The sequence below is a fragment of the Rathayibacter sp. VKM Ac-2803 genome, assembly GCF_009807175.1.
Taxonomy (GTDB): Bacteria; Actinomycetota; Actinomycetes; order Actinomycetales; family Microbacteriaceae; genus Rathayibacter.
Genome location: NZ_WUCD01000001.1, coordinates 3,846,708 through 3,898,833, shown reverse-complemented (window position 1 = coordinate 3,898,833; position 52,126 = coordinate 3,846,708). Strand labels below are relative to the sequence as shown.

The following is a 52,126-nucleotide window of genomic DNA, read 5'->3' as shown; positions in this document are numbered from 1 at the left end:
GGAGGCGGAGGCGGTCCTCGGCTGCACCGTCACGCCGCTCGGGGTGATGCGGTACCGCGCGATGGCCGCGCCGGCGTTCGCCCAGCGCTGGTTCCCCTCCGGAGACCTCGCGGCCCTCGACCTCGCGCCGGCCGTCGTCTTCGACGAGAAGGACCGCCTGCAGGAGCGGTTCCTGCAGGCGAACGGGGTCGAGGCGCGGCCGCCGCAGCACCGCGTGCCGGGCTCCACCGACTTCGAGGCGGCCGTCCGGCTCGGCCTGGGCTGGGGGATGCTGCCCGAGCTGCAGGCCCCCGTCGGCGCGCCAGGACTGGTCGCGCTCGGCGGCGCCCCCGTCGACGTCCCCCTCTACTGGCAGCAGTGGGCGCTGCGCACCCCGAGCCTCGAGCGCGTCGCGGCCGCGATCACCGCCTCCGCCCGCGCGACCCTCCGCTGACCGCCCCCGCGAGGCTCTGCCCGGGCGGAGGGCGCGCCGCGACAGGCGTGCCGGAGCGGCGTCTCGCGGAGCGGGTCAGACGGCGAAGACGTCGCGGAGGGTGACGGTCTCGAGCGATCGCGCGCGGAGGATGTCGACCAGCTGCGCGTAGACCTGCGTGACGGGATCGAAGTTCGCGTGCCCGATCACGATGTGCTGCGGCAGGAACCACTGGTCGGCGAAGTCGAGCACCTGCTCCGGGGTGATCCGTCCCGAGTCCGACAGCGACCCGTACCAGAGCGTCGTCGCCGTGTAGCCGATGCCGGCGGCGGCGGCGCGGCTGGCCTGGTCGGTGTAGCCGAACGGCGGACGGTAGAAGGGTGCGGCCTCGACCCCGTAGGTCGCGCGGATGAACTCGCCGTTCCGGCCGAGCTCCTCCTGGATCCCGTCGGCCGACAGCGTCGTGAGGTCGGCGTGCGACCAGGTGTGGTTCGCGAGCTGCACCTGACCCGACTCGACCAGCGGCGCTACCGCGGGCGCGCAGGTCGTCCAGGAGTCGTACTGCCCGTTGAGGAAGAACGTCAGCCGCGTCCCGGTGTCCCTCGCGAACTGCGCGTAGGCGGCCACGACCTCGGTGTCGGAGCCGTCGTCGACGGTCCACGCGAGCAGGTTCCCGTCGCCGGGCAGCTCGGTGATGGTGCCCTCGGGCAGGGGGACGCGGGCGCGCACCGGCGCGGCGGCGGCGGTGATCGACGGTGTCGGGCGCGGCGGGGGAGGGGGCGTCGGGGTCGCGGTCGGAGTGGGTGCCGGAGGCGTCGCGGCCGTCTCCGTCACGGGCTCCGACGTGCATCCGGTCAGTGCCACCGCGGCGGACGCGATCCCCAGCAGCAGCGCGCGCCGCCTCATCCGCTCCACAGCGTCCCCCCTTGCGGCGCCCGAACCCCCCGGGCGCATCCCCGGCGACCGTAGCGGGGCGCAGGCGCACCGTGCAACGCGGCGCTCCTTGCGGCGGCATCGGCCGTCGCCTAAGCTACTGAGGTTGCGTGCATCTGCACGCGCTTGCGTGCTGCCTTCTCGACGGGATTCCCGTCGCGGGCGGGCGGTGCGCCGACAAGTGACCTTGGGTGGGTCGGGCGAGGCCTCGTGCCGCGCGTGGCCCACGGTAACCACACATGGAGGAAACCATGGCAGCAGTCTGCCAGGTGACCGGAGCCGTTCCCGGCTTCGGACACGCCATCTCGCACTCGCACCGGCGCACCAAGCGCCGCTTCGACCCGAACGTGCAGAAGAAGACGTACTACGTCCCCTCGCTCCGCCGTAACGTCACCCTGACGCTGTCGGCCAAGGGCATCAAGGTCATCGACGCCCGTGGCATCGAGTCCGTCGTCAAGGATGTTCTCGCTCGCGGGGTGAAGATCTAATGGCCAAGCAGCAGGACGTCCGTCCGATCATCAAGCTCCGTTCGACGGCAGGCACCGGTTACACCTACGTGACCAAGAAGAACCGCCGCAACGACCCCGACCGTCTCGTGCTCAAGAAGTACGACCCCGTAGTACGCAAGCACGTCGACTTCCGCGAGGAGCGCTAAGTATGGCCAAGAAGAGCAAGATCGCCCGCAATGAGCAGCGAAAGATCGTCGTCGACCGCTACGCGGCCAAGCGCCTCGAGCTGAAGAAGGCCCTCGTCGACCCGGCCGGGACCGACGAGAGCCGCGAGGAGGCCCGCGTCGGCCTCCAGAAGCTCCCCCGCAACGCGTCGCCCGTCCGCGTCCGCTCGCGCGACGCCGTCGACGGCCGCCCCCGCGGCAACCTCTCGAAGTTCGGCATCTCGCGTGTCCGCTTCCGCGACATGGCCCACCGCGGCGAACTGCCCGGCATCACCAAGTCGAGCTGGTAGAAACCGGCGCAGCGCGCCGGTTTCTACCAGCGTGCTAGCTGCGTGAACGCCGAAGGCCCCGCGATCTAGCGATCGCGGGGCCTTCGGCGTTCACGGGCGAGGGGCGTCCCTGCCGCCCCTCGCCGCAGTCGGCTTCTCGAGGTGGCCGGGTTCCGCAGAGCGTGTTGCGTTCGCTCCGCGAAATCGCTTGGCACGCGGTTTCGCGATGCGCTCGGGGTTCCCTCTTGCGGTCGACGTTGTGGTTGTCGTGTCGAGCACGCCGCCCTCGCAGAGTGCTCCCCCACCGCATGCTGATCGAGTAGCCCGCGGAGCGGGCGTATCGAGATCCACGTCCGCCCGCAGCGGAGGTCTGCGGGTCTCTCCCTCTGGTGGTGGTGGGTCTCGATACGGCCCGGCGGGCCTACTCGACCAGCGGGGGAGGGCGGCGGCGCACGAGACGCCGTCAGCAATCCGCGGCGCCCCCCGCATGCTGATCGAGTAGCCCGCGGAGCGGGCGTATCGAGATCCACATCCGCCCGCAGAGCAGGTCTGCAGGTCTCTCCCCACGGCCCTGCGGGCCTGCTCGACCAGCGGGCGGGCGGGCGGGCGGCTCCCGAGCCCGGGCGCCGCGTAAAATGGGGGCATGACAAGCAGCCTTCCGACCGTCGCCGAGATCGCGGCGCTCATCGACCACGCGATCCTGAAGCCCGAGCTGACCCGCGCCGAGGTCGACGCGCAGCTCGACGAGGCGCGCGCGTCGGGCGTCTTCAGTGTCTGCGTCCGCCCCTCCGACATCGCCCACGCGGTCGAGCGGCTCGAGGGCTCCGGAGTGCTCGTCGGCACCGTCATCGGATTCCCGCACGGCACGACCTCGACGGCGGCCAAGGCGGCGGAGTCGCGCCAGGCCCTCGCCGACGGCGCCTCCGAGCTCGACATGGTCGTCAACATCGGCCGGCTGCGGAGCGGTCTGCTGCAGGACGTCGAGGACGACATCCGCGCCGTGGTCGACGCCGCCGACGGACACGTCGTCAAGGTGATCCTCGAGACCAGCTACCTCGACGACGAGCAGATCGTCGCGGGCAGCGAGGCGTCCGAGCGCGCGGGCGCCGACTTCGTCAAGACCGCGACCGGCTTCGGCGGCGGCGGCGCGAACGAGCACGACCTGCGCCTGATGCGCGGCGCGGTGTCCGACGCCGTCCAGGTGAAGGCGTCCGGAGGCGTCCGCGACCTCGACACGCTCCTCGCCTACCGCGCGCTCGGCGTGACCCGCTTCGGCACGAGCGGGTCGGCCACGATCCTCGGCGACCTCGCCGCGCGTCTGGCGGGCGACTCCTCCGCGTCGCGCGTCGACGCCGCCTCCTACTGAGGTGGGCGCTCGGCCCGGGCCCGCCGGCCGCTGGCTCGCCTACACCCGCCGCCCCCTCGACGAGACGGCGCGGGCGCTCAAGGAGCGGGTCTACGCGGCCTTCACCGGACTCGCGGTCGTGATGATCTACGCGGTCGGCGACGAGCCCGACGCCGGGCACGCGCTCCGCAGCCTCGTCGTGTCGATCGTCGGCATCTCTGCGGCCGGCTTCGTCGCCGAGGTGATCTCGCACCAGGTCACCCACGCCGCGACTCCGTCACGAGCCGAGACGCGCACGATGCTGCGGATCGCGGGCGGCGCGCTCGCCTCCGCCTCCGTGCCCGTCCTCGCGCTGGCGGCCGCCGCGCTCGGCTGGCTCGACGCGCGGACCGCCCTCTGGATCGGCGTGGGCGTCTACGTCCTCACCCTGGCGGGCATCGCCCTGATCGCGGTCGCCCGTGCCGGGTTGAGCGTGCGGCAGAGCATCGTCTCGCTCGTCGGCCTGGTCGGCCTCGGCGCGCTCGTGGTCGGCGTGCTGGCGCTCGCGCACTGACCCGCCCGTCTCCGTCGCCCGCGTAGTCTCGAGGGCGATGTCGTCACGCACCCGGGTCGAGCTCGGCCGCCGAGAAGACCTCGGCGCCGACTGCGCGAACTGCTTCGCCCTGTGCTGCGTCGCGCTCGCCTTCGCGCGCTCGGCCGACTTCCCCGTCGACAAGCCCGCCGGCGACCCGTGCGCGAACCTCGCCGCCGACGACTCCTGCTCGATCCACCGCCGGCTCCGCCCCGAGGGCTTCGTGGGCTGCACGGTCTTCGACTGCTTCGGCGCGGGCCAGAAGGGTTCGATGCAGACGTTCGGCGGAGTGTCGTGGCGCGGCGACGACGAGGTGCGCGCGGCGATGTTCGCGGTCTTCCCGCTGATGCGGAGGCTGCACGAGCTGCTCTGGTACCTCGACGTCGCTCTGGCCCTGCCCGGCGTCTCGACCGAGCTCCGCGAGAGGGTCCGGGCGCGGTTCGACGCCGTCCATGCGCTCACGCTGCAGGAGCCGGCGGTCGTGCTGGCGCTCGACGTCGATGCGGAGTACGCGGCGGCCCGTCCGGCGCTGATCGAGGCGAGCGCGGCGGCGAGGGCGGGTCGCGGCGCGTCTCGAGCGCGGAGGAAGCGCCTGGGTCCGGGCGCCGATCTCGTCGCCGCGGCGCTGGCCGGCGCCGACCTGCGGGGAGCCGACCTGCGCGGGGCGCTGCTGATCGCCGCGGACCTGCGCGGCGCCGACCTGCGCGCCTGCGACGTCCTCGGAGCCGACCTCCGCGACGCCGACGTCTCGGGCGCCGATCTGTCGGAGGCGATCTACCTCACGCAGTCGCAGCTCTCGAGCACCCGCGGTGATGCGGCGACGGTGCTGCCCCGCGACTTCGCGCGGCCCGCGCACTGGCGGGACTGAGCGACCGGGTCAGTCGACCCGTGCGTCCGCGTCCTCCGCGTCGATCCCCTCGATGACGGAGCGCTCGAGCAGGTTCGGTCCGTTCCAGCTCTCGATCACGCAGCGCGGGAAGGCCTCGCGGTCGGGTGCCCGGAGCCACGTCGTCGCCGCCTCCCTGGCCCAGGCCTCGGAGGCGTACACGCCGATGATCTCGGTGCGGTCGTCCCACGGAGTGGCGGTCGAGAGGACGAAGTGGTCTCCGCTCATCACTGCTCCTCCGGGTTCACGCGCCCGCGCGGTGAGCGCGCGGACGCTCCTCCGGCACCGGCCGCGCCCAGACTAGCCGACGGGTGCCGGTCAGCTCAGGCGATCGAGTCACGGAGACGCCCGTTCAGCGCGCCCAGTGACGCGACGATCTCGTCGGTGTCGGCGCCGGGGAGCACGGCGCCGCCGAGGGCGAGGCTGTGGCGGAGGACGGCGACGTCGCTGTCCTCGAGGCGGTGGGCGGAGACCAGTGCCTCCAGGGTGGCGAGGACGGCGATGAGGGCGACGGTGTCGTCCACGTCAAGGGGCCGGGTGCTGGAACGGTCCACGGCGCACCTCCTGTTCGGGATCGGGATCGGGATCGTGTTCGGACGAGAACGGATCCGGGGTCCGGGGATCGCGCGCTCTCAGGGTGACGCACGAGAGGCGCCCTGCGGGTCTTCACCCGCGGGGCGCCGCTCGAACGGACTACTTCTGGGGGTCAGGCGACGCGGGGCTCGGCCTCGGGAGCGTCGTCCTCGGGGATGTGCACGTCCTGGACGGTCACGTTGATCTCGGCGACCTCCATGCCGATGATCTGCTGGATCGCGTCGGCGACGGCCGAGCGGACACCCTCGGCGACGTCCTGGAGCGGGGTGGGGTACTCGGCGACGATCGTCACGTCGGCCGCGACCTGGCGCTCGCCGACCTCGACCTTGACGCCCTGGCCGCGGTCGTCGTTGCCGATCGCGCTGCGGAGGGCGCCGATGGCGCGGGCGGCGCCACCGCCGAGAGCGTGCACGCCGCGGACCTCGCGCGCGGCGATGCCGGCGACCTTCGCGATGACGCCGTCGTCGATGACGGTGCGTCCGGCTCCGGTCGCGGGGGTGGTGATGCTCTCGGCCATGATCTCCTCTTTCGCTCACTGCCCGGTCACGGTGATCGGGCGCTTCTGCGGATAGGACGCTCGGCGGGGCTCGATCGTCACGGTCGGATCCGGAGCGTCCAGGGAACTGCCAGACGGTGCCGCCGACTCTTCGAGTCCTCGCAGGAGCGACGTGCGATCAGCGGGCCGTGACGCGCTCGAGGAAGGCGAGGGTCCGTTCCAGGGCCGTCCGCGCGTCGGCGAGGTCGAGGTCGAACTGGTACTCGTGGCCGAGCTGCGCCTCGTGGCCGGCGCCCCAGAACAGCTCGGTCACGGGGACGCCGAGCGAGCGCAGGTGCGCCGCGAACGGGCGCGACTGGCGCGCCGTGAGGGCGTCGGCGTTGCCTCCGCTGATGAACACCGGAGGGAACCGCGGAGTCACGTGGTCGATCGTCGACATCTGCGCGCCGGCGGTCGACTCCGACCAGTTGCGGTGCCCGGTGTAGGCCCAGAGCGCGGAGCGGAAGCCCCAGCCCGCGACTCCGGTGACCTTCGCCATCGAGCTCAGATCGAACACGCCGCAGTGCAGCACCACCGCGCGCACGGCGTCGACCGGCAGCGACGTCGTGAGGCCGGCGTCGCGCGCGTAGGAGGGGTTGGTGACGGCGGTGGCCAGCTGGCTCGCGAGCTGCGCGCCGGCGGAGTCCCCGGCCAGCACGATCCGATCGCGGGCGATGCCGAGGCGGCCGGCGTGGCGCCGCAGGTGCTCGAGGGCGGCGAGGAGCTGGCGGGGCGCCGTCGGGTAGATCGACTCGGGCCCGCGGCCGTAGTCGAGGCCGACGGTCGTGTAGCCGGCGTCGGCGAGCAGGCGGAGGTAGGGGTCGACGTCGCGCCGGTGCCCCGAGATCCAGGCTCCGCCGTGGATCCAGACGACGGTGGGCCGGGCGCCGGCGCCTGCCGAGCGGAAGACGTCGGCCGTCGTCGCGGGTGCCCCCGGGCGGCCGGGGATCACCTCGGCGACGCGCGAGACGCCCTCCGGTGCGCGCCGGCGCATGCCCGCGGCCGTGCGCCGGGCCTCGCGCTCGAACACGGCCCTGATCGCGAGGGCCGACGGCCACCGCGCCGCTCCCAGCACGCTCGTCATCCGTCCCCCCTCTGCGCGAGCGGTTCCGGATCGGGATCCGCGTCCGCCCGCCCCCGCAGACACCCGCCTCGCTCGATGAAGGCTACGCACCCGCTGGACCGGCGGGCGGCTGCCCCGCGGTGATTCGCCGCCCGCAGTCCTGCTGTGGTGCGATGGTCGAGTGACGGACGACGCGACGACCGAGCCCCCCGCCTCCCGCGTGCGACCGAGGACCCTGCTCCTCCTCGCCGTCATCGGCACGATCGGCGGGGTGCTCTCGGGGCTCTTCGGCGTCGGCGGCGGCATCGTGATGGTGCCCATGCTCATCGCCTGGGCCGGGATGGACCAGCGCCGCGCCTCCGCGACCTCGCTGCTCGCCATCGCCCCCACCTCGGTCGCGGGTGCCTTCGCCTACGCGCTGTCCGGCCAGGTGGCCTGGCTCCCCGCCGCGGTGATCGCCGCGGCGGCGATGCTCGGCGCGATCCTGGGCTCGTGGCTGCTGGCGCGGCTGCCGCTCGGCGTGCTCCGCTGGCTGTTCGTCGCCCTGCTCGTCGCGGCAGCCGTGCGGATGGCCGTCTTCGGCTCGAACGAGACCGGGGACGTCGCGGAGGGCTGGGGGGTGTGGCCCGGATTCGCGGGCCTCGGGATCCTGATGGGCGTCGCCTCGGGTCTCTTCGGCATCGGCGGCGGGGCGATCGCCGTGCCCGTCCTGGTCGGCGCGTTCGGGCTCGCCGACCTGCTGGCGAAGGGCACGTCGCTGGCCGCGATGATCCCGACCGCTGTCACCGGCTCGATCGCGAACGCGCGCCGCGGGCTGCTCGATCTGCGCGCCGGCCTCATCGTGGGGCTCTTCGCGACGGGGTTCTCGTTCGCCGGAGTCGCGCTGTCGTTCCTGCTGCCCGCCCGGTACTCGGGAGTCCTCTTCGCGGTGCTGCTGCTGCTCGCGGCGCTGCAGCTCGCGCTCCGGAATCGGAAGCGGTCGCCGGGGGAGCGATCCTGATCCCGACGGATCCGGTGAGCGCTACGTCCACTCGGCGAGGTACGGGAGGCGGCGCTCGAGGGCGAAGGCGCGGACGACCTCCTCGGCGGCGCCCCGTCGGCGCAGCAGCTCGTCCTCGCTCCGGACCCAGCCGTAGGGGTACGGGAACGAGCTGATCACGTGCGCCATGATCGCGACGACCATCTCGTCGTCGTCCGCGGCGGTGACGTCGGGCCGGGCGACTCCGCGCTCGACGAGCTGCGCGCTCCAGCTCCCGTCCGCGGCGCGGTCGGCGACCCAGCGCGGATCGGCGTCGTAGGCGAGGCGGTCGGGACGCACCGTCGTCCAGTGCAGGCCTCGGGAGGGGAGCACGTCGCGGACGGCGCGCACGAGCGAGGCCGGGGTCCAGGAGGCGGGGAAGAAGGTCCGCAGCGCGATGTCGAGCACCTGCGCGCTCGGGTCGCCCGGGGCTCCGCGGCCACCGGCCCCGACGGCGGCGCAGACCGCGAGGGTCTCGGGATGCGGGCCCCCGGAGGCGCGCCCCAGCTCGGCCACGTGGATCGCGAGGCCGCGGTGGAACGCCTCCGACGCCGCGGCATCGGCGAACGGGGGAGCGGGGACGCTCGGGTCGAGCCGGATGCGCGGCAGCTGACGCACGGTGCCTCCTCGGGTCGCCCCCATTCGACCACGGGCGTCCCGGTGCTCTTGGGAGAAGTGACTTCCTGCGTATGGTCCCGTCCTCGCTGATCGAGTAGCCCGCTCTGCGGGCGTATCGAGATCCACGTCCTTCAGAAGATCTGGTCAGGAGGCTGATCTGCCGACGCTGGCGGGTCTCGGTGCGCCCCTGCGGGGCTGCGGGCTCGACCAGCAGGGAAGGAGGTGGCGCGGACTCTTCCCGCATCACTGAGACTCGACGCGGCTTCGCGGCTCGATACGCCGCCTGCGGGCTCGACCAGCAGGCACGCCGCAGGCGAGCGGGCGGGCGGGTACGACGGCTCCCCGCAGGCGTGACACGATCGAGGGTGATGTCCTCCGGAGCCGCATGAGCGCGTTCACCTATCAGGCCGCGTCGATCCCGCTGCGTCTCGCCAGCTCGGGGATGGTCGTCGCCCTCCCCGTCCTCGCCGTCGAGCGCCTCGACGACGTGGCGCTCGGCGCGCTGCTGACCGGCGCCGCGCTGTTCCCGAGCGTCGTCGCGGCGCCGCTCGTCGGCACGGTGCTCGACCGCATCCGCAAGCCGCGCCGCCTGCTGGTCGGCGCCGCCGTGACGACGGCCGCCGCGTTCGCCCTGGCCGCCTTCCTCGGCGACGTGCCGACTCCGCTGATCGCGCTGCTGCTCCTGCTGGCCGGGCTGGCGACGCCGGTCTACATGGGCGGCATGTCGAGCTTCGTCACCAGCGCCATCGCCGACCCCCGGCGGGCCTACGCGCAGGACTCGCTCTCGTACACCGTCGCCTCGATCAGCGGGCCGGCGATCGCGGGGCTCGCGATCGGAGTCGGCTCGGCGCGGGTCGCCATGCTGGCCATGGCCGTGCTCGCCCTCGTCGGCGTCCTCGGCTCGCTCGCGCTGGTCATGGAGCCGCGGCCGATGCCGACCGTCGGCGTCCGGCGCACCATCGCGGCCGGTGTCACCCATCTCGTCCGCCACCGCCCGATCGCGGTCGTCACCCTCGCGGGCACGCTGAGCCAGGTCGGCGGAGGCGCCGCCGGGGTCGCCGCGATCGGCCTCTCGCTCGAGCGGCTCGGCAGCACGGACGGAGCGGCGTGGATCCTCACCGCCTTCGCCGTCGGCGGCCTCCTCGGCGCGATCGCGGTCGCGGCCCGGAGGTGGACCCACCGGCCCCCGGCCTGGGTGATGGGCGCGGGATTCGCCGCGACGGGAGCCAGCCTGCTGGTCGCCGCTCCCGATCTCGGGATCGTCGTGACGGTCGTCGCGTTCGCCGTCGCGGGGATCTTCACCGCGCCCGCGAACGCGGCCATGCTGCTTCTGCGCGATCAGGAGAGCCCGGCGGCCGTGCGCTCGCAGGTCTTCACGATCGGCGCGGGCCTGCGGGCAGCGGCCGCCGCGGTGGGCGCGGTGCTCGCGGGCGCGGCGTCGAGCCTCCCCGCCGGATGGCTGGTCGTCGGCATCGCGACGATCTGGATCGTCTCGGGCCTGCTGCTGCGCCTCTTCCCGCGCCCCGAGGTGACGTCTCGGCTGGAGGCGCCGCACAAGTAAGGCTGGATCCGCTGATATCGCGAGAATTCCGAGATTCGAGCGGTCTGGCCTTGCTTGTGCGGACGATCAGGCGGCGACGCCCGCGAGGCTGCCCGAGTTGGGGCCGGCCGGGTCGGTGATCAGGCAGTTGATGGTGCGGTCGCCGCCGTCCCAGCTCTCCTGGGTCGGGTAGTAGTAGCTGAAGTCGTACTGCGACTCCTCGTAGCTGAGGCCGACGAAGCCGTCGAACGCCGCGCTGCACTCGGTCTCGGCCTGGTCCGTCGTCGCGGTCTCGCCCGGGTACTCGTCGGCCTCGGCCATCGTCACGTTCTGGAACACCTCGTAGCTGTGCGGCTCGGTGCACGGCACGGTCGGCACGTCGGTCACCTCGGTGGCCGTCTCGCTCAGCTCGTCGTTCAGGCAGTCGCCGACCCGCAGCTGGAAGACGTCGGTCGTGCCGCCCTCGACGATCTCGCCCGAGGTGTCGTCGCGGGTCTCGCCGCCCATCATGCTGTTGACAGTGGAGCAGCCGCTGAGGCCGAGGGCGAGCGCTGCGGAGGCGGCGAGGACGAGAGCGGTACGGCGGCGGTTCATGAGCTGCTCCAGACGGGGTGGCGGTGACGGATCGACCCCCAGGGTAGGGCGAGCCGGCCGTCCGGGGCTCCCTCCGGCGACGGATTCGCGACACTCTGCAGTGGCGGACGCCCAGCCGACGGTAGTCGAATAGACGCATGGCTCAGAAGACGGTCGCGGACCAGCTCATCGCCCAGCTCATCGACGCCGGTGTGTCCCGGATCTACGGGATCGTCGGAGACTCGCTCAACCCGATCGTGGACTCGGTCCGCCGCAGCGGCGGGTCGGCGAAGGGGGGCATCGACTGGATCCACGTGCGCAACGAGGAGGCGGCCGCCTTCGCCGCCGGCGCCGAGGCCCAGCTCACCGGGAAGCTCGCGGTCTGCGCGGGCAGCTGCGGGCCCGGCAACCTGCACCTGATCAACGGCCTGTACGACGCGCACCGCTCGGGCGCCCCGGTCCTGGCGATCGCCAGCCACATCCCGAGCAACGAGATCGGCTCCTCCTACTTCCAGGAGACGCACCCCGACCGCCTGTTCGTCGAGTGCTCGAACTACCGCGAGCTGGTCTCGACCGCGGCGCAGGCCCCCCGGGTGGTCAACGCCGCGCTGCGCAGCGCCGTGGCCCTGAAGGGGGTGGCCGTGGTGACCCTCCCCGGCGACATCGCCGAGCTGGACGCCGTGGGCGAGTTCCCCGCGTTCGTGCTGCCCGCGCCTCCCACGCTCGTGCCGGACGACGCCGACGTGCGGGCGCTCGCCGCGGCGATCGACGAGGCGAGGACCGTCGCGATCTTCGCCGGCGCCGGGGTGCGCGACGCGCACGACGAGGTCGTCGCGTTCGCCGAGCTGGTGGGAGCGCCGGTCGGGCACTCGCTGCGCGGCAAGGAGTGGATCCAGTACGACAACCCCTACGACGTCGGCATGACGGGCCTGCTGGGCTACGGAGCGGCGCACGCCGGCATCCACGACGCCGACCTGCTGATCCTGCTCGGCACCGACTTCCCCTACGAGCAGTTCCTTCCCGACGACGGGAAGGTGGTCGTCGCGCAGGTCGACACCGACGCCTCGAAGCTCGGCCGGCGCGTGAGCGTCGCGCATCCCGTGCACGGAGACGTCGCCGCCACCCTCACCGCGCTCACCCCGCTGGTGAAGCGGAAGGACCACCGCTTCCTCGACAAGACGCTGAAGAAGCACGAGAAGCTCGTCACCGGAGTCGTCGGGAAGTACACCGAGGTCGAGAAGCGCCGCCCGATCCACCCCGAGCTGGTCGCCTCCACCCTCGACGGGCTGCTCTCGGACGACGCGGTCGTCACCGCCGACACCGGCATGGGCAACGTCTGGCAGGCCCGCTACATCACGCCGAACGGCCGCCGACGCCTGATCGGCTCGTACCTGCACGGCTCGATGGCCAACGCGCTGCCGCAGGCGGTCGGCGCGCAGCTCTCGCACCCGGGTCGGCAGGTCGTCTCGCTGAGCGGAGACGGCGGGCTCTCGATGCTGATGGGCGAGCTGGTGACGGTGGCGGCTTACAAGCTCCCGGTCACGATCGTGGTCTTCAACAACTCGACGCTCGGGCTCGTCAAGGTCGAGATGCTGGTCGACGGCTTCCCCGACTTCGCGGTCGACGTGCCGATGGTCGACTACGCGAAAGTGGCGGAGGCGGTCGGCATCCGCGGGATCCGCGTCGAGGACCCGCGGGAGGTCGAGGGTGCGCTGCGGGAGGCGCTCGCCGAGAACGGGCCGGTCCTCGTCGATGTTGTGACCGATCCGCTCGCGCTCTCGCTGCCGCCGACCATCACCGGTGCCCAGGTGAAGGGCTTCGCGCTGGCCATGTCGAAGATCGTGATGAACGGCGGCGCCGGCGAGGCCGTCGCGCTCGCCCGCACCAACATCAAGCACGCCCTGCGGTGATCGACCGGGCCGCCCTCGCGACGGGCACCTGGTTCGTGCGCGGCTCGAGCCTGCCGCTGTGGCGCGCGCGGGCCGGAGTCGCGATCACGTACGCGCCGCTGCCGACCGGCGAGGTCGGCGACGTCGTGAGCTGGCGGGGGCGGCGCGGGCCGCGGTACGTCGTGGGCATCGACAGCCCCGACCCCGCGGATCCGCTCGGCTTCCGCTGGCGCGGGGTCGAGCCGTTGACGCTGCTGGCGCGGAGCCGGTGGTCGTTCGTCGCGGCCGATCTCGACGCGGGATGGGCGCTGACGCGCTTCGCCCGCACGCCGTTCACTCCGGCGGGAGTGGACGTGTACGTGCGGGATCAGCGGCCCGCGCCCGGCGTGCTCGCGGCGGCGCTGGCGGCGTGCGCGGCGGATCCGCTGACCGCCGCGCTCCGCCCGCGGATGCTCGAGGTCGCGGCCTGAGCCGCGCGCACCGTCAGCTGAGAGCGGCTCTCGCGCGCCATCGTGCGTGACGAGCACTCTCAGCTGACGTTCGGCGCCTCCGCCAGCTCGATCGAGTCGGCGCCCATCGGCTCGCCGCAGACCGCGCAGTGCAGTCGAGGCTCGAGGAGGGCTCCGCAGTCGTGCGCGTAGGGCTGCCGCGCCTCCGGGTCGCGCGCCCAGCGCTCGCCCCAGGCGGCGAGCGCGATGAGGATCGGCGCGGCCTCGCGGCCGGCCTCGGTCAGGTGGTACTCGGAGCGGGGCGGGCGCTCCGAGTAGCGGACGCGCTCGATGACGCCGTGCTCCTCGAGGCTGCGCAGCCGCGCCGTGAGCACGTCGCGCGGGGCGCCGGTGAACGCCTGGATCCGGTCGAAGCGGTGCTCGCCGAACGCGAGCTCGCGGAGCACGAGCAGGCTCCAGCGCTCCCCGAGCACCTCGAGCCCCGCGGCGATAGGGCAGGCGCGGGGGGTGATGCCGACGGTCGTCATGAGAGCCTCTCCGAGTGAGTTGGGAATACCAACCTACTCGTCCCGGGTTGTCAGGAGCACTGGTCGCGGAGGTCGCGACCCGATCCCAGGGAGAACCCACCATGCCAGCACTCACCGGAGCAGTCGTCCTCGTCACCGGGGCGAACGGAGGACTCGGATCCGAGTTCGTCGCCCAGGCGCTCGCGCGCGGCGCGTCGAAGGTCTACGCCGCCGCCCGCCGGCCGAAGGAGTGGGGCGACGAGCGGATCGTCCCGCTCGTCCTCGATGTGAACGACGCCGCGTCGATCGCGGCGGCTGTCGAGGCGGCGCCCGACGTGACGGTCCTCGTGAACAACGCGGGCGTCTCCGGGGCGAGCTACAGCCTCCTCGCGCTGTCGGCGGAGGAGCTGCGCGCGGTGATGGAGACCAACTTCTTCGGGCCGGTCCTGCTCGCGAAGGCGTTCGCCTCCCGACTCGCCACGGCCGACGGAGCGGCGATCGTCGACGTGCACTCGGCCCTCAGCTGGTTCGCGGTGGCGGGCGGGTACAGCGCCTCGAAGGCGGCGCTCTGGTCGGCCACGAACTCGCTGCGCCTCGAGCTCGCGCCGCAGGGCGTGCACGTGCTCGGGCTGCACGTCGGCTACGTCGACACTCCGATGGCGGCCGGGGCCGACGGCCCGAAGGCGAGCCCGGCCGACGTCGTGGGCCAGACCTACGACGGCCTCGAGGCGGGCGCCTTCGAGATCCTCGCCGACGACACCAGCCGCCAGGTCAAGTCCGGCCTCTCGGCCCCCCTCGAGGCCGTCTACCCCCAGCTCGCGTAGGCCGTCCCGCCGCAACATCAGCTGAGAGGGGTGGGCCTCGCCCGCTGGCGGAGGCCCACCCCTCTCAGCTGATGTTCTGCACGGGCACGACCGCCTCCGGACCTCCTGCCGCCGCCGGGTCCGCGAGCGCACCGCGGAATCGCGTGCCAAGCGATTCCGCGCAGCGAACGCAACACGCTCTGCGGTGCCCGGCTGTCTCGAGAAGCCGACTGCGGGAGGGGCGGCGGGGACGCCCCTCCTAGAGAGTGCTGCCCACCGCGATCGCCTGGGCCTCGACGGCCGAGGGCTCCTCGCCGTGGGCGTCCGCCCGGGCGAGCGTCTTCCGGCCCAGCAGCACGATCAGCGACGCGACCAGCACGGCGCCGGCGGCGGCGTACATCGGGAACGCGGGCGAGATCGCGGCGGCCAGGGCGGAGGCGGCGGGCGGCGCGATCGCTCCGCCGAGGAACCGGACGCCCGAGTAGGCGGAGGAGGCGACGGAGCGGGGCAGGTCGGTCGCCTCCATCACGCACTCGGTGAGCACGGTGTTGACGATGCCGAGCAGCAGCCCGCCGACGATGATGCAGACGATGAGGCCGACCCGCGACGAGATCGCCAGCCCGCCGGCGACGAGGTCGAGGGCGAGCAGCACGAGCACCGAGCGGAGGACCACGGTGCGGGGCAGGCGCCGCGTGAGCAGCGGGGCGACGAACACCGAGGTGATCGCGACTCCGAGACCCCAGCCGAAGAAGGTGAAGCCGAGGCCCATCTCGTCGAGCCCCAGCGGGTACGGCGTATAGGCGAGCAGCACGAAGAAGCCGATGTTGTAGAAGAGCGCGGCGCCCGCGAGGGTGCGGATCGCCGGGACCTTCAGCGCGGCGAAGGGGGCGGACAGCGGGGTCGGAGTGGGCCGCGGGCCGTCCTCGCGGAGCAGCGTCGCGATCGCGATGAAGCCGATCGCCATCAGCACGGCGGTGCCGAAGAACGGTCCGCGCCACGAGACGCTGCCGAGGAGCCCTCCGAGCAGCGGGCCGATCGCGATGCCGATGCCCAGCGCGGCCTCGTAGAGCACGATCGCGGCCGACGAGCCCCCGCTCGCCGCCCCGACGATGGTCGAGAGCGCCGTCGCGATGAAGAGCGCGTTGCCGAAGCCCCAGCCGGCGCGGAAGCCGATGACGCCCTCGACGCTGCCGGCGGTTCCGGCGAGAGCCGCGAAGACGACGATCAGCACGAGCCCGATCATCAGCGTCTTCTTCGCGCCGATGCGCGTCGAGATCCAGCTGGTGAAGAACATCACGACGCCGGTGATCACGAGATAGCTCGTGAACAGCAGCGAGGTCTCGGTCGGAGTCGCCTCGAGGCTCTCGGCGATCGCCGGGAGGATCGGGTCGACCAGGCCGATGCCCATGAAGGCGATGACGGCGGCGAAGGCGACGGCCCAGACGGCGAGCGGCTGCTTCAGGATCGAGCCGCCGGCGGCGGGGGAGTGCGGGGATGTCACGGCGTGGGGCCTTTCTCGGGGGAGGAGGAGCGGGTGCGGGCGACGCGGGTCTCGACGATCGAGGCGGCGCGCTCGAGGGCGCGGCGGTCGTCGTCGTCGAGGTCGTCGAAGAGCGGAGCGAGGGCGCTCTCGAGGCGGAGGCGGTGCTCGCCGAGAGCGGCGAACCCCTCCGCGGTGCCCTCGATCAGCCAGGCGCGGCCGTCGTGCTCGTCGTGCACGCGGCGGATCCAGCCGGCCTCGTCGAGGCGGGCGATGATGCCCGTCATCGTCGGCTGGGTGACGCGGACGCGCTCGGCGAGCTCGCCGAGGCGGACGGGCGGCGAGGTGCGCAGCTCGGCGAGCGTCGACCAGACCGCGCCGGACTGGGCGCCGAGCCCCGTGGCGCCGCTCGACCGGCCGGCGAACCGCGCGAGGGCGGTGGCGGCGGAGGCGAGGCGCACGGGGGCGCTGGAATCGGGCACGTCCATAAACATAGCACGCCTATGTAATTCTGGGAGTGAGGCGTCGAGAGCAGAGCACTGCCCATCTCGACACTCTCTGTGACAAAATGACTCGCAATCCCTCGTTCAACGCGGCGATCACCGATGGAAAGAGTTGTCATGTCCCGAATCGAGACGCACCGGACAGAGCACGAGTACGACGTCGTCGTGATCGGAGCGGGCGCCACCGGGCTCACCGCAGCCCTGCGCCTGCACGAGCAGGGCCGCAGCGTCCTCGTCCTCGAGGCCCGCGACCGCGTCGGCGGCCGTCTCGAGACCCGGGTCGTCGACGGGCAGATGCTCGAGCTCGGCGGGCAGTGGGTCTCGCCCGACCAGACCGCGCTGCTCGAGACGCTCGACGAGCTGGGCCTCGCGACCTACTCCCGGTACCGCGAGGGCGAGAGCGTCTACATCGGCTCCGACGGGCGCGCCCGCCGCTTCACCGGCGACATCTTCCCCGGCACCGAGACGACCGAGTCCGAGATCTCGCGCCTGATCGAGCTGCTCGACCGCCTCGTGGCCGAGACCGATCCGGCCGCGCCGTGGGCGCATCCGCTCGCCCACGACTACGACCGCATCAGCTTCAGCGCGTGGCTCGAGCAGCAGACCGACGACGCGGAGGCGCGCGCCAACATCGCGCTCTTCGTCGCCGACGCCATGCTCACCAAGCCTGCGCACTCGTTCTCACTGCTGCAGGCGCTCCTGATGGCGGCCAGCGCCGGAGGCTTCAGCCACCTCGTCGACGCCGACTTCATCCTCGACAAGCGCGTGCTCGGCGGCCTGCAGCGGGTGCCGGAGCTCCTGGCTCAGCGGCTCGGCGTCGAGCGCGTCGTGCTCGGCGCGCCCGTCCGCTCCGTGCACTACGCGGAGGACGGGGTCGAGGTGCGCACCGAAGACCGCACCGTGCGCGCCCGCCGCGCGATCGTCGCCGTGCCGCCCAACCTCGTCAACCGCATCGCGTTCGAGCCGCCGCTGCCGCGCCTCCGACAGCAGTCGCTGCAGCACCAGTCGCTCGGCCTCGTGATCAAGGTGCACGCCAGCTACGCGACGCCGTTCTGGCGCGCCGACGGCCTCTCGGGCACCGCCTTCAGCCCGCACGCGATCGTGCACGAGGCCTACGACAACTCCAACGCGGGGGAGGAGCGCGGCACCCTCGTCGGCTTCGTCTCGGACGAGAAGGCCGACCGGCTGCTCGCTCTGCCCGAGGCCGAGCGCAAGGCCGCGATCCTCGACTCGCTCGCCGCCTACTTCGGGCCGGCCGCACTCGATCCGGTCGTCTACTACGAGAGCGACTGGGCCGCCGAGGAGTGGACCCAGGGCGCCTACGCCGCCAGCTTCGACCTGGGCGGGCTCACCCGCTACGGCGCGCTGCAGCTCGAGCCGGTCGGCCCCCTCCGCTTCGGTTCGAGCGACCTCGCGGCCGAGGGCTACCAGCACGTCGACGGCGCGATCCGCGTCGGCCGGCGGCTGGCGCAGGAGATCATCGACGAGGACGGCGCGAGAATCGCTCCGGCCCACCACCGCGAAGGAGCACTGCCCGCATGAGCACCCACTACGCCGTGATCGACCCGGCCTCCGGCGCGACCCTCAGCGAGTACCCGACCGTCACCGACGGCGAGCTCACCGACGCGATCGGAGCCGCCCACGACGCGTACTCGACGTGGTCGCGCACCGTGCCCGTGGCGACCCGCGCCGCCCTGATCGCGCGGGTCGCCGACCTGCACGTCGAGCGCGCCGACGCCCTCGCCGAGATCATCGTGCGCGAGATGGGCAAGCCGCTCGAGCAGGCCGCGGGCGAGGTCGGCTTCGCCGCCGACATCTACCGCTACTACGCCGACAACGGCGAGACGTTCCTCGCCGACGAGCCCATCGAGCTGTCGGACGGCACCGGCTCCGCGTTCGTCCGTCGCGCCGGCCTCGGCGTGCTGCTGGGCATCATGCCGTGGAACTTCCCCTACTACCAGGTCGCCCGCTTCGCCGGCCCGAACATCGTCGCGGGCAACACGATCCTGCTCAAGCACGCGCCGCAGTGCCCGGAGTCGGCGGCCGCGATCGCCGACATCTTCCGCACCGCGGCCGAGGAGCTGGGCGCTCCCTCCGGCGTCTACGTGAACCTCTACGCGACCAACGACCAGGCCGCGACCGTCATCGCCGACCCGCGGGTGCAGGGTGTCTCGGTCACCGGCTCAGAGCGCGCCGGCGCGGCCGTCGCCGAGATCGCCGGGCGGCACCTCAAGAAGGTCGTGCTCGAGCTCGGCGGCTCCGACCCGTTCATCCTGCTGTCGACCGACGACCTCGACAAGGCGGTCGAGGACGCGGTCGCCGCCCGCCTCGACAACAACGGCCAGTCGTGCAACGCCGCCAAGCGCTTCATCGTCATCGACGACCTGTACGAGGCCTTCGCCGCCAAGTTCACGGAGGCGTTCACCGCGGCCCAGCCGGCCGACCCGTTCGCCGAGGGCACGCTGCTCGGCCCGCTCTCCTCCTCCGCCGCCACCTCGCGCCTCGAGCAGCAGCTGACGATCGCGCGCGAGCAGGGCGCGACCGTGCGCGCGAGCGGCGAGGTGACGGGCAACTTCTTCCCGCCCGCCGTCCTCGAGGACGTCACTCCCGAGATGAACGCGTACCGCGAGGAGTTCTTCGGCCCTGTCGCCGCCCTCTACCGGGTGCGCGACGAGGACGAGGCGATCGCCCTCGCGAACGACACCCCGTTCGGTCTCGGCTCGTACCTCTACACGACCGACTCCGAGCAGGCGCTGCGTCTCGCCGACCGGATCGACGCGGGCATGGTCTGGATCAACCTCGTCCTCGGCGACGCCGTCGAGCTGCCCTTCGGCGGCGTGAAGCGCTCGGGCACCGGCCGCGAGATGGGCCGCAGCGCCCTCGAGGAGTTCGTCAACAAGAAGCTGATCCGCATCGCGTGAGGGTGACGCGGAGGCGTCGACTCGGCGCGTCTCGCCTCGCCGTCCACGCTGGTCGAGCAGCCCCGCAGGGGCGTATCGAGACCCACCAGCGTCAGCAGATCAGGCGTCAGCCCTGACCTCCTGACGGACGTGGATCTCGACACGCCCGCTCTACGGGCTACTCGACCAGCGAGGGGTGCGGCAGCACGAGCCGCCCGGGGCAACCCCGCGCGCACCCGCCGAGGGCTGACTAGTGTCGAGGGGCGGCGCCCGCCGCCGCCTCGTCACCCCGGAAGGCCCCCTCCGCATGCGCGTGTTCGGCTGCCCCCACTGCGAGGCCCGCGTCGAGTTCGAGGACGCGGTGTGCCTCCGCTGCCGCACCGCGCTCGCCTACGACCTCGACCGCGACGAGCTCGCCGAGGCCTCGGGTCGGCAGCTGTGCCGCTACCGCGACACCATCGGCTGCACCTGGCTGGCGGAGGAGGGGACGGGCGGCGCCTGCGCCTCCTGCGCCCTCACCGGCGTCCGCCCCGCGGTCTACGACGCGGCGACCCTGAGCCAGCTGACCGTCGCCGAGTTCGCCAAGCGCCGCCTCGTGCGCCAGCTGCACCACCTCGACCTGCCCGTCGAGCGCCGCCGCGGCTCCACGGGGCTCACCTTCGAGCTGCTGTCGTCGGCGCAGGGACAGCATGTGACGACGGGTCACGCCGACGGAGTCGTCACCGTCGACCTCTCGGAGGGCAACGACGCGCACCGCGAGGCCCTCAAGGCGCGCCTCGGCGAGCCGTACCGGACGATGCTCGGCCACTTCCGCCACGAGATCGGCCACTACTACTGGCAGCTGCTGGTCGAGGGCACCGATCTGATCCCGGCGTTCCGGTCGCTGTTCGGCGACGAGCGCGCCGACTACGCGGCGGCGCTCGACACGCACTACTCCGGAGCCTCGGGGAGCGAGGACTGGGCGCGCGAGCACATCTCGCAGTACGCGACGACCCACCCGTGGGAGGACTTCGCGGAGACCTTCGCGCACTACCTGCACATCGCCGACGCGCTCGAGACGACCGCCTCGGTCGGCATGACCATCGCCGGTCCGTGGGGGCGCCTCCCCGACTCGCTGGTCGGCAGCGTGCACGCCGTCGGTGCCGACCGGGTCTCGACGCTCGAGATGCCCGAGATCCTCGGTCGCTGGCACGGCTTCTCGCTCGCGCTCAACAGCGTGAACCGCTCGATGGGCAAGGACGACCTCTACCCGTTCGTCATCACTCCGGTGATCGCCGAGAAGCTGGCCTGGGTGCACGAGCTGGTGCGCCGCTCGGCCTGACGCCCCTCAGCCGACCTCCGGCTCGCAGAATCGCGTCCGGCTCGCGGGATCGGGCGGTTCTCGCGAGCCGAACCGGTTTCTGCGAGCCGAACGTTCTCCGGAGTCGACCTCCGGCTCGCAGAATCCTGTTCGGCTCGCGGAATCGGGCGATTTCGACGAGCCGAAGCGGATTCGACGAGCCGGAGGTCGCACGGAAGGCGCGCGTCAGAGCGCGGCGGGCTCCGGACGGGCCGCGACGGCGCCGCTCCGCCTCGCGTCGAGCCGGCCGAGCCGACCCGCCTCGGCCAGCCACGCCTGCCGCCGCTCGGGAGTCGAGTCCTTCACCGGCCCGAGCCGCGTCGCCCGCACCGGCCGGATCCCGCAGAAGCGCAGCGTCGTGCGCCTGACGTGCCGCACCGTCGTGTCGCCGACGAGCGGCAGGTACCAGCGCGGAGAGTCGGAGGTGACGATCACGCGTCCCGTCCGCCCGGTGAGTAGTCCCTCCGGTAGGCCGTTCGGCCGCGTGCGGTAGGCCCGGCGCGGCAGCAGCACCCGGTCGAAGAACCCCTTGAGCACGGCGGGCACCGAGCCCCACCAGACCGGTGTCACGACGACCACGTGCCGCGCCTCGAGCAGCAGCAGCCAGGCGCGCTCCAGATCGGGCTCGAGCTCCTGCCGGCGGGTGTAGCCGAAGCGCATGTCGGGGTCGAACGCGAGGTCGCGGACGGCGAGGACCTCGGCGTCGCCGTGCTCGTCGGCGTACCGCCGAGCGAGGGCGGCGCAGAGGGAGTCCGGATTCGGGTGTCCGTCGATGATCAGGGTGTGCACGGTGCCTCCAGTGATTGATGCCGATCTGGATGTCGCCCAGAATATGGACATCGCCCAGAATGTGGACAGTGCCCACATCGACGACTCCGACGCTAGAGCTACGATGTTGCTCGTGTCAAGATCACCCAGCGCCTACCACCACGGGAATCTCGCGCCCGCGCTCGAGGCCGCGGCGTTCGACCTCCTCCGCACTCAGGGGCACGCCACACTCAGTCTCCGCGAGGTCGCGCGGGCCGCGGGCGTCAGCCACAACGCGCCCTACCACCACTTCGGCGACCGCACCGCGCTCCTCAAGCGGCTGAGCGAGGTCAGCATGGCCGAGCTGCTCGCGGCGCTGACCGGGGCGCAGGAGCAGGCGGCCGGGCGCTCGGCGGAGTCGAGCGCGGTGCTCATCGGAGGCGCCTACGTCGGCTACGCGGCCCGGCACCCCGAGCGCTTCCGCGTCATCTACGACCCCGAGGTCTGCGTCCCGGGGTCGCCGAGCGGCGCGATGGCTCCGCTGATCGACGGGGTCGAGGCGGTGCTCGCCACCGCGACCGCATCCCTCCTGCCGGCCGACGCCTCCTCCGCCGCGGCCGCCGCCCTGACCACCGCCGTCTGGGGTGCGGTGCACGGTCTGGCCGAGCTCGTCGTCGCGGGCCACATCACCGAGGCGGAGGTGGAGCCGGCGCTGCTCGCGCTCCTCGACCGCCGCTGACGTCGATCCGCCCGCGGATCATCAGCTGAGCGGCAGGGGTCTCCGCTGTGGGGCGAGGGACCGAGCTCCTGGCTGATGCTCTGCCGCCGTCACTGCCCGACGCGGCCGTCGACGCACTCGCGGAGCAGGTCGGCGTGCCCGCAGTGCCGCGCGTACTCCTCGATGCGGTGCACCAGCAGCTCGCGGATCGCGATGCCGTCGCGCCCGACCCGCTCGCCGAGATCGGGGTGCTGGGCGATCGCGGCGTCGGTGTCCCGCTGCTCCCGCTGCAGCGACGCGAGCGCCTCGTCCACGACCGCCTGCTCGCCGATCGCGCCGTCGAAGTCGTCGTCTCGGCCTCCGTAGAGCTTCGAGGGAGGCGCGTCCGTGCTCAGCCAGCCGCGCCAGTCCCGCTCGACCTCGGCCAGATGGCGGAGGAGTCCGAGCAGCGACATCGTCGACGGCGGGACCGAGCGCCGGGCCAGCTGCTCCGGAGTGAGTCCGTCGCACTTCATGATCAGCGTGTGGCGGTAGGCCGAGAGGTAGTCCTCGAGGGTCGCCGGCTCGCCGTCGGGGCTCGTCCCCTCGCGAGGGTCGTCCTCCGGGTCGGTCCACATGTCGGGCTGCGTCGTCGCGCGGGTCCACCGCTCGGGCTGGTCGCTCATGCGTCCATCCTGCGCCTCCGGACGGGAGCTGAGACGGCCCAGCGCCCGGTGGGCGCCCACTCGCGGCACGGTCCGACGCGACTGGACGCCCACCGGGCGCGGCGGGCCGTCGGAGACCCGTCCGGCGTCCACTCGGGCACCGAGCCGGCCGGGCCGACCGCAGGGCTCAGCCCACCGTCGACAGCACACCGCTGATGATCACGGCGATGATCGTCGTCCACGCGACGATCGCGATGCCCTGCCAGACCAGGATCCGCCCGCGGCCGACGCCCGCCGCCGCGAGCATCGAGGCGGTGAACTGCGTCGGCAGCAGCAGCGGCCCGAGCAGGCTCACCCCGGGGACCCCGTAGCGCTCGAACGCCCGCTGGAACTTGGCCTTGCGCGGCGAGACCGCCGGCCGCTCCGGTGCCCCGCCCGCCATGGCCGGCACCCGCGTGCGGTTGACGACCGCCTGCCGTGCTCCCGAGCTCAGCAGCACCACGAGGGCGACGCAGGCGAAGTTGCCGACGATCGCCGCGAGGACCGCGATGACCGGGTTCACCCCGCCGATGATGCCGATGGTCGCGGCGCCCTCGCCCTCGACGAACGGGACGGCTCCGGCCGCCGCGACGATGAGGGGCTGCACGATGTCGGGCACCTCGGCGACGAGGTCCTGGAAGGTGGTGATGACGCTCATGACGTTCTCCTGCTGGTCGGGGACCGGGTGGTCCGTCTCGTGAGTGACTCCAGTCCACCGGGGTCGCGGATCCGCGGGAAGTGCCCGTCCGTCACCGCCTCCCGGGTGCTTCGCACCTCGGACCCGTGACTTCTGTCACGCCCGTAGGGTGGCCTCGTGATCACCCGGACCGAGCCCGTGAGCGATGCCGAGCGGACGGCGCGCGGCACCCTGCAGCTGACCCGCAGCATCACCGCGACCTGGTGGTACACCGCCGGCGGCATCCTCTTCTTCGGCGTGATCCTGGTGCTCGTCTGGGTGCCGGCGCTCATCCTCTCGAGCCGGGGGACCGCCGCCGTGCTCGTGGTGGGCGTCGGAGGCGTCGTCTGGACCCTCGCGCAGGTCCCGCTGCTGCTCGACTACCGCAACCGGCGCGGAGAGCCGCTCTCGGTGCGCCGGCGCACTGCGTGGGCGCCGCTCGCCGTCGCCGTCGTCTACGGCGTCCTCGGCGGGGTCGCCTCGGGGATGTGGACCATCGCGGTCCTCCCGGTCGTGCAGATGCTCGTGCTGCTGCCCTGGGCCCCCGGCCTCCGCCGCCGGATCGTGCTCGCCGGGACGCTGCTGCTCGCCGCCCTCTGGTTCATCGATCTGCCCGTCGCGCCGCTGACCGACGAGGGCGTGAGCAGCGCGCTCGTCGGCTTCTACTCGATCGCGCTGCCGTGGATGTCGGTGCTCTCGCTGTGGTGGTGGGACGTGCTGGTCTCGCTCGATCAGGCCCGTGCCTCCGAAGCGCGGCTCGGCGCCACGCAGGAGCGGCTGAGGGTCGCGACCGATGTGCACGACCTGCAGGGGCACCACCTGCAGGTGATCGCCCTGCAGCTCGAGCTCGCCGAGCGCCTGATGGCGCACGATCAGGAGGCGGCGCTCGCCCAGCTGCGCGCCGCCCGCACCAGCGTCGACGAGGCGCGGCAGGGTACGCGCGACCTGGCCACCCGGTTCCGCTCCGTCCCGCTCGGCGACGAGCTGGCCAACGCGGTCGATCTGCTGCGCGCGGCCGGAGTCGCGGCGGAGGCGGCCGTCGACCCCTCCGCCGATCTCGCCCCGGCCGACGTCCTCGGGCCGGTGGTGCGCGAGACGACCACGAACGTCCTCCGCCACGGCGGCGGCAAGTGGGCGCGGCTGTCGCTGCGACCGGAGGCGGGGGCCTGGCGGTTCACGATCGAGAACGACGCCGAGGCGGCGCCCGTCGAGGCCGACAACGGCGGCGGGGCGGGGCTCGAGGGCATCGGCCGCCGGGTCGCCGAAGCCGACGGCTCGCTGGAGGTGCAGCACGGGGCCCGGTCGTTCACCGTCGTCGTGACGGTGCCGGTGGCGGGGGCCGCACGATGATCCGCGTGCTGATCGCCGACGACGAGGCGATGATCCGCTCGGCTCTGGCGTCCCTCCTGGGGCTCGAGGACGACATCGAGGTCGTCGCGCAGTGCGCCGACGGCGAGGAGGCGCTCGTCGAGGCCGCCCGCCTCGCCCCCGACATCTGCCTGCTCGACCTCGAGATGCCGGGGCTCGACGGCGTCGACGTCGCCGAGCGCCTGGTGCGCACGGTCGCGACGCGCTGCATCGTGGTCACCCGCCACGCTCGGCCGGGAGTGCTGCGGCGGGCGCTGGCCTCGGGGGTCTCGGGGTTCCTCCCCAAGTCGCGGGATGCGCACGAGGTCGCCGAGGTGATCCGCCGGGTCGCGGCGGGCGGCCGCTACGTCGACCCGGAGGTCGCGGCCGACGCGCTCAGCGACCAGCGCTGCCCGCTCACCGATCGCGAGCTCGACGTGCTCCGCGCGGGCCGCCGCGGCGAGACCACCGGCCAGATCGCGCGCGCCCTGTCGCTCGCCCCCGGCACTGTGCGCAACCACGTCTCGGCCGTGCTGGCGAAGCTCGCCGTCCGCACCCGCCAGCAGGCCGTCCTGCTCGCGGAGGAGCGCGGCTGGCTCTGACCGCGGCCTCCCGTCCGCTCGCACGACGCGAGGGAACCCGATCCGTCGAGGTGGCCACGGAGTACTGGCCCCCTCGACGGTCTGGGGATCCCGCGGTGGAGCCGCCGCCCTACTTCTTCTTCAGCGACGACTCCTTGTGCGCGGCCTTCGCGTCGGTCTTGTCGCTCTGGACGATCCAGTACGGCTCGTCGTCCGAGGCCTTGAACGTCTGGCCCTCGAACTGGAACTCCTTCGTCCTCTTCTCGACGAGCTTCCCGTGGGTCTCGCCCTGCGAGGTGTTCCAGCTGATCTTGTCGCCCTTCTTCATGAGGAGCGTCCCTTCTCTCAGTGCCGCGGAAACGCGGTCGTGGCATCGCGCGGGAGCGCGATCGTGGTGGTGACGTCGACGATCGCCGGGGCGGCCGGCGCCGAAGAGAAGCCGAAGCGCACGGGAGGCGACAGCGGCCGGAGCGACCCGAGGGCGACCCCGTCGAGCGACGCGTCGACCCCGAGCACGCGGCGGATCGTCCGCACTCCGTAGTACTCGCGGCGGCCGTTCCCGGCCGATCCGGACGTGCTCACTCCGCGCACGAGCAGCGAGGCGGCCGGCGAGATCGCGGTCAGCCACGCGGGGTGCTCGGCGATCGCGCCCGGCACGATCCGCAGCAGGCGCCCGAGCGGAGTGAGCCCCCCGAGCCGCAGCGCCGCATGCAGCGGGCCGGCCGAGACCGACAGTCCGCCGTCGACCCGCCGCCACGAGACCGGTGCCACCCGCACGTCGTCGAAGGAGTAGGTCGAGGCGATGAACTCGGCGACGTCGTCCGAGGGGGCGATCAGCATCCGGTGCCCGTCGCCCCGCTCGATCATCGCGTCCGCGAAGGCGCCGTACGGAGTCGACTCCCAGAGCCCGAGCACCACGCGGGTGCCCGAGGCCGTGCCGAACCCCGCGATGCGCCCGCTGAAGCGCAGCCGCCGCGAGGCTCGGCCGGGCATCAGGCGGCCGAGCGCAGCAGCGTGAACGAGCCGTCGCGCACGATGAGCGTCGTGACCTCGCCCTCGACGACCTGGCCGGGATCGCTCGAGGACGCGAGCACCCACTCCTTGCCCGGCGCCTCCGGGACGGTGAACTCGACCCCGTTCTCGGCCGCGTTCATCAGCAGGGCGAAGGAGTCGCTGCCCTCGTGGGTGAACACGAAGGTGATGGAGCGCGCGTCGGGGTTGTCCCAGTCCTCGTCGGCGAAGCCGTTGGCATCCGAGCGGAGGATGTCGACCGCGTCGGGGCCGCCCTCGCCCGGAGCGCGCCGGAACCACTTCGGGCGCAGGGCGGGCTCGGCCGCGCGCAGCGCGATCAGCTCGCGGGTGAAGGCCAGCAGCTCGCGGTCGGCGTTCTCCCAGTCGAACCACGAGATCTCGTCGTCCTGGCAGTAGGCGTTGTTGTTGCCGCCCTGGGTGCGGGCGATCTCGTCGCCGCCGAGGATCATCGGCACGCCCGCCGAGAGCAGGAGCGTCGCGAGGAAGTTCCGGCGCATCCGATCGCGGCGCTCGTTGACCGCCTCGTTCTCGGTCGGTCCCTCCGCACCGTTGTTGGAGGAGCGGTTGTCGCTCTCGCCGTCGTTGTTGTCCTCGCCGTTGGCCGCGTTGTGCTTGCGCGAGTAGGCGGTGAGGTCGGCGAGGGTGAAGCCGTCGTGCGCGGTGACGAAGTTGACGCTCGAGACGGGGGAGCGCTTGTCGGCCTCGTACACGTCGGGCGAGCCGAGGATCCGCTGCGCCGTCGTGCCGAGCACCGAGTCGGCGCCGTGCCAGAAGTCGCGCACGTCGTCGCGGAACTTCCCGTTCCACTCCGACCAGTCGGCCGGGAACCCGCCGACCTGGTAGCCGGCGGTGTCCCACGGCTCGGCGATCATCTTGACCGGTGCGAGCACCGGGTCCTGCGCGATCAGGTCGAGGAACGCGCTGTGCACCTCCGCCTCGCCGGTCTGACGGGTCAGCGTCGTGGCGAGGTCGAAGCGGAAGCCGTCGATGTGCATCTCGGTGACCCAGTAGCGCAGCGAGTCCATGATCAGACCGAGCGCGGCGGGGTGCGCGACGTTGAGGCTGTTGCCGGTGCCGGTGGTGTCGAAGTAGTTCGCGCGGTCCTCCTCGACGAGGCGGTAGTAGGAGCCGTTGTCGATGCCCTTGAACGAGAGGGTCGGCCCCTTGTCGTTGCCCTCGGCCGTGTGGTTGTAGACCACGTCGAGGATGACCTCGAGGCCCGCGTCGTGGAACGCCTTGACCATGGCCTTGAACTCGTCGACCTGCGAGCCGTCGTCGCCGGCGTGCGAGTACTCGTTGTGCGGCGCGAAGAAGCCGAGGGAGTTGTAGCCCCAGTAGTTGCGCAGCCCCTTCTCCTCGAGGTGCGAGTCCTGCACGAACTGGTGCACGGGCAGCAGCTCGACCGAGGTCACGCCGAGGTCGGTGAAGTGCTTGATCGCGGCGGGGTGGCCGAGCGCGCGGTAGGTGCCGCGGATGTCCTCGGGGATGTCGGGGTGCAGCTTCGTGAAGCCCTTCACGTGCACCTCGTAGATCACGGTCTCCTCGAGCGGGATGCGCGGCGCGACGTCGCCGCTCCAGTCGAAGGAGGTCGGGTCGGTGACGACGCAGCGCGGCACCGCCGCGGCGTCGTCGGCGTCGTTGCGCTTCTCGGCGTCCTCGTAGAACTGCCCGAAGACGTCCTCGGACCAGGTGTAGGAGCCCTCGATCGCGGTCGCGTGCGGGTCGAGCAGCAGCTTCGCGGCGTTGTGGCGGAGGCCGTTGGCGGGGTCCCAGGGGCCGTCGACGCGCAGGCCGTAGCGGGTGCCGACCGTCATGCCCTGGACGATGCCGTGGAAGACGTGGCCGGTGCGCTCGGTGAGCGTGACGCGGGTCTCGGCTCCGGAGTCGTCGAAGAGGCAGACCTCGACGCTGTCCGCGGTCTCGGAGTAGAGGGCGACGTTGGCGGACTCGCCGTCGCCGCGGAGGGAGACGCCGAGCGGATAGGGGAAGGAGCGGGGAGAAGCGGGCATGCGACCATCCTGACGGGGCGCCTCCGGGCGCTTCGCATCCTTGCCCGCACGGCTCGCGCCCGGTAACCTTCCGGACCCCTTCCGCGGAGGGATCTGTCCGGTGTCCGGGACTCTGCGGAGCGAGGGGGTCCGACGGGATCCGCCGCTTCGCCTCTGCGGTGGGGGCGAGAAGTGCCGGATGCCGGCGCCGGCCTCGCATCGGTTCGACGGAATCCGCCGCTTCGCAGCCGTGATGGGGGCGAGGAGCGTCCAGCGGAGGCGACCTCGCGGCCACAGCGGGTTCGCGGATGCCCTCCACTGGCGTCCACGCGCCCCGAGGGCATATAGTCAGCCGGCTGACTAAATCGAGGAGAGGCTCCGGCATGCGCAATCGCAGGTGGATCGGACTGGTCGTCATCAGTCTCGGCGTAGCGACGATCATCGTCGACTCGACCATCGTGAACGTCGCGATCCCGTCGATCGTCGCCGATCTCGGCATCACCTCGACGCAGGTGCAATGGGTGCAGGAGTCGTACACCCTCGTGTTCGCGGCCCTCCTGCTCGCCTTCGGCACCCTGGCCGACCGGTGGGGCCGACGCCGGATGCTGATCATCGGCATCTCGCTGTTCGCCCTGTCCTCGATCGCCGCGGCGTTCGCTCCCACCGGCGACCTGCTGATCCTCTCGCGGGTGGTGCAGGGCGTCGGCGGCGCGATGGTGCTGCCGACCACGCTGTCGCTGATCAACGCGACCTTCCGCGGACGCGAGCGCGCCGTGGCCTTCGCCGTCTGGGGCTCGACCATCGGAGGCATGACCGCTGTCGGTCCGCTGCTCGGCGGCTGGCTCACGACCGACTTCTCGTGGCGCTGGGCTTTCGGCATCAACATCCCGCTCGGCATCGTCATCGTCGTCGGCGCGCTGCTCTTCGTCGACGAGTCGCGTCAGGCCGACGGCCGCCGGGTCGACCTCGTGGGCGCCCTGCTGTCGGTCGTCGCCTCCGCCGCGCTCGTCTTCGCGCTGATCGAGGGCCGCACGCTCGGCTGGTGGGGCGTCGACGAGCGCCTCTCGGCCGGCGACTGGAGCTGGCCGCTCGATCTCTCGCCGGTGCCGATCGCCTTCTCCGTCGCCGTGCTCGCCGGAGTCGCCTTCGTGCTCTGGGCCCGGGCGCGCGAGCGGGCGGGCCGCTCGGCGATGCTCTTGCTCGAGCTCTTCCGCCTCCCGTCGTTCCGCAACGGCAACGTGGCCGCGATGATCGTCTCGCTGGGCGAGTTCGGCATCATCCTCGCCCTGCCGATCTGGCTGCAGAACGTGCTCGGCTACTCGGCGGTGCAGACGGGGCTGGTGCTGATCGCCCTCGCGCTCGGCTCGTTCGTCGCCTCCGGGTTCGCGGGCGCCTACGGCAACCGGGTCTCGCCCGTGCTGATCGTGCGGGTGGGCCTCGCGGCCGAGATCGTCGGAGTCGCGGGCATCGGTGCCGTGATCTCCGACTCGACGCCGTGGTGGGCGCTCGTGCCGTTCCTCGCCGTCTACGGCTTCGGCGTCGGCCTGGCGACCGCACAGCTGACCGGAGTCGTGCTGCGCGACGTGCCGGTCGAGCGGAGCGGCCAGGGCTCGGGCACGCAGTCGACGGCGCGCCAGATCGGCTCGGCGCTCGGCATCGCAGTGCTCGGGACGGTCCTCTACGCCTCGACCGCCGCGACGCTCACGGCGTCGCTCGAGGGGCAGGGTCTGCCGGCCGCGCAGGTCTCGAGCACCGTCGACGCGGTCGTCGACTCCTCGGGCGCCGCCATCGCCGGGCTGGCCGCCTCCGACGCGACGGCCGACGTCGCCCGGGCGGCCGAGGAGGCGTTCTCGGACGGCACCCGATACGCCGCATTCGCCGCGGCGGGCTTCCTCGCGATCGGCTTCGCCGCGACCCTCTCCCTCGGGAGCGGTCGACCCGAGGAGGTCTAGGCCGTGTCGAACAAGATCCCGCGTGCTCCGCTCGTCCTCATCGCACGATCTGCGGCGTCGGGAATCTCGACCACTGCACCGCAGTGGCCTTCGATTCCCTCCTTGCAGCTCGCACGACCAGGCCGTGCTCGCGACGGCGGTCTCGTGCTCAACACGACCTGTCAGCTCAGCTGCGCCGAGTCGTCGGCCGTGAACACGATCTTCCCGTGGGTGCGGTCGGTGCCGGCGGCCCGGCGCTTCAGCACCTCGACGACGTCCTCGAGCGGATGCACGGCACCGGTCTCGGGCCGCAGGTCGCCGGAGGCGGCGAGCGAGACCGCGCGTCCGATCCGCTCGGCCGTCGCCGTGACGATCAGGTTCTGCACGCGCGGGCGGTCGCGGAGCACGACGCCCGCCGCCTGGGCGCCGAGTGCGGCGCCGCTGGGCACGAGGGTCGCGTAGCGGCCGCCGTCGGCCAGGAGCAGCGCCGCGTCGGACGCCGGCAGGTGCCCGGAGACGTCGACCACGACGTCGAAGCGGCCCGCGAGCACGCCGAGGTCGAGCGCCCGGTAGTCGTGCGGCTCGGCGCCGAGGCCCCGCAGCAGGTCGGCGGAGGAGGCGGAGCCGGTCGCGGCGACCGTGCACCCCGCGCGCACCAGCAGCTGCACCGTCGGGTCGCCTATCGCGCCGGAGCCGCCGCCGACGAGCACCCGCTCGCCCGCGTGGACCCGGAGCGCATCGACGAGGCCGATGGCCGTGCCTCCCGACATCGCGAGCGTCACGCCCTGGACGAAGTCGAGGGAGTCGGGCAGCCGGACGAGCGCGGTGCTCTTCGCGATCGAGGCGTCGGCGAAGGCGTCGCCGTCGCGGGTCATCCCGACGACACGGTCGCCGATCGAGACGCCGTGGGCACCCGGGCCGAGCGCCTCCACGGTGCCGGCGATGTCGAGTCCGAAGCCGAACGGGCGCCGCCGGCCGACCTTCATGATGCGCGCGCTGCCCGAGAGGATCTTCTCGTCGGTCGCGTTGATGCTCGCCGCGCGGGTGCGGACGAGGACCTCGCCGCGGCCCGGCATCGGCAGCGCCGCGGTCCGCCACGAGAGGACGTCGGGCCCGCCGAACCGTTCGTAACCGAGTCGTCGCATGGTGCTCCCGTTCGCCTGGGCCGCCGTCGCGGCTCCGCGCTGCTCGTCCGGCCTGCGCCGCTGTCACGGCTCCGGACAAGCCTAGGCGGTGGCGTGGGAGAGGCGCCCGAGCTCCGTGTCGACCCCTCGGGGCGGAGGGATCGCCGGTGCTACCGTGCCCCCATGAGCGCAGACACGAGTCCCGAGTTCTCCGGCTGGAACGGCGAGGGCCTGAGCGGTGCCGACCCGAGCGGCGCGGGCGGCGCCGGGGCCCCCGACGACGTGCAGCCCGCCGACGCCGAGGTCGAGGAGAGCACGACTCCCGACGAGAGCCGCGACCCCGATCACGGCTACGACCCGATGGCCGAGAGCGGCTCCGAGAACGCGGCCGAGGACGAGGTGACCGACTCCGAGGACGAGGAGGGACTGCTCGCCCCCGGCAGCACCGCGGAGGGCAGCGGCACCTCCCTGGGCGCCGTCCCCTCGGAGCACGTCGAGCCGCTCCGAGCCGAGGGCTCCGCCGGCCAGCTCGCCGACGAGCGCTGGCGCGACAACGGCGTCGACCCGCTCGGCTGACCCGGATCCCCCTGTCGAGGGGCTGCCCGATGTCCAGGAACTACCCCGGTGGCTCGGAGGAGTCCCTCCGGCGCGCCCCGTAGCGTGCCGGGAGCGCGGCCGGACCGGTCGCGCGGACAGGGAGTGCCATGTCGTTGTTCCTGAACCGCACCCGGGAGGTCCGCTGGACCCCGGATGAACGTCGGGCCCTCGCCGAGGCCGTCGCCGAGGACCGCGCGGAGCTGTGGCGCGGGATCGGCGAGCTCGATCGCACCGTCGTCGTCTCGACCGAGGATCCCGGAGTCCGCGGCGGCGCCCGATGGCCCACCGATCACCGGGCGTTCCTCCGCGTCGATCGCGGCGCCTCCGTCGTCCTCGCCACCGACGGCCTGAGCGACCCGTTCGACCGGCTCGCCCGCCCCGGCACCGGTCTGGGTCTCGAGCTGTGCCTCGAGACGTCCGCCCTGCGCGGAGTGCCGACGGCCGAGCTCTCGAATCACTGGCAGTTCCGTCTGCTCTACGAGTCGGCCCGGCTCGCGGCGCTGCAGGGCATCTGCTGCCGCGCCGGGATCGGCACCAGCCGGCTGACCGGCGTGGCCGCCCCCGGCTCCTGGACCGACGAGACCGGCGGTGTCGGGGTGCTCCTCGGTCTGCGCAGTGCGTGCCTCCCCGAGCGGATGGAGCTCGCGACGGGCCAGGCCGAGCTCGTGACCCTCACTCCGCTGTGGCCGGAGGAGTACGCGGTGGCGAGCGTCGACGCGGCGGCGTCCGCCGAGATCGCGGCGAGGCTCGGTGCACTGCCGTGCGACGAGCTCGTGCACACCGCGCGACCCCGCGTGGTCTGAGCCGGGCCAGGGCTCAGTCGCCCTCGGGCTCCGGCCCGACGATCATCTCTCCCGTGTTGTTCGCGCTCGCGACGAACTGCTCGATCCAGACGCGGTTGAGGCCGGGGCGCTTGCCCACCTGGAAGCGGAAGTGCAGCGGAGTCGTCGGGTGGATCCACACCGAGCTCCGGCCGAAGCCGGTCGCCTCGGGCTCCGACCACGAGAGGCTGAACGACTCGTTGCGGCGCATCTTGGTGAACATCGCGACCTTGAGATGCGCCAGAAGGCGGTCGTCGAAGTCGATCTCGAGTGATTGCGGCCCGTAGATCAGTCGTCCCATGCTGCCGAGCCTACCGATTCCGTCGAAGGGAGGAGAGACGACGAACGCCCCGCCGGCCGGATCCTGGGATCACGGCCGACGGGGCGTTCGCTGAGCTGGAGGGCTCGAAGTCGGAGAATTACTCGCCGACGCCGCGGATGTTCGCGGCCTGCGGGCCCTTGCGGCCCTGCTCGACGTCGTACTCGACGTGCTGGTTCTCGACGAGCTCGCGGTAGCCCTGCTTCGCGATGGCGGAGAAGTGCGCGAACACGTCGGCGCCTCCGTCGTCGGGAGCGATGAAGCCGAAGCCCTTTTCGGAGTTGAACCACTTAACGGTGCCAGTAGGCATGTCTTTTCCTTACGTGATGGTGACGCGGCCGGGGCCTACGTCGTCTAGATTCCGCACGAGTGTGCGGCACCCGACCGGCTCCGCCTCTGCGCGGATGAATCACGCGTCGGGAGGGAGTCGTTCGGGTAGTCACGGGGGCGGAGTGCGCTGCTCCCGAGGGAGGCAGGGACTCTGCGGGGGAGAACGTCCCGCGAGCCGACGGAGTCGGTGGGGCGGGGGTCGAACGAGGAACGGCGCGGCTTCCGCGGCGTCCTGTGAAGGGCGGTACCCGCGTGCGAGGCGGGCGTTCGAACCGTGCGATCAAGGCCTGAGCAGCAAGGCTCTGCGCCGTCGATCGCGGCGGTCTCTATCAGGGGCTGAGTCTCTTCGTCTTGCGACTTCTCAGCCGTGGAATTCGGGCGAATGCCCAGGAGATGTCTCCAGCCTACGCGATGGGAGCGGCCGAGCGCGACCGGGGGCCGCAACTCGGCGTCACGCGCCGCTCCGATGGTCCGGCTGGAGAAGGAGGAGTCAGCCCTACCGGAGAAGAGGAGTCGGCCCTGCCGGAGAAGAGGAGTCGGCCCTGCCGGCGCGGAGGACTCGAGCCGTCCGTGCCGTCGTCCTCGGCGATGTGCCACGATGATCCCCTGTCCACCGTCTCCGTGCCGTTGCACCGCAGGGAGCCTTCCTCGCCGAGGTCTCCGTTGCCCGCTCCGAGAACCCGCGGCCGATCGTCCGGCACCGCGCTCCGCCGCGAGCAGGCCGACGTCGGGATCGTCTGCGCCCGGCTGGCGGGCGGGATCTTCACCGCCGCCTCCGCCCTGCACCTGCCCACGCTCGCCCCGCCCGGTCTGGCCGCCGCCGCGCCGATGCTGATCCTGCTCGCGCTCGCGACCGCCGTCCTCCTCGTCGGGCGCCGCCCGGGCCGCGCCGGCGCCCGCGCTCTGGTCGCCGGCACCGTCCTCGGCTTCGCGGGTCTCGTGGCCGCGCTCGCTCCGGGGATCGACGGCACCGTGCCCGCCGTGATCGGGAGCGTCACGATGATCGCGTCGATGGCGGTGCCGTCGGCGCTCTTCGCGATCGGATCGGCACGGCGCCTCCCGCTGATCGCCCTCGCGGGCATCGCGCCCGTCCTCGTCCTGGCCCTCGCCGCCACCTGGGAGTCGGGCCGCGGGTTCTTCGTCGCCCTCTCGGTCGTCGTCTGCTGGGCGGTGCTCGCGGCCGCGTCGCGCTGGCTCGCCGCGAGCGTCGAGCGCGCGCACACCGGCACGGAGCAGCTGCGCACGGCGCACGCCGCCGAGCGCCGCTCCAGCGAGAGCGAGGCCCGGCGCCGGTACGACGCGCGACTGCTGCACGACACGATCCTCAGCACCCTCACCCTCGTCGCGCACCGCGGCGAGGGGGTCGCTCCCGACACCATGAGGTCTCAGGCCGCCGCCGATCTCGAGCTGCTCCGGCGCCTGGACCGGCCGGGAGCGCACGAGGCCGCCCCGGCCGGCTCGGAGCCCGTCCCGCTGCCCGGGGCGTTCTCCGCGCTCGGGCGGCGCTACGAGGCGGTCGGACTCGAGATCACCTGGCACTCGGTGAGCGGGGCGGGCGCCTCGGAACCCGCGTCGCTCGCCGGTCCGGCGCTCTCGGGCCCCGCGCTCGACGCGCTCGTGCGCGCCACGGGGGAGTGCCTCGAGAACGTGCGGCGGCACGCCGGAGTGCTCGCCGTCGACGTCACCGTCGCGGAGGACCCGCGGAGCGTCCGGGTCGCCGTCTCGGATGCGGGGAGCGGCTTCTCGCCCGGCGAGGTCGCCTCCGACAGGCTCGGGCTCGCCGAGTCGGTCGCCGCCCGCATCGAGGCCGTCGGCGGCAGCGTCCGGGTGTTCTCGGCTCCGGGGGCGGGCACGACCGTGCTGCTGAGCGTGCCGCGATGAGCCGGCGCGAGCATCCGGCCGAGGAGGGCACGCTCCTCGAGCTCGTCCGTGCGGCCGAGACCGGGTCGCGGACGCTCGAGTCGGTCCGCGACCGGATCAGGCGGACGCACCGGCTCACCGCGAGCTACTTCGGACTCGGCTTCGTCGGGATGGCGGTGCTCATCGTGATCCGGGGGCTGGCCTCGTTCCTCTGGGCCCTCAGCTCGTTCGCGGTCACGTGGCTGAGCGGTCTCGCCTGGCTGATGGTGATCGCGGGGCTCGTGATCGGAGTGACGATCGCGCTCCTCCGGCGGGGCGAGCTGCCGAAGGGGGTGCTCGCCCTCGTCCTCGCGCTCGACACGGCCGCGCTGCTCCTCGAGTTCTCCGACTTCGGTCTGGGGGACCCGTCGCGGACGTACTACCCCACGGTCTGCGTGGGCATCGGAGCGACGGTGATGGCGCTGATCTCGTTCCAGCCGCTCTCGCGCACCTGGGTGGCGACGGGCCTCCTGGTGGGTCTGAGCGGGATCGGGATGCTCCTGCAGGCGCTGGTCGACCACCGCGGTCCCGGTCTGGCCGTCACCACCGTCCTGCTCGCGCTCGCCCCCGTCGTCGTGTGCGTCTCGCTGATCGCGACCCTCGATCGCCGCGTGGACCGCGCTCTCGACCGCTCCATCGCCGACAGCGTGGTGGACGGGCCGGGCACCGGGCCCGGCAGCATCGCCTCCTCCGAGATCTCGAGGGTCGACGCGCGGATCGGCGACCTGCTCGGGCAGGTGCGGACCCGGCCGATCGACGACGACCTCGGCGAGCGGGCCCGGCGACTCGGCGACGAGCTGCGCACCGCGCTGGCCCGCAGCCACGACCAGACCTGGCTGGGCATCGCGATCGAGGAGTCGGCGCACCTGTCCGAGACGGTGTCGCTCGAGGATCCCGGGAAGCTCGCCGCGGCGCTCGGCCCTCCCGCTCGCGGGCGGCTGCTGTCGGTGCTCTGGCTGCTCTCGGCGCCGTCGGCCTCGTCGAGGCGCCCCGCGATCGGGCTCACCGTCTCGGGGGCCGAGGGCGCGTCGGCCGTGACCCTCGTTCTGGAGGCACGCGGCGTGCGGTCGCGCGACCTGGACGCGGCGATCTGGGGCATCCTGAGCGAGCTGGGCGACTATCGGGTCGCCGCGGTCGGCGAACGCACCACACTCCGCCTCGACCACGCCGTCGGACGGAGGACCTCGCCATGAGCGACGCCGAGGCGACGGGCGCGGCAGACGTCGCGGATCCGGCCGAGATCGCCGTCGCGATCCTCGACGACCACCCGATCCTCCTGACCGCCCTGACCGACTGGATCCACCGCTCGGAGTCGCGCATCAGCGTCGTCGCGACGGCGAGCCGCTGGATCGACCTGCTCGCGCATCCCGCTTTCCCCACCGACGTCGTCCTGCTCGACATCGACCTGGGCGACGACCTCGACCTCGCGATGAAGATCCGCACCCTGACCACCGCGGGCGCCGCGACGATCATCATCAGCACGCACTCGCACCCCGAGGTGATCGCCCGCGCTCTCGACGCCGGGGCCTGCGGCTACCTCGTCAAGAGCGAGCCGACCGAGGTCATCATCGACGCCATCCGCAGGGCCGCGGCGGGAGAGCGGGTGCCGACCTCCGGGGCGCAGGCGGCGGTGACCGGAGGCGGCGCGGGTCTCCTCAGCGCGCGCGAGCGGCGGATCGTCGGCCTCTTCGTCGACGGGATGTCGCTGAAGCAGGTCGCGAGCGCCCTCGGGATCACGCAGGACGCCGCGCGGAGCTCGCTCCGCAGTGCGCGCGCCAAGTACCGGATCGACGGCAGGAGCGTCAGCACGAAGATCGCGCTGCGCGCTCAGGCGCTGCGCGACGGCATCATCCGCAAGCACTGACGGCGCAGGGGCTTCGGTGGCCGCGCACGGGATGCGCGGTGGACAGGGCAGGTCTCCGGCCGGAGGGCCTGTGCGGCGTATCGGGTCCGTCGCACGAGTGATGCTGCCACGCCTCCGTCCCCATTTCGAGGGTCCGGCATTAACGGGGGGCAGATGCCACCCTTGCGGGTGTCAGACGGTCTCGCGCCGCTTCTGCCGGGCGGGCTCGGCCGGCTGATCGGGCCCGTTCCAGATCGAGACGATGCCCCAGGCCACCGCCGCGATCGGCACGGCGAGCACGGCTCCGACGATGCCGGCCAGGACGGTGCCGATGGTCAGCGCGATCAGCACGATCAGCGGGTGCAGCTTGAGCGAGCGGGCCATCACGACGGGCTGGAGGAAGTTGCCCTCGAGCTGGTTGACCACGATGACGACGATGATCACGATCAGCGCGGGGCCCGGTCCGCCGTCGACGAGTGCGACGAGTGCGGCGAGGATCCCGGCGGCCGTGGCTCCGACGATCGGGATGAAGGCCGTGATGAAGACGATGACGGCCAGCGGGATCGCCAGCGGCACCTGGAGGATCGCGAGGGCGACTCCGATCCCGATCGCGTCGACGGCGGCGATGGTCGCCGTGCCGCGGACGTAGCCGCCCAGGACGTCGACCGCCTTGCCGCCGACGCGCTGGGCGCGGTCGTAGCTCGAGCCGGTGAAGGGGCGGAGGAGGAACTCCCAGATCTTGGGGCCGTCCTTCATGAAGAAGAAGAGGACGACGATCATCAGCACGAGGCCGGTGACGAAGTTCGCCGCAGCTGCTGCGCCCGCCAGAGCACCGGAGCCGAAGCTGCTCGAGGTGAGGAAGTCCACGACGCTCTGGCGTGCGTCCTCGATCTGCTGCTCGTCGATCTGGAACGGCAGGTGCTGCACGTAGTCCTGCAGCGACGAGATGCCGTCGGAGGCGCTGCTGACCAGCTCGTCCCACTGGTTGCGCACGGCGACGGTGATCAGCCAGCCGACGGCGCCGAGGATCGCGAGGAGGCCGAGGAGCGCGATCCAGGTGGCGAGGATCGACGGGACGCCCTTCCGGCGCATCCAGGCCAGCAACGGGTGGATCGCCGAGGCGAGGATGATCGCGATCATCACCGGGATGAGCACGATCGTGAGCTGCGTCATCGCGAAGACCAGCACGGTCGCGAGGGCCAGGACGATGATCACCTGGAGGCAGCGGAGCGCGAAGCGGCCCGCTCCGTCCCTCCACACCGTCGGTGCCGGTACCGGTGCCGGCGCCGGAGTCGGCTCGGGACGCGGCTCACGGTCGGGGGTCGCGGGTCGGACGGTGCGGTCGAAGAAGCCCATGGGGTGAAACGTAGTGGAGCGGGGGATCGGCCGCCGCGGGTTGACGGGGCGGACCGGGGCTGCGGGGCCGCATCCCGCCCAGCCGTCCGACGAGTCAGGACCTGTGCTGGATCCGTCGTCGCGACGACGTATCGCCGATGAATAACACCCCAGAGCGGGGCGATCGCACCGATCCGGTGCCGGATCAGTTGCTCTCGCGACGGAATGCGCACTATGGTCGCGATGTCCATGCAAGCGTATGGGGTGCGGCACCCGAAGCCGCACCGCAGCACTGCGCCTGCTCGCGATCGCCTCGACGGCCGGGGACCCGAAACTCCCGTCCGCACCGAGAACACCGCCCGCGTCGAGAACCCGAAGCTCTCGCGCAGCACGACCGGGAACCCGAAACTCCCGGTCGCGTCACGGCGGATCCCACCCCGGAACACCCGCACACCCTGGAGCTCTACCCCTATGTCCACCACCCCTCCGCGGGGTGACTCCGGCACGCCTGCGCGCCTGCCTGAGTCCTCCGCCGCGCCCGCAGGCACCCCGTCCACCGATCGCCGATCCCTCGTCCGCGCCGCGCTCTGGAGCACCCCCGTGGTCGCGATCGCGCTCGCCGCACCCGCTGCCGCCACCTCCGCCGCTCCCGAGCCGCCCGTGAGCCGCACGACGTCGACCCTCGTCTTCGACACCTGGCAGAACAACGCCCACTGGGACGGCTCCGGTCACCGCACCGGCATCGACACCCGCATCCAGGTGCAGAACCGGTACTGGACGGACTCCGACCACCCGACGGTGGGGGCACCGGTCCCGACGCTGTCGGTCCGCGTGCGCTACCCGGCGTCGGCGCGGGTCGGCGCTCGCCCGGTCGCCCTGGCGGGTGAGGGCTGGAGCTGGACCACCGCGACGGCCGACGTCCGAGGCGCCGTCGAATACGTCTTCACCTGGTCGGGGGCGGCGCTCGCGGCGTCGCGCTCGACTCCCGAGCTGACGTACACGCTCAGCGCCGACGTCCCCGGTCAGGTGCAGCTCTCGGCCACGGCCTCGGCGCCGAACGCCGAGACGGTCGCCGCTCCCTCCTGGGGCGACACCGCCTACTGAGCCGTCCCGCGAGAGGCCGGGCCGGTACGCCACGCGCGGCGTGCCGGAGCGGCCTCTCGCGGAGGGCGAGCCGGGGTCAGGCCGGGACGCGCACCGTGAGCCCGCCGGGCTCGATCCAGGTGCGGAACGCCGAGGTCGAGCCGAAGGGATCGCCGTCGAGCTCGATCTCCTGCTCGCGCTCGAGGCGCACGACGAGCTCGCGGCCCTTCACGTAGCGGAGGGCCGCGACCTCCTTCGTCAGACCCATCAGCTTCTGGCCGACCACGCCGGTGCGGCGCAGGACGCCGTTCTCCCAGACCACCTTGAAGATGATCTGGACCCAGCCGAAGAACCCCTCGGGCCGCAGCAGCACGATGTCGAACTCTCCGTCGTCGACCGCCGCGTCGGGCAGCAGCAGGATGTTCGCCGGCAGCGAGCCGCAGTTGCCCACGATGATCGTGTGCGCGCGCACCTTGCGGGTCTTCGAGCCGTCGAGGCGGTAGCGGAACTCGAGCTGGTTCTTGTCCAGCAGCGCCTTCCGCAGTGCGTCGACGTAGGCGAGCCAGCCGGCGCGCTTCTTGAGGTCGTCGTCGGTGTTCGCGAGCATCTTCGCGTCGATGCCGAGTCCGGCCATGACGACGAAGGCGCGCCGCTCGCGGCCGCCCCCGCTCACCTCGATGTCGATCATCCCGACGTCGATCGGGCGGTCCTTGCCGGTGAAGGCCACGGTCAGCGCGTTGTCGACGTCGTCGAGCGTGAGGTCGAGGTTGCGCGCCAGCAGGTTGCCGGTACCCGAGGGCAGCAGCGCGAGCGAGGTGTCCGAGCCGCGCAGCGCCTCGGCGACCACGCGGACCGTGCCGTCGCCTCCGGCCGCGATCACCATGTCGACGCCGGCCTCGAGGGCCTCGCGGGTCTGGCCCGCGCCCGGGTCCTCGACCGAGGTCTCGAACCAGAGAGTCTCGTCCCACTCCGCGAGCTGCTCGGCGCGGGCGACCGCGGCCTTGACGGCCTCGAGGTCGACCTTCACCGGGTTGTAGATCATCGCGGCACGGCGGCGCTCAGTCATCCGATCCGTCCTCGTCCTCGATGCGGCCCGGCCGCACGGCGGCGTCGTCGCGGATCTCGATGTGCGTGTCGCCCGCATCGGTCGTCGAGACGTCGATGCGGGGAGCGGCATCGGCCTCGGTCGCCTTCGGCGCACTGGTCAATTGGTCTCGGCGATCATCCGCCATCTGGTCGCTCATCCCTGGACGGTAGCAGCGCGCTCGCCGAGCCCGCGCGGGGTTGCGCAGGGCCCTCAGCGCCCCGAACCGCGGGCCGCCTCGAGCCCCCAGAGCACCAGCGGGATCTGCAGCGGCAGGCGCAGGAGCGTGATCGCGCGGGTGCGCGGGCGCCGGGCGTCCCGCGCCATCTGCACGTTGCCGGGGAACACGGCGGCCATCAGCGCGGCGGAGGCGAGACCGCCCGCCGCCCGCGTCGGCGGCCAGATCATCGCGGCGGCGCAGGCGATCTCGGCGACTCCGGAGACGAGCACCCAGCCCCGCGCGGAGCCGGGCATCCTGCGCGGCACGACCGCGTCGAACGTGCTCGGGTGCGCCAGGTGCACGACTCCCGAGACGGCCATGGCCGAGGCGAGCACCAGGGGGCCGGTGCCGAGCGCCTCGCGGGTCACCGGTCCTCCGCGCCGCGCTCGAGAGGAGCGACGTGGTCGAGGATCCGCCGCCACTCGCGCACGACGGCGAGGCGGCCCGTGCCATCGACGCTCGCCGTGCGGGCATCGGCGAGGCGGCCGCGGTACCAGCGGCCGTCCTCGGCACTCGCGACCGGGTCGGCGTCGCCGTGCACGATCAGGGCGGAGGCGGTCACCCGGTCGAGCTCGTCGGCCCACGATCCGTCGCGCAGCGCGGCGAGGTCGGTCGCCGCTCCGCTCGGACCCTGCCGCCAGCCCTCGCCGAGCATCCGCTGCAGGCGGTTGCGCAGCCCGCCGTGGCTCGCGAGGACGGGGTCGTCGGAGTCCACCCCCAGTGCGTCGAGGCCGGGCTCGCCGTCGGGGAGGCCGGCGGCGATCATCGTCGAGTCCTCGCCTTCGAGGATCTCGCGCCGCTCCCAGGCGTCGGTCGGGCGCACCAGCACGCCGGCCTGCGGAGGCGCGGGGGTGCCGATGATCGCGAGCCGGTCGACGAGATCGGGGTGCCGGGCCGCCAGCGAGAGGGCGAACGCGCCTCCCGAGCCCCAGCCGACCACGCCGACGCTGCCGAACCGGGCGCCGTCGACCATGCGCGCGGTGCGCTCCGACCGCCGCAGGTACTCCGCGAGGTCGTCGGCGCGGTCCTGCACGGTCGCCTGCGCGGCGCTGACCGGGTCGGAGGCGCCGTAGCCGGGCCGGTCGAGGATCAGCAGGTGCAGGCCCCACGGCCCGGTGACCAGCGGATCGGGGTCGAAGCCGCCCGCACCCGGGGTGGGGTGGCAGAAGACGACCAGCCGGTCGGCGATCGGATCACCCGCCGCCGAGACGCCGATCCCGCGGCCGGACCGCAGCTCGAAACGGTGGTTCGCCATGTCGCCTCCGTACGCGCCGCCGTCGATCGGCGGAGCAGCCCCCAGTCAAGCGGACTGCGGCGCCCCACGAGAGGGCCTTGTGCGAGGGGTGGACGGTGCGCGGGGTGGGCGGTACCTCCTCCGACGCCCCCGGCGTATCGTGACGGCATGGCTGATCAACGACCGATCGGATACTGGCTGACCCTCGTCGACCGCTTGATCGAGGAGCGCTTCGCGCTGACGCTCGAGGAGCACGGCGTGACCCGGATGCAGTGGCAGCTGCTCGAACTGCTGCGCCGCGCCCCCGCCGCGGTGGACGAGCTCGACAGGGCGCTCGCGCCCTTCCTGCGGTCGGCGCCGGCGGAGGAGCCCGCGAGCGTCGTCGAGCACCTCGCCGAGCTCGTCGAGAGCGGCTGGGTGACCGCCGAGGGCGAGCGCTTCGCGCTGACCGAGCGCGGCGGAGTCGCGACCGCCCGCCTCGAGGAGGTGGTCGGCGCGGCGCGGACCGCGGTGACCGAGGGCGTGAGCGAGGAGGACTACGAGCGCACCGTGGCGACCCTCCGCCGCATCGCCGAGAACCTGGGCGACGCCTCCTGACACCCGGCGCGCTCCTCCGCTACCCCCTTGCCCGGGCCGGTGGGGTCGGGAGGAGAGTGGGGGAGCCGGCAGGTCGCCGGCCGGAAGGAGAAGGCGCCATGGATCAGAACGACCGCACCACCGGTGAGGACATCGAGAAGACCGAGGAGCTGCCCGACGGCACGGGGACCGACACCTCGCCCGGTGGCGGCGACACGGACACGGTCTCGGGCGGCGACGCGGACGAGTAGCGCCCGCGCACGAAGAAGGGCGGGGCGGCGAACGCCCCGCCCTTTCTCGGTCCTCAGACCAGCGGTCCGTCGCTCTCGCTCGTGCGGCGGGTGACCTGCTCGCCGCTGGCCGGGTCGACGGCCGAGCGCGTGGTCGCCACGGACTGGCGGCGCCGGGTCATCAGCACGAGGCCGAGCACCAGGCCGATGGCGCCCGCCGCCATCAGGATGTAGCCGATCAGCTTCAGGTCGACACCCGACAGCTGCACGTCCACGGCGAACGCGAGGACCGCGCCGACGACGAGGAGGAAGATTCCTGCTCCGATGCTCATACGTGCTCCTTCTGCGAACGCCGGCGTGCGCGCGAGGGCGTGCATCCGCACCGGCGCCCCCACGGTAGACCCGGGCAGCGACGCCGCGGAGGCCCTATCGGAGGCCACCCGCCGCGGTGTAGGGCTCAGCGGTCGGAGAGACGCAGCATCACGCGCGTGCGGTCGCCGCGGGTCACGATCCCCTCGATGAAGAGGAAGACGCGGTACTCGAGCCGGTACTTGCGCGCGAAGACGCGGCCGAGCCGCTCGACGGTCTCCTCGTCCGAGACGATGCGGGCCGACGCCTCGACCACCGGCGCGCCCTCCTTCACGCGTCCCCGGCGGTCGCAGGGGACGAGCGTCACCCGCGGATCGTTCCGCAGCCGCTTCACCTTGCCGCTCTTCCGGGGCGTGGTGATGATCAGCTCTGCGCCGTCGCGGGCGATCCAGACCGGCGTCGAGACGCCGGCACCCGTCTTGCGGAAGGTGGTCAGCGAGACGAACGACTCGTCGGCGAGCGCGGCGAGGGCGGGGGAGAGGGTCATGTCTCGAAGCGTGAGCGACGCGGGAGGGCCACCGCAAGCCTCCTCGCCGCGAGTCTGCTCCCGCTTAGGGTGGGAGCATGACCGTTCCGACGCCTCTGATCGGCCGGACCGAGGCGCCCGAGCTGCACGCGATGACCTACAACATCCGTCGGCGCATGCCCCGGCTCACCGCTCGCGCGGTCGACCAGTGGGAGCACCGCCGCCCGCTGATCCGCCGGCTGCTCGAGGCCGAGCAGCCCTCGATCCTCGCGATCCAGGAGGCGCTGCCCGACCAGGCCGCGTTCGTGCAGGACGTGCTCGGCTCGTCGTTCGAGGGCATGGGCTTCGGCCGCGACCCCGATCGGGGCGGCGAGCGCGTGATGCTCTTCGTCGACCGCAGCCGGTTCGCCGTGCGCGACTGGTCGCAGATCGCGCTGTCCGCGACTCCCGACGTCGCCGGCTCGCGGAGCTGGGGCAACCGGATCCCGCGCACGGCCGTGATCGCCGAGCTGACCGATCACGCCACCCACCGCGACCTGACCGTCGTCTCGACCCACTTCGACCACCTCTCGCAGCGGTCGCGCCTGTGCTCGGCCGAGCTGCTCGCCCGGCGGGTGCTCGCTCTCGGGCAGCCCGCGATCGTGATGGGGGACGCGAACACCGACGCCGGGACGGCTCCGTACCGGGCGCTGCTCGACGAGGCCGGCCTGGCCGACTCGTGGGTGGTCGCCGGTCGCCACCTCAGCCACTCCTGGAGCACCTTCTCGAACTACCGACCGCCGAAGCCGGGCCGCCGCATCGACTGGCTGGTCGCGACAGCGAACGCCTTCGAGGTCGTCGCCGCCGGGATCAACGCGGTGCGCTACGACGGCGCGGCCGCCTCCGACCACGAGCCGGTGCAGGCGCTGCTCCGCTTCACGTCGCCGTGAGAGGCGTCGTCCTCGTCGAGACCTTCCTGGTGCCGCCGCGCACCAGGGGCGAGTGGTTCGCCGATGTGGTCCGCCTGGCCGGTGTGGCGAGCATGGTGGCGGCGGGGATCGGCTGGGGCTTCGTCGACGTGATGGTCTTCGCGCTGTCCGCGATCGGCCTCGTCATCCCGCGCTTCCTCGGCATCCGTCCCGCGCTGGACGCGGCGTTCGGCGTCGCGCTGCTGGTCGCCTCCTGGAGCAGCGTGCTCGACCTGTACCAGGCGTGGGCGTCGTGGGACGTGGTCGTGCACTTCGTGCTGAACGGCCTTGTCGCGGCGGTCGCGTACATCGTCGCGGCGCGGGCCGGAGTCGTGCCTGCCGTCGCCGGCGACCGCGGTCCGCTCGCCCCGGCGATCGTGCTCTGCGCCTGCTTCGGGACGACGGCGGGCGTGCTGTGGGAGTGGGGCGAGTGGGCGGGCCACCGCTTCGTCGACTCGTCGATCTTCGTCGGCTACGAGGACACGCTCGGCGACCTGGCCGCGGGCGCGGTGGGATCGCTGCTGGCGGGCGCGCTGATGCGCTTCTGGTCGGCGAAGTCGCGCGCGGCGGCACCGGTCGACGCCGGCGCCGGCGCGACTCGACGGGGTGCGTGACCGCACACCGCTACCGCACCGACACCGCAGGGTCCTCGGAGCGGCCTGTGCTGCAGATCGATAGCCGTGCGATGTTCATCGAGATCGCCTCTGCCGTCCACCCGGAAGGGGTGAGCGCGGGGTGTGCTTGAGGTGGGCCCGTCCGGGCCTCCGATCTCCAAGGAGAACACGACGTGTCACGACTTCTCAGCCCCGCTCGTCGCGGGCGCACCGCGGTGACCCTCGCGGCCATCGCACTGATCTCGGGAGCGGCCCTCGCCGCTCCGAGCATCGCCACCGCAGTCGGCTCCGCCGACCTCAGCGCCACCGGAGGCGCCGCGCGCATCTCCCCGGTCGACGCCGACCTCTCCGACGAGCTGCGCGCCGAGGTGAAGGAGCAGGACGCGAAGAACGTCATCCTCCTCATCGGCGACGGCATGGGCGACTCCGAGATCACCGTCGCCCGCAACTACACGTACGGCGCGGCCGGCCGCTTCCCCGGCATCGACGCCCTCCCCATCACGGGCCAGTACACGACGTACTCGCTGTACCGCGCCGACGATCCCGCCACCGGCGCCGTCAAGGGCGCTCCGGACTACGTCCCCGACTCCGCCGCCACCGGCAGCGCCTGGGCGACCGGCACCAAGACGTACGACAACGCGGTGTCGGTCGACATCGACCAGAACCGCGAGGACACGCTGCTGGAGATCGCGAAGGCGAACGGCCTGAAGACCGGCAACGTCACGACCTCCGAGATCCAGGACGCGACGCCCGCCGTGCAGGCGGCCCACGTCGACGCCCGCAGCTGCTACGGACCCGACAGCCCCACCTGCGGCAACGACGCGCTCGAGAACGGCGGACTCGGCTCGATCAGCGAGCAGATCCTCGGCACCCGCGCCGACCTCACCCTCGGTGGCGGCTCCGCCACCTTCGCGCAGACCGCGAAGGCCGGCGACTGGAGCGGCCGGACCCTGTTCCAGCAGGCCGACGACCGCGGCTACCAGGTGCTCGGCGACGCGACCACCGCCGGCACCGCCGCGGAGCTCGAGGCCCTGACCGTGGCCGACCAGGACGCCCCCGTCCTCGGCCTCTTCGGCTCGGGCAACCTGCCCGTCCGCTACGCACCGACCCCCGCGACGGTCGGAGGCGGCGACGCCGCTCCCCAGACCTGTGTCGCCAACCCGGCCCGTCCGGCTGACCAGCCCACCCTCCGCGCCATGACCGAGAAGGCGATCGACCTCCTCGACACCGGCGACAAGGGCTTCTTCCTCCAGGTCGAGGGCGCCAGCATCGACAAGCAGGACCACGCCGCGAACGCCTGCGGTCAGATCGGTGAGACCGTCGACCTCGACGAGGCCGTCCAGGCCGCTCTCGCCTTCGCGAAGGCCGACGGCAACACGCTCGTCATCGTCACCGCCGACCACGCCCACACCAGCCAGATCGTGGACAGCACGCCCCCCACGTCGCTCAGCACCGCGCTGAAGACCGCCGACGGCAGCACGATGAAGGTCTCGTACGGCACGGCCGCCGAGGGCGGCTCGCAGCAGCACACCGGAACTCAGCTCCGCGTCGCGGGCTACGGACCGGGCGCGGCGAACGTCGCCGGCCTCACCGACCAGACCGACACGTTCTTCACCATCTCGAACGCGCTCGGCCTCGACCGCGACATCCGCTCGCTGAGCTTCTCCGCGACCGCCGAGCTCTCGGGCACGTCGTTCGCGCCCGGCGAGAAGATCACCCTGACCGCCGACGGCTTCGACGGCGACACCCAGCTGATCGGCTCCGCTCCGATGTTCACCGAGCGCACCGCGACGCAGGATCTCGTCGACGGAGGCCTCACCGTCTCCGCGAAGGCGCCCACCACGCCCGGCGACTACACCGTCACCGTGACCGGTGCCCAGACCGGCAAGGCCATCAGCCTGGCGTTCACGGTCACCGAGTAGCACTGCAGCCTCTCCGTCGGGAGGGGTGAACGGAGGAGGGTCGTCCCGCGGGGCGGCCCTTCTCCGCGTCCCGACGTGTCCGGGCGGCACGAGGTGGTCGCGTGCCGGGGTGAGGACTGCTGCGGCGGAGGCCCGGTCGAGGATGACGTCGGTCGTCGTCAGACCGTCGCGGGCAGCAGCTCGGCGAGCAGTGCCTCGACGCGAGCCTTGATGTCGTCGCGGATCGGGCGGACCTCGTCGAGCGACCTGCCCTTCGGGTCGGTGAGCTCCCAGTCCTCGTAGCGCTTGCCGGGGAAGATCGGGCAGACGTCGCCGCAGCCCATCGTGATCACGGCGTCCGACTCGCGGACCTGCTCGGTGGTCATCAGCGCCGGGACGGCCTGCGAGATGTCGATGCCCTCCTCCGCCATGGCCGCGATCGCCATCGGGTTGATCTGGTCGCCGGGCTCGGAGCCGCCGGAGAGCACCTCGACGGCGCCCCCGGAGAGCTGGCGCATGTAGCCCGCGGCCATCTGCGAGCGGCCCGCGTTGTGGATGCAGACGAACAGGACGGTGGGCTTCTCGGGCATGAGTGTTCCTTCCTCGAACACCCGAAGCATAGACCGCTGTCTATGTATTGCGCCAGGGGCTCAGGCTGCGGTCGCCTCGAGCGAGGCCAGCAGTTCGCGGACCCGCCCCTCGATGTCGTCGCGGATCGCGCGCACCTGCGCGAGCGGCAGGCCGACCGGGTCCTCGAGATCCCAGTCGAGGTAGCTGCGACCGGGGTAGATCGGGCACGCGTCACCGCAGCCCATCGTGATCACCACACCGGAGGCGCGGACCACCTCGTCGGTCAGCGGCTTGGGGTACTCGCCCCCGATCGGCACGCCGATCTCGTCGAGAGCGGTCACGATCACCGAGCGCACGGCGTCGGCGGGCGCCGAACCGGCCGTGCGCACCCGCACCCGGTCGCCCGCGAGGTGGCGGAGGATCGCGGCGGCCAGCTGCGATCGGCCGGCGTTCTGCACGCAGACGAACAGCACCTCCGGGACGCCCGAGCGTCCCGCGGCAGAGGCGTCGAGGGCGGTGAGGCGGTCGGTTGCGAACCGGGAGGTCAGCGAGGTGAGGTGCCGGGTCACGTGGCCGCGGTCGATGAGCAGATCGTGGCTCTCGCGGACGTAGCGCTCGACGGTCTCGGGCGAGAAGGTGCCGGCGAAGCGGGTGGCGAGGTCGGCGATGATCCGCTCGAGGACGTCGCCCTCGACGCGCGTCGGCGCCGGGGCATCACGGAGATACTCGGACACACGATCCAGCTGCTCCGGCACGATCGAGTACCAGACGTTCCGACCCTGCGGCTCACGCGAGAGGAGCCCCTCCGCGACGAGCACGCGGACATGATGACTGACGGTGGGCTGGCGCAGCTCGAGAGCGGCGGCCATCTTCCCGACGAGCTGCCGGCCATCCGCGCTGGCGAGGATCATCGACGCGATCCGCGCCCGCGTCGAATCGGCGAGCAGCCGCAGCGCACTGGTCGAGGTACCGGAATCCATAGATCAAAGTCTATGCGATAGTAGGCGCGTGACCCCGCCTCCCGCAGCCCTCCTCCGCCGCGTCGCCGCCGAGTTCGGCGGCTCCGCCGCGCTGACCGCGATCGTCGTCGGCTCCGGCATCGCCGCGACCGGCCTCTCCGACGACGTCGGCGTGCAGCTGCTGATCAACGCCATCGCCACCGCGTTCGGCCTGTTCGTACTGATAACGGTCCTCGGCCCGATCAGCGGCGCCCACTTCAACCCGGTCGTCTCGATGGTCGACCTCGCTCTCGGCCACCGCGGCGCCCGCGACATCGCACCGTACGTCGCCGCGCAGATCCTCGGCTGCGTCGCGGGCAGCGTGCTCGCGAACGTCATGTTCGACCTCCCGCCCGTCGCGTTCAGCGGCACAGATCGGATCACGCCGGGGCACCTCGTCGCCGAGGTCGTCGCGACCGCGGGGCTCGTCATCGTGATCTTCGTCCTCGCCGCCACCGGCCGGTCGGTCTTCGCGGCGGGGGCGGTGGCGGCCTACATCGGCTCCGCCTACTTCTTCACCAGCTCGACGAGCTTCGCGAACCCCGCGATCACCGTCGGCCGGATGTTCAGCGACACCTTCGCCGGCATCGCCCCCGGCTCCGCGCCACTCTTCGTCGCCGCGCAGCTCCTCGGCGCGCTGCTGGGCTGCGGAGTCGTCCGCGCCCTCGTCCCCCGAACGTCCCCCGCCGGGGTCCGATAGGCGCTGATCGGGCCCGCCCGCCGCCCGCCCTGCATGCTGGTCGAGTAGCCCCGCAGGGGCGTATCGAGACCCACCGGCTTCAGCGGATCAGCCCTCAGCCCTGGCCTGCTGGCGGAGGTGGATCTCGATACGCCCGCTGCGCGGGCTGCGGGCTCGATCAGCGAGGAGGGGGCGACGTGTACGGGGTCGATCCTCCAGAGACCCCCACCGTCGCCGCCTCACGCGCCGCACAACGAAGGCCAGCAGCCGCGAAGTCCCGGGAATCCAGGGTTTCGCCCCTTCCAGCCTCAGTTCTGCGGCAATGGCGCGCCGACCACCGGCCGCAGGGCGTCGAGCACCAGCGCCAGCGCCGGGTTCGCACCGCTCGAGCGGCGCCAGGCCGCGCTGACGATGCGCCTCGAGACCGGGTCGACCGCGGGCACGGCGACCACCGCCTCCGGGAGCGGCTCGCGCCCCAGCCGCGGCACCAGCGCGACGGCCGCCCCCGCCTCGACCAGCGAGATGTGCGTGCTGAAGTCCTCGTCGTAGAAGGCGATGTCGGGTCGGCTCCCGGTGCCGGCGAAGGTGCGCAGCAGCCACGCGTGGCAGATCGCGCCCGCGGGGATGCTCACCCAGGTCTCGTCGGCGAGGCGGCTCGGCGCGATCTCGGCGAGGCCGGCGAGCGGATGATCGCGGTGCAGCAGCACGTCGGCCCGGTCCTCGAGCAGGGTCTCGGTCTCGATCGACGGCGGCAGGTCGAGCGAGAGTCCCGGCCAGTCGTGCAGGATCGCGAGATCCGCGGCACCCCGCTCGAGCCGCCCCGACGCCTCCCACGGGTCGAGCTCGTCGAGGGTCAGGCGCAGGCGCGGCGCCCGCCGCCGGATCTCGCCGAGCGCGGGAACGAGCAGCCCCCGCATCGCCGTCGAGAACGCGACGACGCGCAGCGTGCCGGTCACCTCCTCCGCCGGCGCCGCACCGAGGTGCTCGAGCGCCTCGAGCTCGGCCAGCAGTCGCTCGCCCCGCCCCGCCAGCGAGCGGCCGTGCTCCGTGAGGAACACGGTGCGCCCCGAGCGCTCGGCGACCGGCGCCCCCGACTGCCGCTCGAGCCGCTTGAGCTGCTGCGACACGGCGGAGGGAGTGAAGCCCAGCGCCTCCGCGGCCGCCGCGATCGTGCCGCAGTCGCGCACCGCGATCAGGGCGCGGAGGGCCGATGGCTCGATCATGCAGCAACGCTACCGAATCGCCGGTAGGAGCCTGCGCTGGTGCTGCCGGGTCGCCTGCGCGAGGCTCGACGCATGACCCGTCGGCACAGCCTCCTCGCCCTCCTCGTCGTCGTCCTCTGGGGGCTGAACTTCGTCGTCATCGACTCAGGGCTCGCGGATGTGCCGCCGCTGCTCTTCCTCGCGCTGCGGTTCGCGGTGGTCGCCGTCCCCGCGGTCTTCTTCGTGAAGCGGCCGGAGGCGCCGTGGCGCACCATCGCGATGATCGGCGCGTTCATGAGCTTCGGCCAGTTCGCGCTGCTCTACCTCGCCCTGGCGCTCGGGATGCCCGCCGGTCTCGCCTCGCTCGTCGTGCAGGCGCAGATCGTGTTCACCGTGCTGATCGCCGCCGTCGTGCTGCGCGAGCGGCCGTCGCCGAGGCAGCTCGTGGGCGTGGGAGTCGGGGTGGCGGGCCTCGTCGTCGTCGCCGTCTCGCACGGGGCGGTCGCGCCGTGGCTGCCGTTCGTCGTCTGCCTCGGCGGTGCGCTGTCGTGGGCGATCGGCAACGTGCTGACCCGCCGCGCGAAGGGCGCCTCCGGACTCTCGCTCGTGGTCTGGTCGGCGCTCGTGGTGCCCGTGCCGGCGCTGCTGCTGTCGCTGGTCGTCGACGGCGGACCGGCGGTCGCGAGCGCGCTGCAGGGTCTGTCGCTCGTGGCGGTGCTGAGCACGCTGTACACGGCGGTGTTCGCCTCGCTGATCGGCTACGGCATCTGGAACTCGCTGCTCGCCCGCTACCCCGCCGCGGCGGTCGTGCCGTTCACCCTGCTCGTGCCGGTGATCGGCGTGCTCTCGGCGTGGCTCCTCCTCGGCGAGACGCCGTCGGTGGGCGAGCTCATCGGAGGCGCGGTGATGGTCGCCGGTCTCGCCGTCGCCACCGTGCGCCGCCGCGGGGCTGTCCCGGAGGTCGCTCCGGCGTAGGGTGTGCGGCATGTGCGGACGCTTCGCGATGGACTCCGAGACCGACGAGCTGATCCGCGAGTTCGTCGCGGCGGGCGGCCGGGCGGCCGACTGGGCGCCCGACTTCAG

Annotated in this window: 62 protein-coding genes (2 of these 62 only partly in view); 33 read left to right on the top strand and 29 right to left on the bottom strand. The window is 72.7% G+C overall.

The genetic code is table 11. From position 1 onward, the window contains the following. Positions 1–433 carry the 3' portion of an ArgP/LysG family DNA-binding transcriptional regulator gene (locus GRS96_RS18410; RefSeq protein WP_159989149.1) on the top strand. 443 nt of this gene lie to the left of the window's left edge, so the window shows 433 of its 876 coding nt (coding positions 444–876); its start codon lies beyond the left edge, outside the window; its stop codon occupies positions 431–433. A 75-nt stretch (positions 434–508) separates the two neighbouring features. Here GRS96_RS18410 and GRS96_RS18405 read toward each other — a convergent pair whose 3' ends face one another. After that, entirely contained in the window at positions 509–1,318 is an 810-nt protein-coding gene (locus tag GRS96_RS18405) for a polysaccharide deacetylase family protein (protein WP_159852995.1), read from the bottom strand. A gap of 278 nt (positions 1,319–1,596) precedes the next feature. On the opposite strand from GRS96_RS18405, the gene rpmB reads away from it, so the two are divergent. The 6 genes from rpmB to GRS96_RS18375 all read left to right on the top strand — a co-directional run bounded on the left by rpmB (position 1,597) and on the right by GRS96_RS18375 (position 5,071). Further along, a complete protein-coding gene (gene rpmB / locus GRS96_RS18400) occupies positions 1,597–1,833 on the top strand; it encodes a 50S ribosomal protein L28 (RefSeq protein ID WP_056038148.1) in 237 nt (78 codons plus the stop codon). Next, complete coding sequence (rpmG, locus tag GRS96_RS18395; protein WP_027692168.1) at positions 1,833–2,000, top strand: 50S ribosomal protein L33; 168 nt, start codon at positions 1,833–1,835, stop codon at positions 1,998–2,000. The genes rpmB and rpmG overlap by 1 nt, the downstream gene beginning before the upstream one ends. A 2-nt stretch (positions 2,001–2,002) precedes the next feature. Further along, positions 2,003–2,308: a 30S ribosomal protein S14 gene (rpsN, locus tag GRS96_RS18390; RefSeq protein WP_056038146.1), complete on the top strand. Its 306-nt coding sequence runs from the start codon at positions 2,003–2,005 to the stop codon at positions 2,306–2,308. Between the two features lie 622 nt (positions 2,309–2,930). After that, entirely contained in the window at positions 2,931–3,653 is a 723-nt protein-coding gene (gene deoC, locus GRS96_RS18385) for a deoxyribose-phosphate aldolase (protein ID WP_159852993.1), read from the top strand. A 1-nt stretch (position 3,654) separates the two neighbouring features. Then, positions 3,655–4,185 (top strand): hypothetical protein, encoded by a 531-nt coding sequence (locus GRS96_RS18380; protein WP_159989148.1) that lies wholly within the window; start codon positions 3,655–3,657, stop codon positions 4,183–4,185. Between the two features lie 37 nt (positions 4,186–4,222). Beyond that, positions 4,223–5,071 carry a pentapeptide repeat-containing protein gene (locus GRS96_RS18375; protein ID WP_159989147.1) on the top strand — a complete coding sequence of 283 codons (849 nt, stop codon included), beginning with the start codon at positions 4,223–4,225 and terminating at the stop codon, positions 5,069–5,071. A 9-nt stretch (positions 5,072–5,080) separates the two neighbouring features. Here GRS96_RS18375 and GRS96_RS18370 read toward each other — a convergent pair whose 3' ends face one another. From GRS96_RS18370 to GRS96_RS18355, 4 genes are all read right to left on the bottom strand, one after another. Beyond that, positions 5,081–5,317 (bottom strand): hypothetical protein, encoded by a 237-nt coding sequence (locus tag GRS96_RS18370; protein ID WP_159852987.1) that lies wholly within the window; start codon positions 5,315–5,317, stop codon positions 5,081–5,083. A gap of 95 nt (positions 5,318–5,412) precedes the next feature. Further along, the gene (locus GRS96_RS18365; protein ID WP_159852985.1) at positions 5,413–5,643 is read right to left on the bottom strand and encodes a hypothetical protein; all 231 of its coding nucleotides are present in this window, start codon (positions 5,641–5,643) and stop codon (positions 5,413–5,415) included. A 152-nt stretch (positions 5,644–5,795) separates the two neighbouring features. Further along, positions 5,796–6,200, bottom strand: a complete 405-nt coding sequence (locus tag GRS96_RS18360) for an Asp23/Gls24 family envelope stress response protein (RefSeq protein WP_159852983.1) — start codon at positions 6,198–6,200, stop codon at positions 5,796–5,798. A 157-nt stretch (positions 6,201–6,357) separates the two neighbouring features. Continuing rightward, positions 6,358–7,302 carry an alpha/beta hydrolase gene (locus GRS96_RS18355; RefSeq protein WP_159852981.1) on the bottom strand — a complete coding sequence of 315 codons (945 nt, stop codon included), beginning with the start codon at positions 7,300–7,302 and terminating at the stop codon, positions 6,358–6,360. Positions 7,303–7,462: 160 nt separating this feature from the next. Between GRS96_RS18355 and GRS96_RS18350 the strand changes: the two genes are divergently transcribed. Beyond that, positions 7,463–8,281 carry a sulfite exporter TauE/SafE family protein gene (locus tag GRS96_RS18350; RefSeq protein ID WP_159852979.1) on the top strand — a complete coding sequence of 273 codons (819 nt, stop codon included), beginning with the start codon at positions 7,463–7,465 and terminating at the stop codon, positions 8,279–8,281. Positions 8,282–8,302: 21 nt separating this feature from the next. Here the strand turns inward: GRS96_RS18350 and GRS96_RS18345 are convergent, their stop codons facing one another. After that, positions 8,303–8,917 carry a hypothetical protein gene (locus tag GRS96_RS18345; RefSeq protein WP_159852977.1) on the bottom strand — a complete coding sequence of 205 codons (615 nt, stop codon included), beginning with the start codon at positions 8,915–8,917 and terminating at the stop codon, positions 8,303–8,305. A 385-nt stretch (positions 8,918–9,302) separates the two neighbouring features. Between GRS96_RS18345 and GRS96_RS18340 the strand changes: the two genes are divergently transcribed. Then, a complete protein-coding gene (locus GRS96_RS18340; RefSeq protein WP_159989146.1) occupies positions 9,303–10,478 on the top strand; it encodes an MFS transporter in 1,176 nt (391 codons plus the stop codon). A gap of 66 nt (positions 10,479–10,544) precedes the next feature. On the opposite strand, the gene GRS96_RS18335 is transcribed toward GRS96_RS18340, so the two are convergent. Further along, complete coding sequence (locus GRS96_RS18335) at positions 10,545–11,051, bottom strand: septum formation family protein (RefSeq protein ID WP_159852975.1); 507 nt, start codon at positions 11,049–11,051, stop codon at positions 10,545–10,547. Between the two features lie 137 nt (positions 11,052–11,188). Here GRS96_RS18335 and GRS96_RS18330 point away from each other — a divergent pair, with 137 nt between their 5' ends. Both GRS96_RS18330 and GRS96_RS18325 read left to right on the top strand, forming a co-directional pair. Further along, positions 11,189–12,940 (top strand): pyruvate dehydrogenase, encoded by a 1,752-nt coding sequence (locus GRS96_RS18330; RefSeq protein ID WP_159989145.1) that lies wholly within the window; start codon positions 11,189–11,191, stop codon positions 12,938–12,940. Next, on the top strand, positions 12,937–13,389 hold the full coding sequence (locus GRS96_RS18325; RefSeq protein ID WP_159989144.1) for a hypothetical protein: 453 nt from the start codon (positions 12,937–12,939) through the stop codon (positions 13,387–13,389). Before GRS96_RS18330 ends, GRS96_RS18325 begins: the two co-directional genes overlap by 4 nt. A gap of 59 nt (positions 13,390–13,448) precedes the next feature. Here the strand turns inward: GRS96_RS18325 and GRS96_RS18320 are convergent, their stop codons facing one another. Further along, entirely contained in the window at positions 13,449–13,895 is a 447-nt protein-coding gene (locus GRS96_RS18320; RefSeq protein ID WP_159852972.1) for a winged helix-turn-helix transcriptional regulator, read from the bottom strand. Positions 13,896–13,996: 101 nt separating this feature from the next. Between GRS96_RS18320 and GRS96_RS18315 the strand changes: the two genes are divergently transcribed. Beyond that, complete coding sequence (locus GRS96_RS18315; protein ID WP_159989143.1) at positions 13,997–14,698, top strand: SDR family oxidoreductase; 702 nt, start codon at positions 13,997–13,999, stop codon at positions 14,696–14,698. A gap of 238 nt (positions 14,699–14,936) precedes the next feature. On the opposite strand, the gene GRS96_RS18310 is transcribed toward GRS96_RS18315, so the two are convergent. Further along, on the bottom strand, positions 14,937–16,178 hold the full coding sequence (locus GRS96_RS18310; RefSeq protein ID WP_236553662.1) for an MFS transporter: 1,242 nt from the start codon (positions 16,176–16,178) through the stop codon (positions 14,937–14,939). Continuing rightward, positions 16,175–16,639: a MarR family winged helix-turn-helix transcriptional regulator gene (locus tag GRS96_RS18305; protein WP_159989142.1), complete on the bottom strand. Its 465-nt coding sequence runs from the start codon at positions 16,637–16,639 to the stop codon at positions 16,175–16,177. The genes GRS96_RS18310 and GRS96_RS18305 overlap by 4 nt, the downstream gene beginning before the upstream one ends. A gap of 138 nt (positions 16,640–16,777) precedes the next feature. Here GRS96_RS18305 and GRS96_RS18300 point away from each other — a divergent pair, with 138 nt between their 5' ends. The 3 genes from GRS96_RS18300 (at position 16,778) to GRS96_RS18290 (ending at position 20,881) form a co-directional block, all read left to right on the top strand. After that, positions 16,778–18,202 carry a flavin monoamine oxidase family protein gene (locus tag GRS96_RS18300; RefSeq protein ID WP_159852968.1) on the top strand — a complete coding sequence of 475 codons (1,425 nt, stop codon included), beginning with the start codon at positions 16,778–16,780 and terminating at the stop codon, positions 18,200–18,202. After that, complete coding sequence (locus tag GRS96_RS18295) at positions 18,199–19,581, top strand: NAD-dependent succinate-semialdehyde dehydrogenase (protein WP_159852967.1); 1,383 nt, start codon at positions 18,199–18,201, stop codon at positions 19,579–19,581. Before GRS96_RS18300 ends, GRS96_RS18295 begins: the two co-directional genes overlap by 4 nt. Positions 19,582–19,867: 286 nt before the next feature. Further along, positions 19,868–20,881 (top strand): zinc-binding metallopeptidase family protein, encoded by a 1,014-nt coding sequence (locus tag GRS96_RS18290; RefSeq protein ID WP_159852966.1) that lies wholly within the window; start codon positions 19,868–19,870, stop codon positions 20,879–20,881. Positions 20,882–21,085: 204 nt separating this feature from the next. Here GRS96_RS18290 and GRS96_RS18285 read toward each other — a convergent pair whose 3' ends face one another. Then, positions 21,086–21,688, bottom strand: coding sequence for an NAD(P)H-dependent oxidoreductase (locus GRS96_RS18285; protein ID WP_204162111.1), 603 nt, complete (start codon positions 21,686–21,688; stop codon positions 21,086–21,088). A 112-nt stretch (positions 21,689–21,800) separates the two neighbouring features. Between GRS96_RS18285 and GRS96_RS18280 the strand changes: the two genes are divergently transcribed. Next, entirely contained in the window at positions 21,801–22,385 is a 585-nt protein-coding gene (locus GRS96_RS18280) for a TetR/AcrR family transcriptional regulator (RefSeq protein ID WP_235021777.1), read from the top strand. 89 nt (positions 22,386–22,474) lie between these two features. Here the strand turns inward: GRS96_RS18280 and GRS96_RS18275 are convergent, their stop codons facing one another. Both GRS96_RS18275 and GRS96_RS18270 read right to left on the bottom strand, forming a co-directional pair. After that, entirely contained in the window at positions 22,475–23,029 is a 555-nt protein-coding gene (locus GRS96_RS18275) for a DinB family protein (RefSeq protein WP_159852963.1), read from the bottom strand. Positions 23,030–23,195: 166 nt separating this feature from the next. Further along, positions 23,196–23,705 (bottom strand): small multidrug efflux protein, encoded by a 510-nt coding sequence (locus tag GRS96_RS18270; protein WP_159852962.1) that lies wholly within the window; start codon positions 23,703–23,705, stop codon positions 23,196–23,198. Between the two features lie 156 nt (positions 23,706–23,861). On the opposite strand from GRS96_RS18270, the gene GRS96_RS18265 reads away from it, so the two are divergent. Beyond that, complete coding sequence (locus tag GRS96_RS18265) at positions 23,862–25,073, top strand: sensor histidine kinase (protein WP_236553661.1); 1,212 nt, start codon at positions 23,862–23,864, stop codon at positions 25,071–25,073. Then, complete coding sequence (locus GRS96_RS18260) at positions 25,070–25,672, top strand: response regulator transcription factor (protein WP_068211397.1); 603 nt, start codon at positions 25,070–25,072, stop codon at positions 25,670–25,672. The genes GRS96_RS18265 and GRS96_RS18260 overlap by 4 nt, the downstream gene beginning before the upstream one ends. A 109-nt stretch (positions 25,673–25,781) precedes the next feature. On the opposite strand, the gene GRS96_RS18255 is transcribed toward GRS96_RS18260, so the two are convergent. The 3 genes from GRS96_RS18255 to glgX are packed head-to-tail and all read right to left on the bottom strand — an operon-like array spanning position 25,782 to position 28,692. Beyond that, a complete protein-coding gene (locus GRS96_RS18255) occupies positions 25,782–25,979 on the bottom strand; it encodes a DUF2945 domain-containing protein (RefSeq protein ID WP_159852960.1) in 198 nt (65 codons plus the stop codon). 17 nt (positions 25,980–25,996) lie between these two features. Next, positions 25,997–26,644, bottom strand: a complete 648-nt coding sequence (locus GRS96_RS18250) for a hypothetical protein (RefSeq protein ID WP_159989140.1) — start codon at positions 26,642–26,644, stop codon at positions 25,997–25,999. Then, complete coding sequence (glgX, locus tag GRS96_RS18245) at positions 26,644–28,692, bottom strand: glycogen debranching protein GlgX (protein ID WP_159989139.1); 2,049 nt, start codon at positions 28,690–28,692, stop codon at positions 26,644–26,646. Before glgX ends, GRS96_RS18250 begins: the two co-directional genes overlap by 1 nt. 362 nt (positions 28,693–29,054) lie before the next feature. Here glgX and GRS96_RS18240 point away from each other — a divergent pair, with 362 nt between their 5' ends. Next, the gene (locus GRS96_RS18240) at positions 29,055–30,623 is read left to right on the top strand and encodes a DHA2 family efflux MFS transporter permease subunit (RefSeq protein WP_159989138.1); all 1,569 of its coding nucleotides are present in this window, start codon (positions 29,055–29,057) and stop codon (positions 30,621–30,623) included. Positions 30,624–30,784: 161 nt separating this feature from the next. Here the strand turns inward: GRS96_RS18240 and GRS96_RS18235 are convergent, their stop codons facing one another. After that, on the bottom strand, positions 30,785–31,747 hold the full coding sequence (locus GRS96_RS18235) for an NADP-dependent oxidoreductase (protein ID WP_159852952.1): 963 nt from the start codon (positions 31,745–31,747) through the stop codon (positions 30,785–30,787). 162 nt (positions 31,748–31,909) lie between these two features. Here GRS96_RS18235 and GRS96_RS18230 point away from each other — a divergent pair, with 162 nt between their 5' ends. Continuing rightward, positions 31,910–32,302 carry a hypothetical protein gene (locus GRS96_RS18230; RefSeq protein ID WP_159989137.1) on the top strand — a complete coding sequence of 131 codons (393 nt, stop codon included), beginning with the start codon at positions 31,910–31,912 and terminating at the stop codon, positions 32,300–32,302. A gap of 128 nt (positions 32,303–32,430) precedes the next feature. Beyond that, positions 32,431–33,126, top strand: coding sequence for a hypothetical protein (locus GRS96_RS18225; RefSeq protein ID WP_159989136.1), 696 nt, complete (start codon positions 32,431–32,433; stop codon positions 33,124–33,126). Positions 33,127–33,139: 13 nt separating this feature from the next. Here GRS96_RS18225 and GRS96_RS18220 read toward each other — a convergent pair whose 3' ends face one another. Both GRS96_RS18220 and GRS96_RS18215 read right to left on the bottom strand, forming a co-directional pair. After that, positions 33,140–33,445 (bottom strand): DUF7882 family protein, encoded by a 306-nt coding sequence (locus tag GRS96_RS18220; protein ID WP_159852948.1) that lies wholly within the window; start codon positions 33,443–33,445, stop codon positions 33,140–33,142. A 118-nt stretch (positions 33,446–33,563) separates the two neighbouring features. Next, the gene (locus GRS96_RS18215) at positions 33,564–33,773 is read right to left on the bottom strand and encodes a cold-shock protein (RefSeq protein WP_055786246.1); all 210 of its coding nucleotides are present in this window, start codon (positions 33,771–33,773) and stop codon (positions 33,564–33,566) included. A gap of 683 nt (positions 33,774–34,456) precedes the next feature. On the opposite strand from GRS96_RS18215, the gene GRS96_RS18210 reads away from it, so the two are divergent. The 3 genes from GRS96_RS18210 to GRS96_RS18200 are packed head-to-tail and all read left to right on the top strand — an operon-like array spanning position 34,457 to position 37,556. Next, the gene (locus GRS96_RS18210) at positions 34,457–35,674 is read left to right on the top strand and encodes a sensor histidine kinase (protein WP_159852947.1); all 1,218 of its coding nucleotides are present in this window, start codon (positions 34,457–34,459) and stop codon (positions 35,672–35,674) included. After that, the gene (locus tag GRS96_RS18205; protein WP_159852946.1) at positions 35,671–36,885 is read left to right on the top strand and encodes a hypothetical protein; all 1,215 of its coding nucleotides are present in this window, start codon (positions 35,671–35,673) and stop codon (positions 36,883–36,885) included. Before GRS96_RS18210 ends, GRS96_RS18205 begins: the two co-directional genes overlap by 4 nt. After that, positions 36,882–37,556 carry a response regulator gene (locus GRS96_RS18200; RefSeq protein WP_159852945.1) on the top strand — a complete coding sequence of 225 codons (675 nt, stop codon included), beginning with the start codon at positions 36,882–36,884 and terminating at the stop codon, positions 37,554–37,556. Before GRS96_RS18205 ends, GRS96_RS18200 begins: the two co-directional genes overlap by 4 nt. A gap of 171 nt (positions 37,557–37,727) precedes the next feature. Here GRS96_RS18200 and GRS96_RS18195 read toward each other — a convergent pair whose 3' ends face one another. Next, a complete protein-coding gene (locus GRS96_RS18195; protein ID WP_159852944.1) occupies positions 37,728–38,891 on the bottom strand; it encodes an AI-2E family transporter in 1,164 nt (387 codons plus the stop codon). Between the two features lie 450 nt (positions 38,892–39,341). On the opposite strand from GRS96_RS18195, the gene GRS96_RS18190 reads away from it, so the two are divergent. Further along, complete coding sequence (locus tag GRS96_RS18190) at positions 39,342–39,974, top strand: hypothetical protein (RefSeq protein ID WP_159989135.1); 633 nt, start codon at positions 39,342–39,344, stop codon at positions 39,972–39,974. A gap of 76 nt (positions 39,975–40,050) precedes the next feature. On the opposite strand, the gene GRS96_RS18185 is transcribed toward GRS96_RS18190, so the two are convergent. Genes GRS96_RS18185 through GRS96_RS18170 form a run of 4 tightly spaced genes read right to left on the bottom strand, consistent with a single transcriptional unit; the run spans position 40,051 to position 42,512 of the window. Next, positions 40,051–41,019: a diacylglycerol/lipid kinase family protein gene (locus GRS96_RS18185; protein WP_159989134.1), complete on the bottom strand. Its 969-nt coding sequence runs from the start codon at positions 41,017–41,019 to the stop codon at positions 40,051–40,053. Further along, positions 41,012–41,197, bottom strand: a complete 186-nt coding sequence (locus GRS96_RS18180) for a multidrug transporter (RefSeq protein WP_159852941.1) — start codon at positions 41,195–41,197, stop codon at positions 41,012–41,014. Before GRS96_RS18180 ends, GRS96_RS18185 begins: the two co-directional genes overlap by 8 nt. Positions 41,198–41,250: 53 nt before the next feature. Then, on the bottom strand, positions 41,251–41,625 hold the full coding sequence (locus tag GRS96_RS18175) for a DoxX family protein (protein ID WP_236553660.1): 375 nt from the start codon (positions 41,623–41,625) through the stop codon (positions 41,251–41,253). After that, positions 41,622–42,512 (bottom strand): alpha/beta fold hydrolase, encoded by an 891-nt coding sequence (locus tag GRS96_RS18170; RefSeq protein ID WP_159852939.1) that lies wholly within the window; start codon positions 42,510–42,512, stop codon positions 41,622–41,624. The genes GRS96_RS18175 and GRS96_RS18170 overlap by 4 nt, the downstream gene beginning before the upstream one ends. A 147-nt stretch (positions 42,513–42,659) precedes the next feature. Here GRS96_RS18170 and GRS96_RS18165 point away from each other — a divergent pair, with 147 nt between their 5' ends. Further along, positions 42,660–43,088 carry a MarR family transcriptional regulator gene (locus GRS96_RS18165; RefSeq protein WP_159852937.1) on the top strand — a complete coding sequence of 143 codons (429 nt, stop codon included), beginning with the start codon at positions 42,660–42,662 and terminating at the stop codon, positions 43,086–43,088. Positions 43,089–43,186: 98 nt separating this feature from the next. Continuing rightward, positions 43,187–43,318: a hypothetical protein gene (locus GRS96_RS20810; protein ID WP_268817131.1), complete on the top strand. Its 132-nt coding sequence runs from the start codon at positions 43,187–43,189 to the stop codon at positions 43,316–43,318. A 53-nt stretch (positions 43,319–43,371) separates the two neighbouring features. Here GRS96_RS20810 and GRS96_RS18160 read toward each other — a convergent pair whose 3' ends face one another. Together GRS96_RS18160 and GRS96_RS18155 are read right to left on the bottom strand one after the other, a co-directional pair. After that, on the bottom strand, positions 43,372–43,629 hold the full coding sequence (locus GRS96_RS18160; RefSeq protein ID WP_159852935.1) for a DUF6458 family protein: 258 nt from the start codon (positions 43,627–43,629) through the stop codon (positions 43,372–43,374). Between the two features lie 125 nt (positions 43,630–43,754). Further along, the gene (locus GRS96_RS18155; protein ID WP_159852933.1) at positions 43,755–44,153 is read right to left on the bottom strand and encodes a PPOX class F420-dependent oxidoreductase; all 399 of its coding nucleotides are present in this window, start codon (positions 44,151–44,153) and stop codon (positions 43,755–43,757) included. 77 nt (positions 44,154–44,230) lie between these two features. Here GRS96_RS18155 and GRS96_RS18150 point away from each other — a divergent pair, with 77 nt between their 5' ends. The 3 genes from GRS96_RS18150 to phoA all read left to right on the top strand — a co-directional run bounded on the left by GRS96_RS18150 (position 44,231) and on the right by phoA (position 47,615). Beyond that, positions 44,231–45,061 carry an endonuclease/exonuclease/phosphatase family protein gene (locus GRS96_RS18150; protein ID WP_159852931.1) on the top strand — a complete coding sequence of 277 codons (831 nt, stop codon included), beginning with the start codon at positions 44,231–44,233 and terminating at the stop codon, positions 45,059–45,061. After that, entirely contained in the window at positions 45,058–45,693 is a 636-nt protein-coding gene (locus tag GRS96_RS18145) for a hypothetical protein (RefSeq protein ID WP_159852930.1), read from the top strand. The genes GRS96_RS18150 and GRS96_RS18145 overlap by 4 nt, the downstream gene beginning before the upstream one ends. 173 nt (positions 45,694–45,866) lie before the next feature. Further along, positions 45,867–47,615 carry an alkaline phosphatase gene (phoA, locus tag GRS96_RS18140; RefSeq protein ID WP_159852929.1) on the top strand — a complete coding sequence of 583 codons (1,749 nt, stop codon included), beginning with the start codon at positions 45,867–45,869 and terminating at the stop codon, positions 47,613–47,615. A 158-nt stretch (positions 47,616–47,773) separates the two neighbouring features. Here the strand turns inward: phoA and GRS96_RS18135 are convergent, their stop codons facing one another. Next, the gene (locus tag GRS96_RS18135; RefSeq protein WP_159989133.1) at positions 47,774–48,184 is read right to left on the bottom strand and encodes an arsenate reductase ArsC; all 411 of its coding nucleotides are present in this window, start codon (positions 48,182–48,184) and stop codon (positions 47,774–47,776) included. A 60-nt stretch (positions 48,185–48,244) separates the two neighbouring features. Next, a complete protein-coding gene (locus tag GRS96_RS18130; RefSeq protein WP_159989132.1) occupies positions 48,245–49,144 on the bottom strand; it encodes a metalloregulator ArsR/SmtB family transcription factor in 900 nt (299 codons plus the stop codon). A 28-nt stretch (positions 49,145–49,172) separates the two neighbouring features. Here GRS96_RS18130 and GRS96_RS18125 point away from each other — a divergent pair, with 28 nt between their 5' ends. Further along, positions 49,173–49,862, top strand: coding sequence for an aquaporin (locus tag GRS96_RS18125; protein WP_159989131.1), 690 nt, complete (start codon positions 49,173–49,175; stop codon positions 49,860–49,862). Positions 49,863–50,149: 287 nt separating this feature from the next. Here GRS96_RS18125 and GRS96_RS18120 read toward each other — a convergent pair whose 3' ends face one another. Next, on the bottom strand, positions 50,150–51,064 hold the full coding sequence (locus GRS96_RS18120; RefSeq protein ID WP_159989130.1) for a LysR family transcriptional regulator: 915 nt from the start codon (positions 51,062–51,064) through the stop codon (positions 50,150–50,152). Between the two features lie 72 nt (positions 51,065–51,136). Here GRS96_RS18120 and GRS96_RS18115 point away from each other — a divergent pair, with 72 nt between their 5' ends. Together GRS96_RS18115 and GRS96_RS18110 are read left to right on the top strand one after the other, a co-directional pair. Next, on the top strand, positions 51,137–52,018 hold the full coding sequence (locus tag GRS96_RS18115) for an EamA family transporter (RefSeq protein ID WP_159852925.1): 882 nt from the start codon (positions 51,137–51,139) through the stop codon (positions 52,016–52,018). A gap of 10 nt (positions 52,019–52,028) precedes the next feature. After that, on the top strand, positions 52,029–52,126 hold the start of the coding sequence (locus GRS96_RS18110) for an SOS response-associated peptidase (RefSeq protein ID WP_159852924.1). It continues 598 nt past the right edge of the window; the window shows 98 of its 696 coding nt (coding positions 1–98); it begins with the start codon at positions 52,029–52,031; its stop codon lies off the right edge, out of view.

Excerpts from the sequence above, each read along its gene's own strand:
- GRS96_RS18405 (WP_159852995.1), bottom strand. The coding sequence starts at position 1,318 with ATGAGGCGGCGCGCGCTGCTGCTGGGGATCGCGTCCGCCGCGGTGGCA.
- rpmB (WP_056038148.1), top strand. The coding sequence starts at position 1,597 with ATGGCAGCAGTCTGCCAGGTGACCGGAGCCGTTCCCGGCTTCGGACAC.
- rpmG (WP_027692168.1), top strand. The coding sequence starts at position 1,833 with ATGGCCAAGCAGCAGGACGTCCGTCCGATCATCAAGCTCCGTTCGACG.
- rpsN (WP_056038146.1), top strand. The coding sequence starts at position 2,003 with ATGGCCAAGAAGAGCAAGATCGCCCGCAATGAGCAGCGAAAGATCGTC.
- deoC (WP_159852993.1), top strand. The coding sequence starts at position 2,931 with ATGACAAGCAGCCTTCCGACCGTCGCCGAGATCGCGGCGCTCATCGAC.
- GRS96_RS18375 (WP_159989147.1), top strand. The coding sequence starts at position 4,223 with ATGTCGTCACGCACCCGGGTCGAGCTCGGCCGCCGAGAAGACCTCGGC.
- GRS96_RS18370 (WP_159852987.1), bottom strand. The coding sequence starts at position 5,317 with ATGAGCGGAGACCACTTCGTCCTCTCGACCGCCACTCCGTGGGACGAC.
- GRS96_RS18360 (WP_159852983.1), bottom strand. The coding sequence starts at position 6,200 with ATGGCCGAGAGCATCACCACCCCCGCGACCGGAGCCGGACGCACCGTC.
- GRS96_RS18355 (WP_159852981.1), bottom strand. The coding sequence starts at position 7,302 with ATGACGAGCGTGCTGGGAGCGGCGCGGTGGCCGTCGGCCCTCGCGATC.
- GRS96_RS18340 (WP_159989146.1), top strand. The coding sequence starts at position 9,303 with ATGAGCGCGTTCACCTATCAGGCCGCGTCGATCCCGCTGCGTCTCGCC.
- GRS96_RS18335 (WP_159852975.1), bottom strand. The coding sequence starts at position 11,051 with ATGAACCGCCGCCGTACCGCTCTCGTCCTCGCCGCCTCCGCAGCGCTC.
- GRS96_RS18330 (WP_159989145.1), top strand. The coding sequence starts at position 11,189 with ATGGCTCAGAAGACGGTCGCGGACCAGCTCATCGCCCAGCTCATCGAC.
- GRS96_RS18320 (WP_159852972.1), bottom strand. The coding sequence starts at position 13,895 with ATGACGACCGTCGGCATCACCCCCCGCGCCTGCCCTATCGCCGCGGGG.
- GRS96_RS18315 (WP_159989143.1), top strand. The coding sequence starts at position 13,997 with ATGCCAGCACTCACCGGAGCAGTCGTCCTCGTCACCGGGGCGAACGGA.
- GRS96_RS18300 (WP_159852968.1), top strand. The coding sequence starts at position 16,778 with ATGTCCCGAATCGAGACGCACCGGACAGAGCACGAGTACGACGTCGTC.
- GRS96_RS18295 (WP_159852967.1), top strand. The coding sequence starts at position 18,199 with ATGAGCACCCACTACGCCGTGATCGACCCGGCCTCCGGCGCGACCCTC.
- GRS96_RS18290 (WP_159852966.1), top strand. The coding sequence starts at position 19,868 with ATGCGCGTGTTCGGCTGCCCCCACTGCGAGGCCCGCGTCGAGTTCGAG.
- GRS96_RS18275 (WP_159852963.1), bottom strand. The coding sequence starts at position 23,029 with ATGAGCGACCAGCCCGAGCGGTGGACCCGCGCGACGACGCAGCCCGAC.
- GRS96_RS18270 (WP_159852962.1), bottom strand. The coding sequence starts at position 23,705 with ATGAGCGTCATCACCACCTTCCAGGACCTCGTCGCCGAGGTGCCCGAC.
- GRS96_RS18260 (WP_068211397.1), top strand. The coding sequence starts at position 25,070 with ATGATCCGCGTGCTGATCGCCGACGACGAGGCGATGATCCGCTCGGCT.
- GRS96_RS18255 (WP_159852960.1), bottom strand. The coding sequence starts at position 25,979 with ATGAAGAAGGGCGACAAGATCAGCTGGAACACCTCGCAGGGCGAGACC.
- GRS96_RS18250 (WP_159989140.1), bottom strand. The coding sequence starts at position 26,644 with ATGCCCGGCCGAGCCTCGCGGCGGCTGCGCTTCAGCGGGCGCATCGCG.
- glgX (WP_159989139.1), bottom strand. The coding sequence starts at position 28,692 with ATGCCCGCTTCTCCCCGCTCCTTCCCCTATCCGCTCGGCGTCTCCCTC.
- GRS96_RS18240 (WP_159989138.1), top strand. The coding sequence starts at position 29,055 with ATGCGCAATCGCAGGTGGATCGGACTGGTCGTCATCAGTCTCGGCGTA.
- GRS96_RS18235 (WP_159852952.1), bottom strand. The coding sequence starts at position 31,747 with ATGCGACGACTCGGTTACGAACGGTTCGGCGGGCCCGACGTCCTCTCG.
- GRS96_RS18230 (WP_159989137.1), top strand. The coding sequence starts at position 31,910 with ATGAGCGCAGACACGAGTCCCGAGTTCTCCGGCTGGAACGGCGAGGGC.
- GRS96_RS18225 (WP_159989136.1), top strand. The coding sequence starts at position 32,431 with ATGTCGTTGTTCCTGAACCGCACCCGGGAGGTCCGCTGGACCCCGGAT.
- GRS96_RS18220 (WP_159852948.1), bottom strand. The coding sequence starts at position 33,445 with ATGGGACGACTGATCTACGGGCCGCAATCACTCGAGATCGACTTCGAC.
- GRS96_RS18215 (WP_055786246.1), bottom strand. The coding sequence starts at position 33,773 with ATGCCTACTGGCACCGTTAAGTGGTTCAACTCCGAAAAGGGCTTCGGC.
- GRS96_RS18205 (WP_159852946.1), top strand. The coding sequence starts at position 35,671 with ATGAGCCGGCGCGAGCATCCGGCCGAGGAGGGCACGCTCCTCGAGCTC.
- GRS96_RS18200 (WP_159852945.1), top strand. The coding sequence starts at position 36,882 with ATGAGCGACGCCGAGGCGACGGGCGCGGCAGACGTCGCGGATCCGGCC.
- GRS96_RS18195 (WP_159852944.1), bottom strand. The coding sequence starts at position 38,891 with ATGGGCTTCTTCGACCGCACCGTCCGACCCGCGACCCCCGACCGTGAG.
- GRS96_RS18190 (WP_159989135.1), top strand. The coding sequence starts at position 39,342 with ATGTCCACCACCCCTCCGCGGGGTGACTCCGGCACGCCTGCGCGCCTG.
- GRS96_RS18185 (WP_159989134.1), bottom strand. The coding sequence starts at position 41,019 with ATGACTGAGCGCCGCCGTGCCGCGATGATCTACAACCCGGTGAAGGTC.
- GRS96_RS18180 (WP_159852941.1), bottom strand. The coding sequence starts at position 41,197 with ATGAGCGACCAGATGGCGGATGATCGCCGAGACCAATTGACCAGTGCG.
- GRS96_RS18170 (WP_159852939.1), bottom strand. The coding sequence starts at position 42,512 with ATGGCGAACCACCGTTTCGAGCTGCGGTCCGGCCGCGGGATCGGCGTC.
- GRS96_RS18165 (WP_159852937.1), top strand. The coding sequence starts at position 42,660 with ATGGCTGATCAACGACCGATCGGATACTGGCTGACCCTCGTCGACCGC.
- GRS96_RS20810 (WP_268817131.1), top strand. The coding sequence starts at position 43,187 with ATGGATCAGAACGACCGCACCACCGGTGAGGACATCGAGAAGACCGAG.
- GRS96_RS18160 (WP_159852935.1), bottom strand. The coding sequence starts at position 43,629 with ATGAGCATCGGAGCAGGAATCTTCCTCCTCGTCGTCGGCGCGGTCCTC.
- GRS96_RS18155 (WP_159852933.1), bottom strand. The coding sequence starts at position 44,153 with ATGACCCTCTCCCCCGCCCTCGCCGCGCTCGCCGACGAGTCGTTCGTC.
- GRS96_RS18150 (WP_159852931.1), top strand. The coding sequence starts at position 44,231 with ATGACCGTTCCGACGCCTCTGATCGGCCGGACCGAGGCGCCCGAGCTG.
- GRS96_RS18135 (WP_159989133.1), bottom strand. The coding sequence starts at position 48,184 with ATGCCCGAGAAGCCCACCGTCCTGTTCGTCTGCATCCACAACGCGGGC.
- GRS96_RS18130 (WP_159989132.1), bottom strand. The coding sequence starts at position 49,144 with ATGGATTCCGGTACCTCGACCAGTGCGCTGCGGCTGCTCGCCGATTCG.
- GRS96_RS18120 (WP_159989130.1), bottom strand. The coding sequence starts at position 51,064 with ATGATCGAGCCATCGGCCCTCCGCGCCCTGATCGCGGTGCGCGACTGC.
- GRS96_RS18115 (WP_159852925.1), top strand. The coding sequence starts at position 51,137 with ATGACCCGTCGGCACAGCCTCCTCGCCCTCCTCGTCGTCGTCCTCTGG.